This window comes from Paraconexibacter sp. (assembly GCF_059438195.1).
The window spans coordinates 1-50,867 of the sequence record NZ_JBLKKY010000029.1 but is presented as its reverse complement, the minus strand read 5'-3'; the positions used below and the strand labels follow the sequence as shown (position 1 = coordinate 50,867).

The following is a 50,867-nucleotide window of genomic DNA, read 5'->3' as shown; positions in this document are numbered from 1 at the left end:
GGCCCGCCGGCCACGATCCACGCGCGCTGCGAGCGCCGCGCCGCCCCCGTCGCGGGCTCCGGCGCCGCCGTCTCCGCCACGCGTGGCGGCTCCGGCGCCCGCGGCCCCTCCGCCCGTCCTCCCCGAGGAGGAGCTCTACCCGTGAGCGGACCCGCCGCCGGAGGAGGGGAGCGGAGGCGCCGATCCGTCACCCGCCTTCATGCGGATGTCCGCGAGCTGCTCGTCGATCCAGTCGCCCGGGTCGCGTGCGGTGACCGTGCGCTGCAGGCCCTCGAGCCTGCGCGCGCGCTCCTCCGCGGGCATCTTGAGCGCGGTGTAGATCGCGTCGGCGAGCTCCTGGATGTCGAACGGGTTGACGCTGAGCGCGTCCTCGCCGAGCTCCTCGTGGGCGCCGGTGTTCTCGGAGAGGATCGAGACGCCGTTGCGCTCGTTGACGAGCGGGCCCTCCTTCGCGACGAGGTTCATCCCGTCGAACATCGCGTTGACGAGGAGGACGTCGTAGTGCTTGTAGGAGGCGACGGCCTCCTCGAGGTCGTCGCGCAGCTTGAGCTGGATCGGCATCCAGTCGGGCGTGCCGTGCCGGTGGTTGACGACCGCGACGAGCGCCTCGATCCGCTCGAGGTACTCCGCGTACTCGGGCACGTCGGTCCGCGACGGCATGAGCTGCGCGACGAACGTCACCCGCTCGCGGAACTCGGGGTGCTGGTCGAGGAAGAGGTCGAAGGCGCTGAAGCCGCGCAGGACGTTCTTCGAGAGGTCCGCGCGGTCGACGCGGAGGATGAGATGGTCGCGACGACGGCGCAGGAGCTCGCCCTCGCACTCCGCGGTACGCGGCGAGGCCGCGACCGAGCGCGTCGCGCTCGCGTCGATCGGCAGCGGGTACGCGCGCACCCACACCTCGCGCCCGTCGACGTGGACGACGCCGCCCTCGTGGTCGACCTCGAGGTCGAAGAGGTCCTCGCAGCACTGGAGGAAGTTCCGGCGGTAGGAGCGGGTGTGGAAGCCGACGATGTCGTTCGCGAGGATCCCGCGGTAGACGTCCTCGCGGATGCGGTTCGGGAGGACCCGCCAGGCGTCGGACTGGGTCCACGGGATGTGGACGAAATGGTGGAGGAAGACGTCCGGCCGCGCCTCGCGGATGAGCGCCGGCAGGAGGTAGAAGTGGTAGTCGTGGATCATGACGACGGGCTCCTCGCGGCCGTCGATCTCCTCGATCACCGCCTGGGCGAGGTCCTCGTTGACGACGCGGTAGCCCTCGTCGAACGCCGTGATCTCATGCTGGCGGACGTCCGGTGCGTTGCTGAGGTCCCAGAGGTAGTGCTGGATGAACCACAGCATCGGGTTGGCGATGATGTTGTAGAAGCCCTCGTAGGCATCGGGGTCCGAGACGACGAGCCTCACGGCGTACTCGCCGCCGGCCGGTGACCGGACGGTGATCGCCCGCCCGCCCGCCTCCTCGGCGCGCGCGATGTCCCCCGGCCCCATCGCCGAGGCGATCCAGACCGCGTGGCGGTGCGACGCCAGCCCGGTGAGCGCGGTGACGAGCCCACCCGTGCCGCGCGAGACGCTCCCGTCCTCGGCGAAGGTCACCGGGCCGCGGTTGGACACGAGCACGAGCGGGTGGGCTTCCTCGGTCATGCCGACACGGTACCCCGGGCGGGACCGTCGGACTCGCCGTCCGCGTCGGCGTCAGGGAGTGCGGGGGGCGCTGAGCGGCCGCGCCCCGAGCGTGACGACCGCCTCGCGGCGCTCGCCGCCCCGGAAGAGCGTGAGCGTCACCTCGTCGCCCGGGAGCTTGTCGAGGAGGACGGTGCCGAGCTCGGCCTCCTCGTCGATCTCGACGCCGTCGACGGCCGTGATGAGGTCGCCGCCGGGGATGTACGGCCGTGCCTGGAACGTCTGCTCGTCGTCGCCGGCCTTCAGCCCGGCCCGCTCGGCCGGCCCGTCGTCGGTCACCTCCTGCACCCACGCGCCGCGGGCGACGGGCAGGTCGAAGCGCTCGGCGAGCTGCGGGTAGACGGCGGTCGTCGAGACGCCGAGGAACGCGTAGCGCACGCGCCCGCTCGCCCGGAGCTGGCGCACCGACCGCTCGACGGTGTCGACCGGGACGGCGAATCCCACCCCGGAGCTCTCGCCGCTGCGCGTCCGGATCTGCGAGTTGATCCCGAGCACCTCGCCCTTCGCGTCGAGGAGCGGGCCGCCCGAGTTGCCGCTGTTGATCGCGGCGTCCGTCTGGATCGCGCCGGCGGTCTGGAAGCCGGTGAGCGACGCGATCGAGCGGTTCAGCGCGCTGACGACGCCGATGCTCAGCGACTGCTCCTCGCCGAACGGCGACCCGATCGCCGCGACGGGCTCGCCGACGGCGACGTCCTCGGCCGATCCGAGCGGGAGCGGGCGCAGGGTGAGTCCCGCGGGGTCGACGCGGAGGAGCGCGACGTCGCTGAACGGGTCGAAGCCGACGATCTCGGCGGGCACCTGGTTGTCGTCCTGGAAGCGGACGTAGACCTCCTTCGCCTCGCGGATGTCCTCGCCCTCGCCGCTCGTCACGACGTGGGCGTTCGTGACGATCTCGCCGCTGTCGCCGAGCACGAACCCTGATCCGAGGCCGCTCCGCCCGCCGCCGTCCTCGCGGTCCGACGTCCGCAGGCCGGTCGAGATGACCGTGACGACGCCGGGGGCCTCGCGCTCGTAGATCCGCGCGGGGTCGAAGCGGACGACGCCGTCGCTCGTGGCGCTCGTCGCCGATTCGAGCAGCTCGACGCGCGTCGTCGTCCGCTCGACGGTCGCGGTGTCGGGGCCGTCGTCCTTGCCGCAGCCGACGAGGAGCGCGACCGCGACGAGCGCGAACGGGACGACGCCGCGCCTCACGCGGGCAGCTCCAGGGTGAACGTCGTGCGGCCGGGCCGCGACTCGACCGTGAGCTCTCCGGCCATGCGCTCCGCGAGCTCGTGGGCGATCGCGAGTCCGAGGCCGGACCCCCGGGCGTCGTCGGAGGTGACGAACGGCTCGAAGACGTGGGGAAGCATGGTGCGGTGGATTCCCGGCCCGTGGTCGACGACGCCGACGCGCACGCTGTCGTCGTGCCGGGAGGCGCTCACGGTGACGTCCGTTCCCTTCGGCGTGTGCGTGAGCGCGTTGTCGATGAGGATACGGAGGACCTGCCCGACGCGTTCAGGGTCGCACGTCGCCTCCACGGGCGTGCGCGGCCTGCGCAGCTCGAGCGTCGCGTCCCGGGCGCGCAGCGCCGGGGTGAACTCGTTCGCGATGACCTCCGCTAGGACGCCGAGGTCGGTGCGCTCCTCCCGCAGCTCGAGGGACCCGGCCTCGAGGCGCGAGAGGTCGAGCAGGTCGGTCGCGAGCTTCCCGAGCCGGTCGACCTGCTGCGCGATCTCGCCGAGGAAGGCATCGCGGGTCTCGGGGTCGAGGTCCTCGTCGCGCAGCAGCTCGACGAAGCCGCCGAGCGAGAAGAGCGGCGTGCGGAGCTCGTGCGACGCCGTCGCGATGAAGCGCTTGCGGGCGGTGTCGAGCTCGGCGAGCTGATGGCGCATCGCCTCGAGCGTCTCGCCGAGCCGGCCGAGCTCGTCGGACTGGTCGACGGGGAAGCGCGCGTCGAGCTCGCCGCCCGCGACCCGCTCGGCGACCGCCTCGAGGCGCCGGACGCGTCGCGACAGGCGCTCGGCGGTGACGGCGCCGGCGAGGACCGCGAGCAGGAACGCGACGAGCCCGGCGGCCAGGACGCGGTTGCGCACGACGTCGACCTGTCCCTCGACGTCGGAGAGCGGCGTCGTGAGGACGACGACGGACCCGACCGCGCGCCGTCCCTCCCCGTCGATGAAGAAGAGCGGCACGGCGGCCTGCCCGACCCGGCCGTCCGCGCCGGTCGCCGTGTCGGTCACCGTCGCGCCCGACTCCGCGGCGGCATCGGCGATCGCGAACGGGACGTCGTCGATCTCCGTCCTCTCCGTCGAGTCCGAGCGCGGGAACGTCTGGATCCCGAACGTCCCCCGGCTCACGCCGAGCAGCGTGATGCGGACGCCGGCCGCGTCGGCCGCCGAGCGGACCGTGCGGTCGAGCGCGTCGACGTCCTCGTTCGTCGTGATCGCGCGCTCGATCGGCGTCGCGTAGCGCTCCGCCGTCCGGGCGAGCGCGTCGAGGCGCTCGTCGGTGAGGCTCGCCTCGAGCCCCGGGATCACGGCGAGGGCGACGACGGCGACCGCGCCGAGGACGATCGCGCCGAAGACCGCGGCGAGGCGCGTCCGGATCGATCTCACGACATGGGACCGCCGCCGGGCGCCTCGTCGACCTCCCGGAAGCGATAGCCGACCCCGCGCACGGTGAAGATGTACTCGGGCTCGCGCGGATCGCGCTCGAGCTTCTCGCGGAGATGGCGGATGTGGACGTCGATCGACCGCGGGTCGCGGTAGGCGCTGTCGCCCCAGACGCGCGTGAGGAGCATGTCGCGCGTGAACACGCGGCCGCGGCTCGAGGCGAGCGCCGCGAGGATCTCGAACTCCACGTACGTCGTCCGGACCTCGTCGCCCCGCAGCGTCACGCGCCGGCGCGCGGGATCGATGACGAGCTCGTGGACGGAGATCGGCGCGTCCGCGTCGCGCTCCTCCTCGGCGTGCGCCTGGCTCATGCCGGCGCGCCGCAGCGCGGCCCGCACCCGTGAGCGGAACTCGCGCAGCGAGAAGGGCTTGGTGATGTAGTCGTCGGCCCCGAGCTCGAGCCCGAGGACCTTGTCGAACTCCTCCGACTTCGCGGTGAGCATGATGATCGGGACCGCGCTGCGGGCACGGAGGCGCCGGCACACCTCGAGGCCGTCGAGGCGGGGCATCATCACGTCGAGGACGACGAGGTCGAAGTCCTGCTCGCCGAAGCGGTCGAGCGCCTCGCGCCCGTCGGTCGCCGAGACGACCTCGTAGCCGTCCTTCCGCAGCGGATAGGCGAGGAGCGTCTGGATCGACGCCTCGTCGTCGGCGAGCAGGATGCGCGGCGCGCGTTCGGCCATCGACGTCCATCGTAGGACCCCGCGATCGCCGGCCGCCGGGGCCGGCGGCCCGCGGCTCCGCCGGATCGAGGATAGTGGGGCTCCGTGCTCGACCTCCGCATCGCACGACTCGCGGTCGTCCCGTTCCTGCTCGCCGTCCTCGTGGTCGCGTTCTCGCTCGAGGACCGCCCGCGCCCGATCGGCACGACGATCGCCGCGGACGCCTTCGACGGCGACCGCGCCGAGCTCCTCCTCGAGCAGCTCGCGGTCGCCCATCCCCGCCGCATCCCCGGCGGGGAGGACGACGAGGCGCTCGCCGAGCGGGTCGCGAGCGAGCTGACCGACATCGGGTCCGCCGACCCGCGCGTCGAGACCGACCGGGTGCGGACGATCGAGGGGACCGTCGACGTGACGACCGTCACGGCGAAGCGCGTCGGCTCGCCCGACCCGGGGATCGTCGTCCTCGCGCACCGCGACGCCGCCGAGCCGGGCTCCAAGGCCGAGCTGTCCGGCACCGCGGTCCTGCTCGAGCTCGCGCGGATCGCGATCGACGGGCGCTTCCGACGCACCGTCACGTTCGTCTCGACGAGCGGCGGGAGCGGAGGGTCCGCGGGCGCCCGCATCGCCGCCGAGCTCGTCGACCGTCCGGTGCAGGGCGTGATCGTCCTCGGCGACGTCGCCGGGACGGAGGCCGAGCGGCCGTTCGTCGTCCCGTTCTCGAACGACGCCAGGCAGGCGCCGGTGCAGCTGCGGCGGACCGTCGAGGAGGCGGTCCGCGAGGAGCTCGGCACGAACCCGGGCGGGACGCGCGCCCCGGCCCAGTGGGCGCGGCTCGCGATCCCCTTCACCACGGGTGAGCAGGGCGTCCTCCTCGACGAGGGGGTCCCGGCCGTCCTGCTCTCGGTGAGCGGGGAGAAGCGCCCCGAGCCGGACACGCCGGTCGACGCCGAGCGGCTCGAGGGCTTCGGTCGCGCGGCCCTGCGCGCGATCACCGCGCTCGACAACGGGCCCACGATCGACGAGGAGCCCCGGGCCGTCGTCGTGACGAACCGCAAGCTCCTCCCGGCATGGGCGGTCCGGCTGCTCGGCGCCGCGCTCCTGCTCCCGGTCCTCCTCCTCGTCGTCGACGGCCTCGCGCGCGCGGGCCGCCATCGCGAGCCCGTCGCGCGGTGGCTCACGTGGGTCCTCGCGACCGCGGCGCCCTTCGCCCTCGTCGCCGCCGTCGCGGTCCTCGTGCGCCTCACGGGCCTGCTGCCCGCCGCGCCGGAGGCGCCGAGCCCGCCGGGGGCGATCGGAGTCGACGAGTCGGCCCCCATCGCGCTCGGGGTCCTCGGCCTCGCCTTCGTCCTCGGCTGGGTGGGCCTGCGGCGGGCGCTCCTCCACCTCGGGCGCGTGCGCGTCCGCCCCGCGGCCGAGGGCGCGGGGGTCGCCCTGCTGCTCGTGTCGGTGACCGCGGTCGGGGCCGTGTGGCTCCTCAACCCGCACGCGGCGATGCTCCTCATGCCGGGACTCCTCCTCGCGGTCGGCGTCGTCGCCGGGGCGGAGATCCTCCCCCGGTGGAGCGGTCTCGTCGCCGTCCTCATCGGGCTCGTCCTCCCGCTCCTCGCGGCATCGGTCGTCGCCTCGGCGGTCGGCTACGGGCTCGGCGACGCCGCGTGGGCGGCGGTCCTCGCCGTCGCCGGCGGGCACGTCGGGCCGCTGTGGTGGCTCCTCCTCTCGGTCCTCGCGGGGTGCGCGGTCGCGACGGTCCTCCTCGCCTTCGCGCGCCGGAAGGACGCGAAGGACCGCGAGCCGGACGTCACCGTGCGGGGCCCGGTGACCTACGCGGGACCGGGAGCACTCGGCGGCGTCGACTCGGCCCTGCGACAGCGATGAGGCGCCCGGAGGGCGACACGCCGCTGCGGCGGCGTCTCCGCGCGCTCGGCACGGTCCTCGTCGTCGCGGGGGCGCTCGTCCTCCTCGACGCGATCCTCACGCTCACCTGGCAGGAGCCCATCACCGCCTTCCTCCAGGGCCGTGCGCAGGCCGGGCTCAGCGACGACCTCGGCGAGCTGCGACGCGCGGGCCCGACGACCGTCGAGGAGCGCGACCTCGCCCGTCTGCGCGAGCCCGAGTCCCGCGTCGCCTACCTCGCGCGTTCGCTCCGCCAGCGCACCGATGCCGGCGACGCGGTCGGGCGCATCCGCGCGGACGACATCGACCTCGACGAGGTGGTCGTGGCCGGGACGGAGGGCGGCGACCTGCGCAAGGGGCCCGGCGTGTACGACTCGACGGCGTTCCCGGGGGCGTCGGGAACGACGGGGATCGCGGGGCACCGCACGACGTTCGGGGCGCCGTTCCGGCGGATCGACGAGCTCGAGGAGGGCGACGAGATCGAGGTGGAGATGCCGTACGCGACGCTCGTGTACCGCGTGGCGAGGACGCGGATCGTCGAGCCGGGCGACGTCTCCGTGCTCGAGGACACCGGACGCGACCAGCTCGTCCTCACCGCGTGCCATCCGCTCTTCAGCGCCGAGCAGCGGATCATCGTCTTCGCCCCTCTTGTCGACGCCCGCGCGCGCGGTCCTGCCGCCTGACCACTTCTGGGTGTGGCCGTCGGGCATCTGTCTAGCCCCCTCAAGCGCGATGCGCGTCGCGGCCGATGCTCCTCCCGGATGGCGCCGCATCGCCACCGGGACGCGACGGCGCCGCCGTCGGCCTGGGCGATGACATCCGGCGCTGCCGATGAGACCGTGAGCCGACCGAAGGACCGACACGTGCACATCGCGGAGCTGCAGCAGCGGATCGCCCGCCGCGACTACATCGTCGACCCCAAGGCGGTCGCGGAGGCCCTGCTCCGGCGCGCCGACCCGTGCTGCGACCTCCTCGTCGCCGAGTCGGTCAGCCGATCCGATGGCGGAAGCCCTCGAGCGCCCGGGGCCGGCCGTCGGCCCCGAGGAGCCTGAGAGCCGGGCCGTCCGCGCCCGCCTCGACGACCCGCCCGATCCAGGTCACCCCCTCGATGCCGCCGACGAGCTCGGGCGGGCACGAGACGAGCAGCTCGTAGTCCTCGCCGGCGGCCGCCGCGAGCTCCTCGGGCGCTCGGCCGAGCGCCCGCGCGACATCCGCGACGCCCGGCGCGAGTGGAAGCGCGGTGAGGTCGACCTCGACGGTGACGCCGCTCGCGCGGGCGAGGTGCCCGGCGTCGCTCGCCACTCCGTCGGACAGATCGACGAGCGCGGTCGCCCCGGCGGCGCGCAGCGTGCGCCCCGCGAGGAGGCGCGGCTCGGGACGCACGTGCGCGCGGAGGAGGTCGCGCGCCGTGCCCTCGGCGATCCCGGCGTCCGCCGCCGTCACGTCACCGAGGAGGAGAGCGAGCCCGGCGCCGGCGCCGCCGAGGGGGCCGGTGACCCCGACGAGGTCTCCCGGCCGCGCCCCGTCGCGCCCGAGGACATCGGCCTCGTCGTCCGCCCAGCCGACGACGGTCACGCCGATCATGAGCGCCGGCGAGCGGCTGAGGTCGCCGCCGGCGATCGTCGTCCCGGTCCGGGCGGCGAGCTCCTCCATCCCCGTCATGAGCGCGACGACGTCGTCGGCGCCGACGTGCGGCGGGATCGCGAGGGCGACGTACGCCTCCCCCGCGTCGGCGGCCATCGCGGCGATGTCGGAGAGGGCGCGCGCGAGGGCGCGGTGGCCGACGTCCGCGGGGGAGACCCCGGGGTGGTCGAGGCGGAAGTGGACGTCCTCGACCATCTGGTCGACGCTCACGACCTGGACGGGCCGTGCGCGGACGACGGCGGCGTCGTCGCCGATCCAGCGGGCGGTCCGGTCGCCACGGGGGGCGAGGACCCGGGTGATCGCGGCGAGGAGCTCGAGCTCGCCCACGCCGCGGTCAGCGGTGGCGGTAGACGATCCGCGCGCGGGTGAGGTCGTACGGGCTGAGCTCCACCCGGACGCGGTCGCCCGGGAGGATGCGGATGCGGAACCGGCGCATCTTGCCGGCGACGTGCCCGAGCACCTCGTGACCGTTGTCGAGCTTCACGCGGAACATCGCGTTGGGGAGCGCCTCGACGACCTCGCCCTCGAACTCGACCTTCTCTTCCTTTGCCATCGCCGGGGACGGTAGCACCGCGGGGCCGTCGGGCCCTCTGCGACCGCTCAGCCGGTCGCCGCGGGACCGCCTGCCGGCGGCGCCGGACCGCCGGCAGGCGGCGCGGGCGCGGCGGCGGGCGGGGGCTCCGGGGCCGGCGCGGGCTCGGGAGCGGGTGCGGGCGCGGCCTGACCGCCGTCACCGGTGCCCTCGCCGGCGGCTTCGTCCGGGCCGGCCGTCGCGGGGGGCGGGGGCTGCTCGTAGGTGTAGAAGTCGGTCGACTTGTCGGCGGGAGCGCCCGGCGCGCCGTTCTTCGCGTACTTGCCGAAGAAGGGCTGCGGCTCGAAGGGCTCCTTCGGCTTCGGCCAGTCGCCGCACTCGTCGCGGTCGACGGCCTTCTCCATGAAGTCCTTCCAGATGAGCGCCGGGGCCTTGCCGCCGTACATGACGCCGTAGCCCGGCACGCTCTCCATCGGGATGCCCTTCTTCGGGTAGCCGACCCAGACCATCGTCGTGAGGTCCTTCGTCATGCCGCCGAACCAGGCGTCCTTGAACGCCGTGGTCGTGCCGGTCTTGCCGGCCGCCGGGCAGAAGCCGAGTTGGGCGGAGGTGCCCGTGCCCCCCTGGACGTTCGCCTTCATCGCCCGGATCGCCTCGAGCGTCTCGCCGTCCGTGAAGACCTTCTCGCTCTTCGTCTTCGACAGCGCGGTGTCCTCCCGGCCGTCGGGGAAGACGACCTTGCGGATCGCGATCGGCTTCTTCCGGGTGCCGCCGTTGTTGACGGTGTTGTAGGCGCGCGCCATCTCGAGCGGGCTCACGCCGCGGGTGAGACCGCCGAGCGCCTCGGCCGGGTAGGCGTCGAGCTTGCTCGAGATGCCCATGTCGTAGGCGGTCTCGCGGACCGCCTCCGGGCTCACGTCGAGGGCGAGCTGCTGGAAGACCGTGTTGTCCGACGCGACGGTCGCCTGGAAGAGCGTCCGCCGGCCGCCGTAGGCGCCGCCGTCGGAGTTCGAGACCTCGATCTTCGCCCCGGTCTCGGCGTCGGTGAAGTTGAGCTTCTTCGAGTCGTAGGTGACCTTGTTGATGTCGACGCCGCGGCGGATCGCGGCCATGAGCACCATGATCTTGAAGGTCGACCCTGGCTGGCGCTTGCCCTGCGACGCGACGTCGAACTTCGAGTCGCCGTAGCTCAGCGAGGAGGCCATCGCGCGGATGTACCCGGAGTCTGGCTCGATCGAGACGAGCGCGGAGGACGGCGAGCCCGGAGCGCTGAGGCGGTTGCGGATCGCGGCGCGCGCCTGCTGCTGGGCCTTGAGGTCGATCGTCGTGTAGACCTTGAGCCCGCCGCGGCGCACGGTCTCGCGCCCGTACTGGCGGGTGAGCTCACGTCGCACGTAGTCGAAGAAGTAGCTCTCGCGACGCTTGCTGAAGAAGTCCGACCGCTCGACCCCGAGGTCCTTCGCCTTCGCCTCGGCGGCCCGTTCGGCCGAGATCGCCCCGGTCTCGACCATGGAGTTGAGGACGTCGTCGCGGCGGCGCTTCGCGCCCTCGGGGTTGAGGAAGGGGCTGTACTGCGACGGCGCCTGCGGAAGGCCGGCGAGGAGCGCGGCCTCGTGCAGCGCGAGGTCCTTCGCGCGCTTCCCGAAGTAGAGGCGCGACGCGGCCTGGACGCCGTAGGCGCTCTGGCCGCCGACGGTGCCGTACGGGACCGTGTTGATGTACTTCACGAGGATCCACTTCTTGCCCTTCGGGCCGTTGTGGACGTTCTCGAGCTCCTCGGCGAGCTTGGCCTCGCGGATCTTCCGCTTGAAGTCCTGGCTGCGGTCCTCGGTGTAGAGGTTGCGGATGAGCTGCATCGTGAGCGTGGAGCCGCCCTCGACGGTGTCGCCGCTCTGCAGGTTCTTGACGCCCGCGCGGATGACGCCCTCGAAGTCGACGCCCTCGTGCTCGTAGAACCGGCGGTCCTCGATCGCGACGGTCGCGTCCATCATCGTCTGCGGGATCTCCGACGAGTGGATCGGGAGCCGCAGCACCTCGGACTGGATGAAGCCGAGACGGGTGCCGTCCTTCGCGTAGACGACGGAGCTCTGGCCCACGTCGACGGGCTTGAGCTCGCTGAGGTTCGGCCCCGACTTCGCGACCCCGATGACGTATCCGACCGCGGAGATCGCGGCGATCGCGAGGACCGCCGACGAGATGCCGACCGTCAGGAAGATGATGCGCCCTGGCCCACCACTGTTGCGGCGGCGGCGCCTCTGTCGCTCACGGCGGGACATGGCGAACTGACCATGGTAGCGACCGCGCCCCCTCGGCCCGCCGCCTGCACCGACGCTGGCGCGGACGGCCTCGCGCCGCCTGCGGGAGGATGGAGGGGATGACGTCCCGCGGAGCCCCGGTGCGCGGCGGTCTCGCGCCACGCCTCGAGGCGCGGCTCCGGATCTCCGCGCCCGCTTGGGAGCGCAGCCTGCGCGAGGCCGCCTTCGCCTTCCTCCTCTCGCGGCTGCTCGTCGTCGTCCCCGGGGCGCTCGCGGCCGGCTTCCTCGGCCTCTCGGGCAGGGCGCCGGAGTTCGACCCCGCAGGCGTGACGTCGGCCGACGGGGCCTTCGGCGACGCGCTCCTCGCCCCCTTCGCCCGGTGGGACAGCGTGTGGTTCCTCGCGATCGCCGACGGCGGGTACGGCGAGGACCCGGCGCGTCCGGCGTTCTTCCCGCTCTACCCGCTCCTCGCCCGCGTCGTCGGGGCGCCCGCCGGGTCGTCGCTCGCCGGCGGGATCGTCGTCTCCGCCCTCGCGTTCTGGGTCGCGCTCGTCGTGCTCCACCGTCTCGCCGAGCGGGAGCTCGGATCGGCGAGCGCGGCGCGCTGGACGGTCCTCGCCTGCGCCCTCTTCCCGGCGGCGCTCTTCCACGGCGCCGTCTACAGCGAGGGCCTCTTCCTCGCGCTCTCGGTCGGGGCGGTCTACGCCGCGCGGACCAGCTCCTGGGCGTGGGCCGGCGTCCTCGGGGCGCTGGCGGCCACGACGCGGAGCGCGGGGATCGTGCTCGTCGTGCCGCTCCTGCTCCTCCACCTCGAGGAGCGGCGCGCCGCGACCGGCTCGCGACGGCCGAGCGCCGAGGCGGCGTGGATCGGGCTCGTCCCCGCCGGCCTCCTCGCCGTCGTCGCCTTCTTCGGGCTCTCCCGCGGCGACCCACGGGCACCGTTCGACGCCCAGGAGGTGTGGATGCGCGAGCTCACGGTGCCCTTCTCGGGGGTGTGGGACGGGGCCGTCGCCGCCGTCGAGGGGGCGCGGCAGCTCCTCTCCGGGGCGCGCGAGCCGGTGTTCTTCACCGCGGCGGGCGGCGATCCTTTCGTCGTCGCGCAGGACAACCTCATCCTGTTCGCGTTCCTCGCGCTCGCGCTCGTCGCCGTCGCCGGGACCCTGCGCCGGCTGCCGCTGCCGTACGGTGCCTACCTCGTCGCGGCCCTCGCGCTCCCGCTCTCGGCGCCCGTCGCCGCACAGCCCCTCATGTCCCTCCCGCGCTTCCTCGCCGTCCTCTTCCCGGCCTTCCTGTGGGCCGGGCTCGCGCTCGACCGGGTCGCGCCGCGCCGCGCCGCGGTCGTCATCGGGGTCAGCGCCGTCCTCCTCGCGGTCCTCGCCGCGCGCTTCGCGACCTGGCACTGGGTGGCGTGACCGCGCGCCGCTACGACTGCGTGCTCCTCGATGCGCTCGGCACGCTGCTCGACCTGGAGCCGCCGTGGCCCCACCTCGTCGAGGCGCTCTCGCGGCGCGGCGCCGACGTGGGGATCGACGACGCCCGCCGGGCGATGGTCGCGGAGATGACCTACTACAAGGCGAACTGCGACACGGCGGGCGACCGGCCGTCGCTCGACGCCCTGCGGGAGCGCTGCGCGGCGATCGTCGCCGACGAGCTGGGCGAGGCGGTCGCCGGCGTCGCGCGCGCCGACGTGCTCGACGCGATGCTCGAGTCGCTGCGCTTCCCGCCCTTCCCCGAGGTGCGCGAGGTCCTCGCCACGCTCCGAGACGGCGGGGCGCGACTCGTCATCGTGAGCAACTGGGACGTCTCGCTCCACGACGTCCTCGCCGAGACCGGTCTCGCCGACCTCGTCGACGGCGCCCTCACGAGCGCGGAGACGGGACTCGCGAAGCCCGCTCCGGGCCTCCTCGAGCGCGGCCTGGCGCTCGCGGGCGGGGTGGAGCCCTCGCGGGCGCTCATGGTCGGCGACACCGAGCCCGACGCGGAGGCGGCGCGCGCCGCCGGGGTCGACGCGGTCCTCGTCGCGCGGCACGGGCCCGTGCCCGTCGGGGCGCGGCGCACGGAGGCTCTGAGGCGCGCGAGATACGTCGACGACCTCCGGGCGGTTCCTGCGCTCGTCTACCCTTCCTCGGACGCATGACGGACGGCGGCGATTCCACCCACGTCTCGGTGCCGCCGCCGTCCTGGGGCGGGTCGGCGCCGCCGCCCGAGAACCCGGAGCTGCCGCTCGGCGTGCGCCCCGGCGAGCAGCGGCCGCGCTGGAAGCCGTGGACGGCGTGGGTCGCGTTCATCGCCGGCTTCGTCCTCGCGACGGTGGGCTTCCTCGTCCTCAGCGTCGTCGGCGCGGCCTTCGGGGCCGACGTCGACGATCCGCCGCCGTCGGTGACGATCCTCGCGACGATGTTCCAGAACCTCGCGCTCATCGGTGCGGCGCTCTTCTTCGCCCGCATGGTCGCGCGTCCGCGCCCGTGGCAGTTCGGCCTCCGCGCGGTGCGGTGGAAGCCGGCGATCGGCTGGACGCTCGTCGCCTGGCTCGGCTTCATCGTCTTCAGCGCGATCTGGGCAGCCGCGATCGGACTCGAGGACGAGGAGGACACGCTCCCCGACGATCTCGGCATCGACGAGTCCACCGTCGCCCTCATCGCGGTCGCGTTCCTCGTCACCGTCGTCGCGCCCGTCGGCGAGGAGCTCTTCTTCCGCGGCTTCTTCTTCCGCGCGCTCGCCAACTGGCGCGGCATCTGGCCGGCGGCGATCATCAACGGGATCGTCTTCGGCGCGATCCACGCCGGCGGCTCCCCGGCGGCCTTCCTCGTGCCGCTCGGCATCCTCGGCGTCGTCCTCTGCCTCCTCTACTGGAAGACGCAGTCGCTCTACCCGCCGATCGTGCTCCACTGCCTCAACAACTGCCTCGCCCTCGGCGTCACCCAGGACTGGACGTGGCAGATCCCGCTCCTCATGGCCGGCGCCCTCTCCGTCGTCGCGCTCTTCGCCCTGGGAACGCGGCGGGTCTTCGGTCCCGCTCCGGCGCGACCGCTCCCGGTGTAGGACCGCCGCTGCGCCCCCGGCGAGGCGCCGTCGCCCGCTCCCCTGCGCCGACCTCGGGCTCCACGTGACCCGCGAGCGTTGCCGCCGTTAGCATCGCGTCCATGAACCGCCGTCTCGTCGCCGCAGCAGCCGCCTCCGTCACGGGGGTGCTCGCGCTCCCGGCCGCCGCCGTGGGACAAGGGCCCGCGCCCGCGCCCGCTCCCGCGCCCACCGGGCCCGTGAAGGCCGAGCTCACGATCACCCCTGAGAAGGTCAACGGCGACGAGCGCGCCGTCCTCGCCGGGGAGCAGTGGCGGGTGCGCGGCGAGATGGACCGCTTCGTGAGCGGGCAGGAGGTCGTCGTGCGCTTCTACCGCGACGGGAAGAAGATCCTCGCCAAGGGCGTCACCGTCCAGCCGGGGAAGGACGGGACCGGCCAGTTCAAGGTCTCGTTCAAGACGGGGAAGGACGGGCGCATCACGATCGGCGCGAGCCACCGGGCGACGCCGCAGCTCGACACCGCGGTGGCCGAGGAGCGCACCGTCGACGTCCTGCCGCGCCAGGTGAAGCGCGGGTCGAAGGGCGACTCGGTGCGGATGCTCCAGAGCAGACTCGACCGCCTCGGCTTCGTCGTCGGCAAGCGCGGCGTCTTCGACGCGCGCACGGCGCGCGCCGTCCTCGCCTACCGCAAGAGCACCGGCCTGAGGCGCACGAGCGAGGCGAGCTCGGCGGTCATGCGTCGTCTCGCCCGCGGCTCCGGGCGCTTCAAGGTGCGCCACAAGTCGCACGGCCGTCACATCGAGGCGGACCTCTCGAAGCAGATCATCGCCCTCATCGGCGAGGACGGCGATGTCGAGCGCATCTACCCGACGAGCTCGGGCGCGCCCGCCACGCCGACGATCCGCGGCTCCTTCCGCGTCTACCGCCGCGACATCGGCAGGCTGGCGAGCGGCATGGTCCACAGCGCCTTCTTCAAGGGCGGCTACGCGATCCACGGCTACAAGAGCGTCCCCACGTACCCGGCGAGCCACGGGTGCCTGCGGGTGCCGATCCCCGATGCCCTCTCGATCCGCAACTGGACGCGGATGGGGACGATCGTCGACGTCTACGCCTGATCCGGGCGCGGCCGCAGCGGCGCGCCGCGGCCGCGGCCGAAGCGCGCGAGGGACCCGAGCCCGAATCCGTAGACGAGGATGGCGAGCAGCGCCGGCACGGCGCGGCGGACCCAGCTGGAGCCGCTCGAATCGACGATCGCCGCGAACGGGGCGAGCGCGACGTCGTTGACGTCGTCGACGAGCTCGCGCAGCGTGCTGTTCGACTTCTCGCGGGCGCGCTCGTCGCCGCTCGACGGGGCGACCTCCTGGCCGGCCTCACGGCCGCGGATCTCGGCTGTCGTCGCGTCCCTCGCCGCGCGGGTCTCGTCGATGGCGAACATCGCGAAGCCCACGAGGGCGCAGGTCGTGAGGAGCACGGACAGCAGACGAAGGGGAGTCTCGATCACCGGTCGGGATAGCGTAGGCGCCATGACGAGGTCAGACGCACGCACTCGACTGATGTCCGAGCTCCGCGCGCACGCGCTCGTCCTCGGCGAGGTCGTCCTCTCGAGTGGCGCGACGGCGCAGTACTACGTCGACGCGAAGCGCGCGACGCTCCGCCCCGCGGGCTTCAAGGCGATGGGGGAGCTCGTCGCGTCGTACGCGGAGGAGTGGGGCGCGACGGCCGTCGGCGGGCTCACGATGGGTGCCGACCCCGTCGCGTGCTCGGCCCTCGCGGCCGGGGCCGACGTGAAGGCGTTCTTCGTCCGCAAGGAGTCGAAGGCCTACGGCCTCCAGCGTCGCGTCGAGGGCCCGATGCTCGACGACGCCGATCGCTGCCTCGTCGTCGAGGACGTGGTGACGAGCGGAGGCTCGACCGTCCAGGCGATCGAGGCCCTCCGTGACGACGGACGCTCGATCGTCGGCGTCGTGAGCGTCCTCGACCGCCTCGCGGGCGGGTCCGAGGCGATCCAGGCGGCGATCGGCGAGGCGCCGTACGTGCCGCTCACGACGATCGACGACATCTACCCCGAGCGCCCGGACCGCGGGTAGCTGCGACGGCGCTCGCCCCGCGCGCTACCGTCGGCCGCATGCGCAGGCTCCTCCCGACGCTCGTCCTCGGAGGGATCCTCTCGTCGGGGGTCGCGACCGCGGAGGCCGCGAACCCTCCCGCGACGCTCGCGGCGCGCGAGACGCGCACCCTGGTGCGCGACGCCGTCGAGGAGGTGTTCGGCGAGCGGCCACGGGGCGTCGACTGCGCGAGGAGGTCGAGGCTGCGCCTCGCGTGCCGGACCGCCACGCGCATCGGCCGGTTCGAGCGCGTCCGGGCGAGCGTGACCGTGAGGAGGACGGGCACCCGGCTCAGCCCGATCGACCGCTACGAGCTGCGGGCGACGCGGATCCGCGAGCTCACGGGCGCGCGGCGCACGCAGCGCGCCGACGGGCGCTTCGTCGTCGCGTCGCGGCGGGCGCCGGCGGGGAAGACGCTGCGGCTCCTCGGCGATCGCGGCGTCGACATCGAGGTGACCGCCGGGCCTCCCGTCGATCCCTACGTCTCGCCCGACCCTCTCGAGCTCCCGCAGGCCGGCACGCGCTTCGTCGCGATCCCGCTCAACGTCCGCAACGTCGGCCGCGACGCGTACCGCGCGCCGTTCGGGCCCGACGTCGGCCTCCTGCTCTCGGACGGGTCGCGCGGCGACTCGCGGCACCTCGGCGAGGGCTGCCCCTCCGCGGTCGACCTCGCGCCCGGCGACCTGCGCCGCGGCGTCTGCCGCACCTTCCAGATCCCGTTCGGCCTCTCCGTCGAGCGCATCGACCTGGACGCGGGACGCGAGACGGGGCGCTGGACGGTCGACGGCGACTGAGCCGAGCGCGTCGGTCGCCGCGCGCCGGGATGGACTCGGGAGTGGCCTCCGGGCGCCGCATCTGGCAGGCTCGCCCGTCGAGATGGCCGACCGCGCGCTCTCCCTGCTCACCGGCGTCCGCTCGTCGCTCGCGTGCGTGAGGGTCATGAGCGACCCGGAGCAGGTCCTCGCCGAGGCGGGGCGGCTCACCGTCGAGCGCTGCGGCCTCGACCGCTGCATCGCGTTCGCGGTGCGCGAGGACGAGCTCGTCGCCCACAGCGTCTGCTTCGGGACGGAGGAGGCCTGGGCCGCCCGCACGCTGCGCATCGGCCAGGGGCCGGAGGGGCGGCAGCGGCTGCGCCGCGACCTCGTCGAGACCGAGTCGGTGCGCCGGCGGATGGCCGCGCTCGTCGCCGACGCGCAGAACGACCCCCACACCCCGCGGGCGCTCGTCGAGGAGACGATGACCCGCAGCTACGTCGCCGCCCCGATCGTCTGCGAGGACAGGGTCGTCGGCTTCCTCCACGCGGACCGCTTCTTCACCGGGCGCGACGTCGACGAGGTCGATCGCGAGGCGCTCGCGTCGTTCGCCGCGGGGGTCGGCGTCGTCCTCGAGCGGCTCCTCCTCCACCGGCACCTCGAGAGGCAGCGGCGACGGCTGCACGAGCTCGGCGCGACCGTCACCCGGCTCGCCGACGACGTCACCCTCGTCGACGTGAGCCTCGCGGAGGCGCCCGAGCCGGAGGCCTCCCCGGTGTCGGACCTGCGCGCCGACCGCGCGGTGCGGGCGCGCCTCAGCGCCCGCGAGCGGGAGGTCCTCGATCTCCTCGTCGCCGGCGCGACGAACGCCGAGATCTCCCGGCGCCTCTACATCAGCGAGGGGACGACGAAGGCGCACGTCCGGCACATCCTCCGCAAGCTCGGGGCCGCGAACCGCGTCGAGGCGGTCGCGAAGTTCCTGCGCGGCGGTTGACACCCTGACAATCGACCGGTCGGCCGACGGCAACGGACCGACCGGACGATGGCGGCCGCGCGCGGCGCGGCGTACGGTCGATGGCGTCCGGAGCGTTCGCCGGACGGCAGGACGACTCGTCGCCGAGGGGAAGCACGGCCCCGCCGGGCCCCCGCCCGGGGCGACGAGCGCCTGCCCCATGTCCGAGGGAGAGAGATGAACGAGCACCACGAATGCGCTCGGCGGCTCGCCGAGTGGATCTCGAGCGCGTCCGAGGACGCCTCGCTGTCGTCGCGGCTGGCCCGTGCCGGGGTCGTCGTCCACGTCCACTTCGCGGAGGGCGTGGGCGCGACGCTCGCGCTGCACCGCGACCCGGTCCGCGCAGAGCCGACGCTCGAGGGGACGCCCGACGTCGAGCTCTGGGTGACGCCCGAGCTGATGATGCGGATGGTCCGGCGGGAGAAGCACCTGGCGATGCTCATCACGGCCGGCGAGATTCCCTACCGTGGACCCGTCCGGCAGTTCCTGCGGGTCGTCCCGCTCCTGCGCTCGCTCGACCACTCGGTGTGGCGCGGGGCGCCGGAGGCGGCCGGAGTCGCCGTCGGCGTCGGTGGGTGAGGAGGCGCGTCCGGGCGGCGTGACGTCGCCCGGAACGCCCCGAGCAGGATTCGAACCTGCGGCCTACCGCTTAGGAGGCGGTCGCTCTATCCACCTGAGCTATCGGGGCCCACGGGGAGCGTACGCGGTCCGCGGGGGGAAGCGGCACGCCCCGGCGGCGCAGCGCGCACAATGAGCCGCCGATGCATCGCCACCCGCTCGTCTCGGTCGCCGTCCTCTGCGCGCTCCTCGTCCTCGCGGGCCTCGTCGCCGGCGACGAGAGCGTCGAGCGCGGCGCCGGCGTGAGCGCGCCGTCCCGCGGAGAGGTGCTCGACGGCAGCCGCGGGGGCGGCCTCGTCGTGCTCGCCCCAGACACGCTCGACTCCGTCGACCCCGGGCGGACCTACTCGCAGGTCGGCCTCCAGATCGCCTACGCGACGCACCGGCCGCTCTACTCCTTCGCGCCCGACGACCCCGAGCGACCGCATCCCGACCTCGCCGAGGGACCGCCGGAGATCTCGGCCGACCGGCGGACCGTCACGGTGCGCCTGCGGCGCGGCGTCCGCTTCGCGCCCCCGGTCTCCCGCGAGGTCGTCGCCGGCGACGTGAAGTACGCGATCGAGCGCTTCCTCGCGGCGGGCGGCGCGCGGCTGTACCCGTACTTCTCGGTCATCGAGGGCGCCCCGCGGCGGGCGGACGCCTCCGGGCCGGTCCGTCCCGTCGACGGCATCCGCGTGCCGGACGACCGCACGATCGTCTTCGAGCTCGCCGAGCCGGAGGGCGTCATGCTCGCGGCCGCGCTCGTCATGCCGGCGACCGCGCCCGTGCCGCCGGAGGTCGCGCGGCCGCTCGACCGCCGGGACCCCGGCGCGTACGCGCGGCGGGTCGTCGCGACCGGCCCCTACATGGTCCGCCGTGAGGGGCGCGGCGCCGCCGTCACGCTCGTTCGCAACCCCGCGTGGGACGCGGAGACCGACGTGCGGCCGGCGTTCCTCGACCGGATCGAGATCCGGCCCGGGGACCGCGACCCGGCGGGCGCGGCGCGGAAGGTCCTCGAGGGCCGTCGCCGCGCGCTCGACGTCGCGCCGCCGCTCGAGGTCGTCGAGCGGCTCGCGGAGGACCACCCCGAGCAGTCGACCGAGGTCGCCTCCGGCGGCGCGCGCTTCCTCACGCTGACGACGACGTCCGCGCCGTTCGACGACGTCGGCGTCCGGCGCGCCGTCGTCGCCGCGTTCGACCGCGCGGCCGCGCTCGACGCGGTCGGCGGCGCGCACGTCGGCGAGGTCGCCTCGCACTTCCTCCCGCCGGGCGTCCCCGGCCACGTCGCCGCGGGGCGGGAGGCGGCCTCGCTGCGGATCGTGGGTGAGCCGGCGGGCGACCGCGCGCTCGCGCGCCGGCTCCTGCGCGCGGCGGGCCACGCCTCGGGGCGCTACGAGGGCGACGAGCGGGTCGTCATGGTCGGCCCGAACGTCGCGCCCGGGCGCATCGACGCCGAGCAGGCGAAGGAGGCGCTCGAGGGCCTCGGCTTCGAGGTGCGGCTGCGGCTCGTCCCCGCCGACGCGGTCGCCGCGGTCTGCCAGGAGCCGGCGAGCCGCGTCGACGCATGCGCGGGCGTCGGGTGGTTCCGCGACGTCGCCGATCCCCAGGCCGTGCTGGAGCCGCTCTTCCGCTCGCCCCCGCGCGGCGAGGAGAGGAGCCCGACGACGAACCTCTCGCGCCTCTCCGCGCCCGCGATCGACGCGGCGATGGACGAGGCCGCGCGGCTCACGGGCGATGCGAGGCTCGAGGCCTGGGCGCGGATCGACCGGGCGGTCGTCGCGCAGGCCGCCGCGGTGCCGCTGCGGTGGGAGCGGACCGCGCTCGTCTGGTCGCCGGACGTGCGCGGCGTCGCGAACCCCTACTTCGGGCTCCTCGACCTCGCGTACACCTCGCGGCGACGCTGACGCGGCGGCCCGGCTAGTCCTCGTCGTCCTCCTCGTAGAGCGACTCGGCCGCGACCTGCGTGCCGCGCGCGTCGAACACCTTGATCGTGAGCTCGTCCCCGCGGTAGGCGTCCGGGGCGATGAGCGTGAAGCGCCCCTCCGCGAGCACGCACTGGTCGACCGCGAGGTCGGCGAGCTCGGCGGTGACGACCGCTCCCCGGTCGATCATCGGCCGGCCCCAGACGAGCGTCATCGCGGCGACGTTGCCCTCCTCGCCGCGCCAGCCGCCGATGACCTCGTCGCAGAGGTCGACCTGCCACTCGGGGTTCGCCTCGGCGGTCTCGGCCGTGTAGTCGGCGGTCGAGAAGAACGCGGAGGGCTCGTCGCCCTGCTCGGCCGGCGGGAGGTAGCTCACGTAGCCGAAGAGCTCGTAGCCCCCCGTCGTGCGCACCGTCGCGGGCACGTAGGTGCGGCCGTTCCAGGTGCGGTCGGGGTACCACTCGATCTCGGGCGCGGGCTCGCCGAGGTCCTCGCCCTCGCCGTCGTCGATGCGGGTGCACGCGCCGAGGAACTCCGCGCGCAGCCGGTCGGCCCAGCGGCCGTAGGGCAGGCCCTCCTGGGGCGGCTCGGCGCTGAAGCGGGGGACGAATCGGTCGGCGGGCGGCATGGCGCGGAGTCTATGAGTCAGTCGGCCCGATCCGTCACGCGCTCGGGGCGACCTCGATCATGAGCGTCACCGGGCCGTCGTTGACCGACTCGACCTCCATGTGCGCGCCGAAGACGCCGCGGGGCGCGTCGAGGGCGTCGGCGACGCGCTCGTAGAGCGGCTCGGCGAGCTCGGGCGGCGCTGCGCCGACGTACGACGGGCGCGTCCCCTTCCGCGTGTCCCCGTAGAGCGTGAACTGGCTGATGACGAGGACCTCGCGGTCCCCGAGCGGCTCGTTCATCCGGCCGTCGGCGTCGGGGAACACGCGAAGGGCGCGGACCTTCTCGGCGACGCGGTCCGCGATCCGGTCGTCGTCGCCGTGCGTCACGCCGAGCAGGACGAGGAGACCCGGCCCGATCTCGCCGATGGTCTCGCCGTCGACCCGCACCGAGGCGCGGGAGACCCGCTGGACGAGGGCGCGCATGGGCGCGGATCCTCGCAGAGCCCCGCGCGCCTACGTCACGCCCGCGACGACGAGCGCCGCCGCGACGACGACGGCCGTCGTCCAGGCGACGGCGCCGGCGGCGATCCGCAGGTCGAGCCCGTACACGTGGGCGACGACGAGGCCGTTGATGCCGGAGGCCATCCCGGCTTGCGTGTAGTAGGCGTCGGGGACGTCGACGTCGGCGAGGCCGCGGACGGCGAGCGCGCCCGCGGCGAAGAGCGCCGGTGCGGCGACGACGCGAAGGCCCAGGACGACGGCGACCGGCGCGGTGAGCGGCGGCGGGAACCGGATCGTCCCGTCGTCGGCCTCCTGCCGCAGGTGGACGCCGAGGATGAAGAACCCGACCGGGAGGAGCGCGACGACCGCGTACTGGGCGATGTCCGCGAGCACCTGCGGCGCGAGGGCGTCCGGCGCGGCGAGCGCGGCGGCGAGCGCGAGGAGCGGCGGGTTGCGCATGACGAACGCGCGGGCCCGCTCGCGCGGCGTCTCGCCGGCCTTCGTCCCGAGGGCCGCGCCGATGCCGAACCCGACGACGAGGAGCATCGGCGCGCTGATCGAGAGGTCCCAGGTGACGGCGGTCGCGATCGCGTCGCGCCCGAAGATCGCCGCCGCGAGCGGGATGCCGAGGAAGCCGGTGTTCGTCACGACGGTCGCGATCACGACGGCGCCGGTGCCCGCGTCCCCGAGGTGGAGGACGCGGCGCGCGATGAGCCAGGCCGCGGTACCGACCGCGGCGAGCTCGAGGTAGCCGAGGAGGAGCCCGACCCCGATCCCGGCGGTCAGCTCGAGTCGGGCGACCGCGAAGAACGTGACGAAGGGGAGCAGCGCGTAGAGGATGAAGCGGATCGCGCGGTCGGCGGCCGCGATCGCGGCGTCGTGCCATCGCTGCTCGGCGGCGACGCCGACCCCGGTGGAGACGACGATGCCGAGGACGACGAGCAGCACCGCGCCGGGTCAGGGGCGCGACGCGTCGCGCAGTTCGGCCGCCGCCGTCTCGGGCGCGACGACGTTGAGATGGACGCCCGTGCCGAGCTCGAGACCCGCGAGCGGCGTGAGTCGCGGGAGGACGTCGATGTGCCAGCAGAAGCGCTCGGCGCCCTGCGGCGCCGTGCGCACCCAGATCGTCGCCGGCGGCGGCGCCCCGAACCGCGTCGCGAGTCGACGCAGCCCCTCGTGGAGCATCGCCGCCCCCGACGGGCCGTCGGCCTCGAACGCCTTCCGGGACGTGCGCGGGACGACCATGAGCTGGTACGGCGCCCGGGAGGCGTAGGGGGCGAGGAGGACCGCCTCGTCGTCGTAGGCGACGACGCGCTCGCGCATCCGCACCTCCTCCTGGAGGAGGTCGGCGAGGAGGTCGCCGCCCATCGTCTGCGTCGCGTAGGCGCCGAAGCGCTCGCGCTCCCGAGCGACGAGCGCCGGCACGAAGTCGAGCGCCATGAGCTGGGCGTGGCTGTGCGCGCGCGATGCGCCGCCCTCCGGGCGCTCGTTGACGTGGACGTGGACGTACGCGGCGTCCGCGTGCGCCCGCATCCGCTCCCGCCACGCCTCGACGGCGGCGTCGACCTCGCCGGCCTCCAGCTCGGCGAGGCACGTCACCGGGCGCGGGGAGTGGATGACGACCTCGTGGCTGCCGCCCGCGGGGAGGGCCGTGAAGAGCTGCGGCTTCGCGCTCGGCGGCGGCTCCGGCGGCTCCGGCACGATCGCGGGGTAGGCGTTGGGGACGACCCGCACCGCCCATCCCGGCCCGTCCGCCGGCGCGCCCTCGGGCCGGCCGGTCGCGAGGATCTCGGCCGGGGTGCGGTCCTCGTGACCCTCGGCGAACGGGTCGTCGGCGGGGTCGATCGGCGGGACCGGCGCGACGCGGCCGTCCGTCCCGGCTCCGCCGCGCTCGGCGCGCTCCGGGGCGATGATCGTGCGCAGGCCGGTGAGGGGGTCGACGCGGATCTCGGGCACACCGGCACCCTACGCGTCGCCGTCAGCGTTCTGCGCGCCGCGCCGCCAGGGCGAGCGGCTCTGCGCCGATGAGCCGCTCGAACGGGCCGATCGCGACCCACAGCGACCGCAGAGCCCAACGCGCCCCGCGGTCGACCGGTTCGACCCGGGCCTCGCTGTGGAGGACGCAGCGGCCGTCGTCCGCGGGCGCGACCCAATGCGCGAACGCGACGCGCACCGTCCCCGGCTCGTCCCACTCGCGGAACCCCGCCGCGTCGACCTCGGGGTAGTCGACGGCGGTCGTCCAGATCCGGCCGCACAGCCCCGAGACCGACCACCGCTCGCCCTCGTCCAGCACCGCGAACGGCGCCGAGGAGAGCAGGTCCCTGAATCGCAGGTCGGAAGGGGTGCCGGGGATCCGCCACTGGACGAGGCGGCGGAGCGTGCGCGTCTCGTCGAGCCGGATCCCCGTCGCCGCGTCCCACAGCGCGTCGGCGTCGGCCCGCGCGCTGCGGGAGTGGCGCGTGCGGATGACCGGGTCGCCGACCCACGCGTCGAGGTCCGGCGCGCTCATCGCGCCGCCGGGCCGACGGGGTCCGTGGCGGCCTCGGCGCGGCGGGCGAGCTCGCGAGCGGCGTTCTCGCGTCCGCCGCGCTCGAGCCCGGCGAGTGGCGACCGCGCGTCGAGGACGACCTGGCCGCGGCGGCGCAGGACGACGTGGAGGTCCCCGGCGAAGTGCTGGACGGCCGCGGGCTCGCAGCGCTCGGCCGCCGGCACGGGCACGGGGAGGACGTGCGCGTCGGCGGTGTCGGCGTGCGCCTCGACGAGCGCCTCCCACAGCGGTCCGCGGGCGTGCAGGCGCCAGCGGCCGTCCGCGAGGTCGACGCGGGCGGGCGACAGGAGAGGGTCGCCGAGGCGGACGAGCGTGCCTCCGTGTCGCACGACGATCGCGCTCGCCGTCGTGCGGACGGGACCGAGCCGCACCTCGCCGCCGGCGAAGGCGACGCACGCGTCCTCGTCGCCGAAGGCGCTCGCCTGCCCCCACCACCAGTCGGAGGGGAACCCGTCACGGCCCCAGTTCTTCTCGGCGTAGACGTCGAAGCCGTCGAGGTCGATCGTCTCGCCGCCGAGCCGGGCCGTCCCCGTCGCCCGCGCGCCGAGGACGTGCGGGTGCCAGTACTGGCTGAGGCCGGGCACGGCGTGCCCGAGCCCGAGGCCGCCGTAGGGCCGCCGCGTCCACGGGCGCGCGTCGTGGAGCCGCAGGTCGAGCGCGGCGTCGCCGAGCGCGGCGCGGACGTGCCGCGGCCCGGCCTCGAAGGCCCCGTCGCCGGCGGTGACGCCGAGCGCGCGGGGGTCGGCGCGGCCGCCGGGGAGGTCGGCCGACTCGCACACGTCCCCGGGATGCGCGGCGAGGGCGACGTTCGCCCACGTCCGGCCGTCGGCGGTGCGGTGGATGCCGCAGAGCGCGACGAGGACCCGCGCGCTGCGCGGGTCGCTCAGCCGCCAGAAGTAGCCCTCCATGGCGACGCCGTGCGCGCGGGCCGGGTCGCCGAGCGGGAGGTCCGCGCCGAGCGCGCGGTAGAGGCGGAGAGCCACGGATCGGATATTGCCGCGTGGGTCGGCCTCGACACCCGGCCGGGCGCCTACGGCCTCTCGGCGAGGACGCGCTTGAGGACCTTGCCCGTCGGGTTGCGCGGGAGCGTGTCGAGGAACACGACGTCGCGCGGCACCTTGTAGCGCGCGAGGTTCTCCTTCACGTGGGCCTTGACCGCGTCCTCGTCGAGGGTCTCGCCGGGCATGAGGGCGACGAAGGCGCGCAGGCGCTTGCCGAACGTCTCGTCGTCGACCCCGACGACCGAGGCCTCGGCGATCGCCGGGTGGTCGAGGAGGAGCTCCTCGATCTCGCCGGGGAAGACGTTCTCGCCGCCGGAGACGATCATGTCGTCGTCGCGGCCGTCGATGAAGAGACGTCCGCCCTCGTCGAAGTGCCCGACGTCGCCCGTCGACATGAGGCCGTCGATGACCTCCTTCGACCCGCCTCCCGTGTAGCCCTCGAAGGCGAAGCCGTTGTTGACGAAGATCCGCCCCGTGACGCCCGGTCCGTCGATCCGCGCGCCGTCGGCGTCGTAGAGGCGGAGGGTCGTGCCCCGGGGCGGCCGGCCGACGCAGTCCGGCGCGGCGCGGAGGTCCTCCGGGGTCGCGATCGTCGCGTAGGCGACCTCGGTCGAGCCGTAGAGGTTGTAGACGACCGGGCCGAAGGCGTCCATCGTCCGGCGGCAGAGATCGCCGCCGAGCTGCGACCCCCCGACGAAGATGATCCTCAGCGCGGAGAGGTCGTGGCGCGCGCGCTCCTGCGGCGCCAGCTCGAGGAGCCGCGTGAGCATGATCGGCACGACGATCGCGGCGGTCGCGCGGTGACGCGCGACGTCGTCGAGGAACGTCCGCGCGTCGAAGCGCCGGCGCAGGACGAGCGTCGACTCGAAGCCGAGCGCGGCGACGGCGTGCGCGAGGCCGAGGGCGTGGAAGAGCGGCGGCCCCATGACCGTCGTCTCACGGGCGCGGAACGGCACCTTGCTGAAGAGCGAGCCCGGGGCCATGAGCGAGCGCGGCGTCGCCCGCGGGGCGCCCTTCGGCGTCCCGGTCGTCCCGCTCGTGAGGACGATGATCTTGGCCGCGCCGCCGGCCTTCGGCGGAGGCGCAGGCGAGCCCCCGGCGGCGAGCGCCTCGAGGGTGTCCTCGGCCGGCTCGTCGGTCCACGCGCGCACCCGTCCGAGCCGGGGCTCGAGACCCTCGAGGAACGCGCTGTACTCGTCGTCGTGGACGAGGAGGTCCGTGCCCTCGCGTCCCGCGACCTCGCGGATCTGCGGACCGGCGAAGTCGGTGTTGAGGAGGATGATGCGGGCGCCGACCTTCGCTGCGGCGCAGAGCGCGATCATGAACCCGCGGTGGTTGCGGGCGAGGATCGCGACGCCGTCCCCGGCGCGCAGCCCGCGGTCGAGCCAGTCGTTCGCGACCGCGTTGACGGCGGCGTCGAGCTCGCCGTAGGTCATCTCGCCGCGCTCGTCGGCGATCCCGACGCGGTCGGGGCTCCGGCGGGCCGCCGCGGCCAGCGCTCCTCCGACCGGCCCGTAGCGCGCGAGCTCGGAGAGGAGCCGCGCGGTCTTGTGCGGGGGCTCGAGGTGGATGAGCCCGGCCCGCGCGCAGACGCCGGCGTAGTAGGCCTCGTGACCGAGCCGGGTCGCGACGCGTCCTGCGCGGGCGCCGAGGGTGGACACGGCCGAGGGGAGCGCGGTCATGACCGCGCGAATCTAGCGCCGGGAGCGTGGCTCAGGGGGAGTCCCCGCCGAGCGCGTAGCGCTCGATGTCCTCGCGCAGCGCCGCCTCGGTGGGATATCCGCCCTGGTGCACGAAGGTCTGCTCGCCGGAGGCGTCGTAGAAGACGGTCACCGGGTAGGCCGAGCTCGCGCCGATGTCGACGGCGATCTTCTCGTTGGGGTCGACGTAGTGCGGGAAGCTCACCGGGAGCTCGTCGAGGAACGCGCGCGCGTCGTCGTCGCTGTCGCCGGAGTTGAGGCCGAGGAACGCGACGTCCTTCCCGAGCTCGACGGAGAGGCGCTGGAAGAAGGGGAACTCCGCGCGACACGGGCCGCACCACGAGGCCCACTTGTTGACGACGACCGGGTGGCCGCGGAGATCGTCGAGGCGGTCGCGGAACGCGTCGGGTCCGCCGTCGAGCCGCTCGCCCGACTGCGCGTGGAGCGCGGCGAGCGGCGCAGGCGCCCCCCGGAGTGCGTCGGCCGTCTCGGCCGCCGTCGGCGCCGCGGAGACGGGAGGCTCGTTCGTCGTCCCCGCCTGGGAGAGGCCGACGACGATCGCGGCGACGACGCCGATCGTCGCGACCGCGGTGACGATCCCCTTCCGCATGGGCGCATCGTCGCAGAACGGGCTGCATCCGGACGCTGGTGCGCTATGGTCCGTCGTAGCACGAGGCGAGGAGCACGGTCCTGCATGCTTCCGCCTCTCGTCCCCGGGGTGGTTCCCGGACCCTTTCGGTCGCGCGACGTTCGTCCTCCGCGACCGCGTTCGACACTCGAGCCGCATGGCTGATTCCACGACCGTGGCCGTCGAGGCCGCTGCACTTCCGGATCCCGCGCGCATGGAGCAAGCGGAGGCGTTCACCCGTGAGCGCTTCCTCTACGACGGCGAGGACCCGGCCGTCGCGCTCGCGGCCGGCACCGCGCGCCGGCGCGCCCTCGACCGCGCGCTCACGGAGCTCGACGCCGGCCTCGCGGTGCCCTCGACGAAGTGGCGGCGCCGCTACTCGCTGCTGCTCGGCCTCGAGCGCGTCCTCTCCGACGACGAGCCGAAGCTCGCCGACGGGACGCTCCTCAACCCCCACCAGGTCGACGCCCTCGCCGGCACGCTCACCGGGCTGCTCGCGCAGGCGCAGCGCTCCGACCGCGAGGAGGCCGAGGACGACCACCTCACGCCGGCCGCCGCGCCGGTGTTCGCGGTCGACGAGGAGGAGGACCCCGAGGCGGCCGCCGAGGCCAAGGCCCTCGAGGAGGAGCTCGCCTCGTACGAGATCGACGAGGAGTACGCGTTCGACGAGGAGGAGAACGGCGAGGACGAGGACGAGGACGACGACTCCGACACGACGACGGCCGACATCGACGAGGACGTCGCGGAGGGCATCGAGGACGACCCGAACGCCCACAAGCGCTTCTGGTTCGAGCACGCGACCGGAGCGGGCAAGACGGTCGCGGCGATGGGCTTCGTCGCCGCGTCGAGGACGGGCGGCGTCCTCATCCTCACCCACCGCCGCAACCTCGTCGACCAGTTCCTCGGCGAGCTCCGCACCCGCGGGTACGGCGACCGCGAGTCCGAGCCGCTCCTCGACGGCGAGGGCATCGACCGCGCCGACGGGCCGGTCACCGTCGAGACCTACCAGTGGTTCGTCCGCAACGCCGGTCGCATCTCACCCGCCTACACGATCGTCATCTGCGACGAGGCGCACACCGCGCTGGGCGAGAAGACCTCGGCGGCGATCCGCGAGTGGACCGGCCCCGTCTTCATCGGCATGACCGCGACGGGCGCGCTCATCGCGCGCCACGTCACCGACCTCTTCCCGACGCAGACCTCGCGCTTCGACCTCGCCCAGGCGGCGCGGCGCGGCGTCATCGCCCCGCTGCGTTGCCTGCGCATCCCGCCCGGCACCGGCGTCCGCAACATCGCGAAGGTGCCGCTCCGCAAGGGCGACGTCGACATGGAGTTCGATCAGGAGATGCTGGCCGAGCTCCTCGATCAGCACCCGTTCAACATCGCGATCGCCGACCTCTACAAGACCCGATTCAACGGCGTCCCGGGCGTCGTCTACGCCGCCGGCGTGAAGCACGCCTACAACGTGGCGGAGGCGTTCCGGGAGGAGGGGATCAAGGCGGAGGCGGTGTCGGGCGAGACGCCGAAGCGCGAGCTCGCCGAGATCCTCGCCCGCTACGAGCAGGGCGACATCGACGTCCTCGTCAACGCGCAGCTCCTCGCCGAGGGCTGGAACTCCCCGCGCGCGACGGTCTGCATGCACCTCGCGCCGACCGCGTCGAAGCGCATCTACCAGCAGCGGGTCGGCCGCGTCACGCGCCGCCACCCCGGCAAGGAGGCGGGCGTCGTCGTCGACTTCGTCCACCCGGCGACGCGCCACGACGACCCGGTCGTCACGCTCCACTCGCTCCTCGACCGCGACGTCTACCGCGGCGGCGCGATCGTCGTCGGCCCGGTCCGCCGCGGCCGCGGCCGCCGGGTGCGGGTCGAGCGGCGCGTCATCCCGGTCTGCGCCGAGGAGGAGCGCCGGCACGAGGTCTTCGAGCGGGAGCTCTGGCGGATCGCTGTCGAGTACCTCGACTGGGGCGAGCAGCACATGTGGGCCGCCCTCGCCGGGGCCCGCGTCGCGCCGAGCGGCTGGCGCCGCGCGCGGGCGATGCTCCACTTCGACAAGAGCGGCGAGCTGAAGCGCCGCTTCCTCATCACCGCGGTGGAGCGCAACCGCAACTCGCAGCTCCGCATCCGCGCCCTCCAGGAGATCGCCGCTGCGCGGGACCCCGAGGCGTTCGACCGCGCCCACGAGGTCATCGGGACCTGGCCGCGCGACGAGCGCCGCGAGGGGTCGAAGGTCCTCCTCCAGGCGCTCGCGGAGAAGCGCATCGGCCGTCGCGACCAGGCGAACGCGTGGATCTGGCGGATCGCCGAGTACACGCGGGAGCTGCACGAGGAGTACGCCGTCCAGCGCTGGCCGGAGACGAAGCGCCTCCTCGGGCTCCTCGTCAACTCCTCCGGCGGCGCGCACGCCCGCAACGCCCGGCGGCTCGTCCACGCCGCGCGCAACAAGGACCGGCGGCTGAGCGCGGCGATCCTCGCTGCCGCCGTCGCCCACACCCCCGAGGCGGAGTCCGTCCTCCGCGACGCCCGCACGCGGATGTCGCGCAAGCCGAGCGCCCTCTCGCGCGAGCTCCTGCGCAACTTCCCGAAGGCGAAGCGCGGGCGCCGGCGTCGCAAGAAGAGCAAGGCGGCCCGCGAGGCGGAGAAGGCGAAGCAGCAGCAGGTGGTCGAGACCCAGGAGTCCGGCGGGCCGACGGGCGACGAGCAGGCGCAGGCGCCCGAGTCGCGCGCGCCCGAGTCGCCGCCGGTCGACGCCGCGGCGGAGATCGCGGACGCCGCGGCGCTCCTGCCCGGGCGGACCGACGCGGGCGAGTCCGCCGGCGCGCCGGACGCGGTCGCGGAGGCTGCGGGCTCCGACAACGGCGGCGACCCCGCGACGTCGCGGTCGCGGTCGCGCCGGAGGCGGCGCGCGAAGCGCGCGGCAGCGCCCGACGCTCCCACCCCCGCCGATCCGACGCCCGACGGCGGCGAGGCGGCCCCCGTCGACGAGACGGCCGCGGCCGGCGCGGAGACGGCGCCGACGGCGAAGAAGGCCCCCGCCAGGAGGGCGTCGGCGAAGAAGGCCGCCGGCGAGGACGCGCCGGCGAAGAAGCGCAGCGTGGAGAAGGCTCCGGCGACGGACGCGCCGGCCGACGATCCCGAGGCTCAGGCCGCCGCGGAGGCGCTCCGCGCGAAGCGCTCGGCCGCCGCGAAGAAGGCGGCGGCGACGCGGAAGGCCAACGCCGAGCGCCGCAAGGCGGAGGCCGCCGCCGAGGCCGCCGCCACCCGCGACGACGAGTGACCGGCGCGCGTCCCCGGGGACCGGGGAGCGCCGAGCCGTCCCGGCGCGCGCTCTAGGCGCCGGGAGCGCGAGGCGGGGGAGTCTTCCCCGTGCTCGCCGGGGCCGTGTGGGAGTGGTCGTCCTCGTGCGGCCCGCTCGAGCGGGTCTCGCTCTCGTCGAGCGGCGGCGTGCCGGCCGGGCGTGCGCCGGGCTCCTTGAGGGCGTCCTTGGCCCGCTTGGCCTTCTCCTGCATCGAGCCGGGCCCCTTCGCGATGTCCTGAAGCTCGCGCGCGTCCTCCTTGAGCGCGTCGGTGCCGCCGCGCTTGTCGATCATCCTCTTCGCCTGCCGTGCGATGCGGCTGAATCTCATGCGGAACTCCTTTCGGGAGCGGTCGGGACCCCCGGCATACCCGGGAGCCCGGGGTCGTCACGCCTCCGAGGATCCGAGGTGGACCTCCCCCGCGTCAAGCGCCGTGCGCCCGCCGCGGTCGAGGGCGACGACGAGTCGCCCCTCCCCGTCGATGCCGTCCGCGGTGCCCTCGCCCCCGGCCCAGCGGATCCGACGGCCCCGCAGCCCGTCCCGGGCGCGCCAGGCGTCGAGGAGCTCCTCCGGCTCCATCCGCAGGATCCTCTCGAGGGCGTCGAGCAGCTCGCGGAGGGTCTGCTCGACCTCGGTCGGGGGGCGCCCGAGCGTCGCGGCGGTCCCGGCGAGCTCGGCAGGGAGGTCCGCGAGGTCGACGGCGACGTTGAGGCCGATGCCGACGATGGCCCAGCCCTCCTGGGGGCGCCCCTCGCAGAGGATCCCCGCGAGCTTGCGGCCGGGCCCCGCGGCGGTGTCCGTCCCCTCCTCCCCGGGGTGCGCGCCCGGGAGGAGCACGTCGTTGGGCCACTTGACGCGCGCGTCCGGGCCCGCGACGTCGGCGACGGCGACGGCCGCGGCGAGGGGGAGCGTCGTCAGGGGGGCGTCGCGGAGGACGACGCTCATGAGCACCGAGCGCCCCGGCGGGGCCGCCCAGGCGCGGCCCTGGCGGCCGCGCCCGGCGGTCTGCGCACCGGCGGTGACGAGCGTGCCGTGAGGGGCGCCCGCGGCGGCGAGCTCGCGCGCGCGATCGTTCGTCGACGTCGTCTCGGCGAGATGCAGTCGCGGTGCCCCGAGCCTCGTGCTCACGAGGCGGTGATCCGCACTTCGTCGTCGTGGGCGAGGCCGAGCGCATCCCGCGCCGAGCCGCGGTTGACCGCGAGCGCGAGGGTGCGGTACGCGTCCTGGTAGACGATGAGCTCTCCCGGCTCGACGTCGGCGAAGGTGACGGCGTAGCGCGCGTCGATGCCGTTGACCGTCACGGGCGTCCCGAGCCGCAGGCCCGACCAGGTGAGCTCCTCGTGCTCGACGTCGAGCATGACGTTGCCGAACCCGTCGAAGGCGATCGCGTGCGCGATGAGCGTGTCCTCCTCGACGGTCGCGAGCGGCATGTCGAGACGGAGGATCTCGTCGGGCTCGAGCGGCTCGCCGATCTCGGCGAGGTCGTGGCCCGCGGCGACGGCCGCGGCGACGGGTGCGAAGACGTCGCGACCGTGGAAGGTCGCGGCCGCGGTCTCGAGCCGGAACGGCGAGCGGGTGATGTCGACGGCCTCGACGACGCCGCCGAAGCGCTGCCCGGCGAGCGAGAGGAGCCCGTTGTCCGGGCCGACGAGGACGCGGTCGTCGTCGGCGCAGCGCAGGGCGATCGCTCGCCGCTGCGTGCCGACCTCGGGATCGACGACCGCGAGATGCACGCCGGGCGGGAAGTAGGGGAGCGCGCGGCGCAGGACGATCGCGCCGGTCCGCACGTCGTGGCGCGGGATGCCGTGCGTGACGTCGATGACCCTGGCCTCGGGCGCGTGGGTCGCGAGGACGCCGTGGCAGACGCCGACGAAGTCGTCCTCGAGGCCGTAGTCGGAGAGGAACGTGAGGACGGGGGTGGTCACGCCGCGATCCTAGACGGCCGCCGCGGACGCCCGGAGGAGCGGGAGCGACCGCGCTCCGAGGGTCCAGTCCCGGAGCGCGGCCGCTTTGGTCCCGCAAGACACGCCCGCGCGGAGGTTCCAAGGCCGCGGGACGTGGGGGGGAAAGACCGGGATAGGTCAGCGGGGTCCCGGTCCGTGGGTGGGAACGCGGCGGCCCGGCGCGGGTTGGACGGTCGCCCGGAAACGTTCTCGCTTGGCGCGTCGGCGCTCAGACGGAACGTGTGGCGACGTCCCGCAGGAGGGCGTCGACCAGCCCGTCCGGCGTGTGGGGGTCGGCCTCGACCGCGACCTCTGCGCCCAGCTCGCCGAGGACCGCGCTCGTGGCGGGACCGATCGAGATGATCCTCGGGCCCGCGAGCGAGCCGGCCGACGCGTGGAGCGATCGCGCCGACGAGCCCGACGCGAAGAGCGCGTAGTCGCAGCCCAGCGCCGCCTCGCGGACGTCGTCGCTCAGCGGCAGCGCCTCGGTGCGATACGGGGCGACGAGCGTCGTGTCGACCGCGCGCTCCCGGAGGTGGTCGAGGAGGACCTCGCGCCCGGCCTCGGCCCGGACGACGACCGCCCGGGCGATGGCGCGTCCCTCGATGGCCTCGATGACGCCCTCCGAGGCCGAGCGCGCCGGGACGACGTCGGGCTCGATCCCGCCGGCCCGCAGCGCGGCGGCGGTGCCGGGACCGATCGCGACGATCTCCGGCCCGGCGAGGTCCCGGGCGTCGCGGACGAGGTCGAGCGTGCGCTCGACGCCGGTGGGCGAGGTGAAGACGAGGAGGTCGACGTCGGCGAGCGGCGGCAGCGAGGCGTCGAGCGGGACCGTGCGGATCGTCGGAGCCTCGACGACCCGTGCGCCGAGGGCGCGGAGCCGGGCGGCGAGAGCGCTCGCCTGCGCGCGCGCCCGGGTGACCGCGACCGACACGCCGCCGAGCGGCCGCGCGGCGTCGAGCCAGCCGAGCTCGTCGCCGAGGGCGGCGACGTCGCCGACGAGCGTGATGGCCGGCGCGCGGATCCCGGCGTCGGCGGCCGCCTGCGGGAGCGACGCGAGCGTCGCGACGAGCGACCGCTGGCCGGGCAGCGTGCCCCGCTCGACGATCGCCGCCGGCTCCTCGGCGCGACGGCCGCCGGCGATGAGCTGCTCGCTGATGCGGGGGAGCTGGCGCACGCCCATGTAGAAGACGAGGGTGCCCGGGAACGCGGCGAGCGCCGGCCAGTCGACCTGCGTCTCGGGCTTCGCCGGGTCCTCGTGGCCGGTGACGAACGCGACGGCGGGCGACAGGCCCCGCTGCGTCACGGGGATCCCCGCGTAGGCGGGCGCCGCGACGCCCGCCGTGACGCCCGGGACGACCTCGAAGGGCACCCCGGCGGCGCGGCATGCCTGGGCCTCCTCGCCGCCGCGACCGAAGACGAGCGGATCGCCGCCCTTGAGGCGGACGACGCTCCGGCCGGCCTGCGCGTGCTCGACGACGAGACCGGTCGTCACCTCCTGCGGGACCTGCTTGCCGCCGCCGATCTTCCCGACGTCGACGATCTCGGCGTCCGCCCGCACGCCGTCGAGCGCGTTCTCCGGCACGAGCTTGTCGCTGAGCACGACGTCGGCGGTCGCCAGCAGCTCGACCGCCCGCAGGGTCATGAGCCCCATGTCGCCGGGGCCGGCCCCGACGAGGTAGACGGTCCCCGGGGTGGCTCCGCTCACGTCGGCCGTCCGCCCGCGGTCGCGCCCTCGGCCGTCGCGGCGGCGAGCAGCGTCGCCGCCCCCGCGGTGATGAGGCGCCCGGCGGTCCGCCGCCCGAGCGTCTCGGGGTCCTCGTCCGCCGCCGCCGTCACCTCGTCGCGGACCCACGCGCTGCCGTCGGGCGCGCCGACCCAGGCGACGAGCCGCAGGAGCCCGGAGTCGTCGGCCGAGGCCCAGGCGCCGACCGCGCTGTGGCAGTCCGCCCCGAGCGCCGCGACGACCGCCCGCTCGGCGCGCAGTGCCCGCTCGGCGGCCGGGTCCGTGAGCGCCGAGAGCGCGTCGCAGGTCGTCTCGTCGGCGCTGCGGCACTCGAGCGCGAGGCAGCCCTGCCCCGCGGCGGGCACGAACGCCTCGGGGTCGAGGAGGGCGTCGGCGGCCTCGGCCCGCCCGAGTCGCCGCAGGCCCGCGGAGGCGAGGACGAGGGCCTCGACGGCGCCCTCCTCGAGCCGGCGCAGGCGCGTGTCGACGTTGCCTCGCACCGCGACGATCTCGAGGTCCGGCCGCTGCGCGCGCAGGAGCGCGGCGCGGCGCAGGCTGCTCGTCCCGACCCGCGCACCCTCCGGAAGGTCGTCGAGCGACGCGGCGCCGCAGAGGGCGTCGCGCGGGTCCTCGCGGGCGGGGACGCCGCCGATGACGACATCCGGTCCGAGCGCGGTCGGCACGTCCTTCGCCGAGTGGACCGCCGCGTCGATCCGGCCCTCGCGGAGGGCGAGCTCGAGCTCGCGCACCCACTTGTCCTTGTCCGGCGCGGCGCGGTCCCGGTCGCCGCTCGTCGTCACCTCGACGATCTCGGCGTCGGCGAGCTGCGCCGCGACGCCGCGGGTCTGCGCCAGCGCGAGCGCGCTCGCGCGGGTGCCGATCCTCACGGTCGCGCGCCGCCGCGGCGGCGGTCCTCGAGCGGCCGCACGTCCGCGACCGCGGCGCCGGGCGCCTCCGGCGCGTCGGTGCCGCCATGGGCACCGGACTCGAGGCCGAAGAGCTCGCGGACGATCTCGAGCCGCCCGTGGCCCGGATGGTCCTCGTCGGCGTCGGCGAGCGCCTTCAGCCGCAGCGTCGGCTCGTGGAGGAGTCGCTGCATGACCGCGCGCGCGATCGCGTCGACGCGGGCGAGGTCGCGCGGCGACGCGCTCTCCCACCGGGCGGCGTTCTCGGCGAGCACGGTCTCGACGACGTCGCGGCCCTGCTCACGGAGCGCGGCGATCGTCGGGAGGACGTCGAGCTGCCCGAGCCAGGAGGCGAACCGCCGGATCTCCTCCTCGACGATCTCGTTCGCGGACTCGCGCTCGCCCTCGCGGATCGAGAGGTTGCCGGCCACGATGCGCTGGAGGTCGTCGATGTCGAAGAGGGTGACCCCGCGGAGGTCGCCGCACGCCGGCTCCACGTCGCGCGGGACGGCGAGGTCGATGAGGACGAGCGGGCGGCCGGTCCGCTGGCCGAGGACGAGCTCGAGCTCGTCGACGCCGATGAGCGGGTGCGGCGAGGACGTCGCGGCGAGGACGACGTCGGCGAGCACGAGGTGCTCGGGGAGGTCGTCGAGCGGGACGACGCTCCCGCCGACGGTGTCGGCGAGCGCGCGGGCGCGGCTCGCGCGGCGGTTCGCGACGAAGATCGTGCTCACGCCGTGGCTCTTCAGCGCCTGCGCGGTGAGCTCGGCGGTCTCGCCGGCGCCGACGATGACGACGTTCTTGCCCTCGAGCCCGCCGACCGCGTCGCGGGCGAGGTCGACGGCGACCGAGGACACGCTCGTCCGCGACTCGCCGATCGCGGTCTCGCTGCGGACGCGCTTGCCGGTCTGCAGCGCGGCGGTGAAGACGCGATTGGTGAGCGGGCCGGTCGTGCCCGAGGCGAGCGCGCCCTCGTAGGCCTGCTTCACCTGGCCCTGGATCTCCGCCTCGCCGACGATCATCGACTCCAGCCCGCTCGTGACGCGGAAGAGGTGGCGGGCCGCGTCGCAGTTGCGCGGGGCGTAGACGACGCTCGAGAGCTCCGTCGGGCGGATCCCCGTCTTGCGGGCGAGCTTCGTGAGGAGCGCGGACTCCGCGGCGACCGAGTCGCCGACGACGAGGTAGAACTCGGTCCGGTTGCAGGTGCTGATCGCGACGGCCTCGCGGACGTCGGCGTCCGCGACGAGCTCCTGCGCGAAGCGGTCGCCCTGGCCGGTCGTGAGCGCGAGGCGCTCCCGGACCGCGACCGGCGCGGTCTTGTACGACGTCCCGAGGGCGAGCAGCTCGCTCATGCGCGCGGCTCCGCGGTGACGTCGCGGTCGGCGGTCGCGGCCGCGGCGGGCGCCGAGGCGGCGGGCTCCTCGTCACGCTGCTCGGCCTGCCGGTCGGCGAGCTCGTTGAGCTCGGCGAGCTCGCGCTCGAGACGCTGGAGCTTGAGGGCCGTGATCCCCAGGTAGATGAGGAGGAGCGCGAGGAAGACGAGGTAGGCGGCGGCGACGTAGCCGCCGTTGTCGGGAAGGACGTCGTTCACGCGGAACCCTCCGGGGCGTCGAGGTAGCGGGGAGCGGCGGAGCGGCCGCCGCCGACGGAGACGTCGTCGCCGCCGAGCTTGCGCCGGAGGGCGCGGACCTGGAAGCGCGTGTGCTTGTTCGTCATCTCGACCATCCAGATCGTCGTGAAGAGGAGGCCCATGGCGACGATCGCAGAGAAGAACGCGACGTTCATCTCCGGCGTGAGGCCGCTGCCCGAGGTCGTGAGGACGCGCGGGTGGATGTAGGCGTCGGCGAGCCGGACGGCGATGAAGTTGACGGGGACGAACGCACCGGCCGTGATCGCGAAGACCGACGCGTAGCGGGCTTGGCGCTCCGGGTCCTCGATCGAGAACCGCAGTGGCTGGTAGGTGCAGTAGAGGAGGAACACGATGAGGAAGCTCACGAGCGTCGCCTCGCGCCACTCCCACCACACGCCCCACGACGCCTTCGCCCAGATCATGCCGGTGATGAGGGCGCCCGTGCCGAACACGAGCGCGAGGTGGATCGCCGTGTAGCTCTTGAGGTCGTACCGCGGATCGCGGGTCCGGAGGTGCTTGATCGCCATGATCCCGCCGAACACGAAGCCGCAGAGCGTGATGATCGCGAGCGGCACGTGGACGTAGATGATCTTCTGCGAGAAGCCCTGGTCGGAGTCCATCGGCGCGTACCAGGCCGCGAGAGCGAACGCTCCGAGGAGCGCGACGACGGTGAGGGCGGAGAGGGGGCGCAGCCGTGAGCCGTACATGGTGGTCGAACCTCGCACTGTGGTCGGCCGCTCGGCTCAGTCCTCGAGCAGGAAGTCGAAGACGGCGTAGGCGAGCAGTCCGAACACGACATCATAAAGCGCGAGGATCGCGAGCCACCGCCCCTCGATCCCGCCGGCGCCAGCCTCGGCGAGGATGGGCGCGAGGCCGCGCGAGAGCCCGATGATGACCGGGACGAGGAGGGGCAGCGCGATGAGCGGCAGGAGGAGGTCCCGTGCGCGCGTCTGGATCGAGAGCGCGCCGACGAGCGTCGCGATGACCGCGATGCCGATGTCGGCGAGCGCGAGGAGGAGCGCGATCTCGCCGATCTCGCCGATCGAGAGCCCCGGGCCGAGCAGGAGGATCGCGAAGGCCGGGACCATGACGATCTCGAGGACCGCGAGGAACGCCAGGAACGCGAGGACCTTCGCGATGAAGAGCGCGGTCCGGTCGACCGGCGCGAGGAGGAGCGCGTCGAACCCGCCCTCCTCCTTGTCGGCGACGAAGAGGCGGTTCGCGCCGAGCATGCCCGCGAAGAGGAGCGTGACGCCGAGGACGCCGGCGGCGAGCTCGCCGTCGAGCGACCGGCGCTGCAGGCCGAAGTGGAAGACGACGAAGGTGACGACGCTGAAGAGCGCCATCGCGGGGACGAGCTGCGGGACGCGGCGCTCGAGGAGCAGCTCCTTGCGCAGGAGCGCCCCGACGGCGGCGCGCGTCGAGGTGAGCCGCGGCTCGGGGCGGTCGCCGGACTGCGCGCTCATGCGGCGTAGAGCTCCCCGATGTCCTCGATCGAGACCTCGGCCGAGGGCCGCAGGATCGCCGCCTTCCCGTCGCGGAGGCCGAGGGCGACGTCGCCCTCCTGCAGCCCGCCGGCCGGGTCGTGGCTCGTGACGATGCGCGTGCGGCCGCTCGTGCGGCCGACGAGCGGCTCGACCTGGGCGATCGCCGCCGGGTCGAGGTTCGCCCACGGCTCGTCGAGGAGCAGGACCTCCGGGTCGTGGAGGACGGCGCGGCACACGGCGACGCGCTGCACCATGCCGCGGCTGAAGGTGTGGACGGGGTCGTCGCCGCGGCGCAGGAGGCCGACGGCGTCGAGGAGGGCGTCGATGCGTCCCTCGTCGACGGAGTGCAGGCGGGCGTGGATGCGGAGGTTCTCGCGCGCGCTGAGATCGCCGTAGAGGAGCGGGTCGTGGGTGAGGAGCCCGATGCGGCCGCGGACGGCCCAGCCGCGGTCGGGAAGGTCCTCGCCGAGCACGCGGACCTTTCCGCGATGCGGCCGCAGCAGCGTGGCGAGGACGCGCAGCAGCGTCGACTTCCCGGCGCCGTTGGGACCGAAGACGACGAGCGTCGTCCCGGGCTCGACGGTGAGCGACAGGCGGTCGAGGACGACCCGCTCGCCGAAGCGCCGCACGAGGCCGTCGACCTCGACGGCCGGTGAGGATGCGGGCGCGCTCACGACGCGCCACGGTACCGTGCGGCGATCCGGCGACGCATGCCGTCGCCGCGACGTCGCACGCCGCCCCGGCGCACGATGCCCGCGCCCGCGCGGCGCGCACGCGCGGCTCGGCGCGGTCAGTGCCCGCCGCGGTCGGTCTCCCGGCCGCCCTCGCGCCGCGCCGTGTCGGTCGCGTGGCGCAGCACCTTCGACAGCACCGGCATGAGCTCGGTGATCGCCTTCGGGCTGCCGGGGAGGTTGACGACGAGCGTCTGGCCGACGAGGCCGGCGGCCCCGCGGGAGAGCATCGCCATCGGCGTGTGGCGCAGCGACTCGGCGCGGAGCGCCTCGGCGATGCCGGGCACCTCGCGGTCCATCGCGGCGCGCGTCGCCTCCGGGGTGACGTCGTCGGGGGTGAGACCTGTCCCGCCGGTCGTGAGGACGAGCGCGAAGTCCTCGTCGGCGTAGTGGTGGAGGCGGTCCTCGATGAGCGCCTCGTCGTCGGGGAGGACCTCCATCGCCGCGACGTCGGCACCCGCCTCCTCGGCGAGCTTCGCGAGGAGCGGTCCGCCCTCGTCCTCGCTCTCGCGCCGCGAGACCGACGTCGAGATCGTGATGACCGCCGTCCGCATCGCCCGGACGATAACCGCGTGGCGGCTCTTTGCATCTGGACAGCCAGATCTGGCTGTCCAGATGCAAAGAGGGGCTGGCCGGCGCGGTCAGGAGCCGCGGCGCCAGCTGCCGCTCTTGCCGCCGTCCTTCTCGAGGAGGACGATCTCGGCGATCTCGACGCCCTTGTCGAGGCCCTTCACCATGTCGTAGACGGTGAGCGCGGCGACCGACGCGGCGGTCATCGCCTCCATCTCGACGCCGGTGCGCGCCTCGACGCGCGCCTCCGCGGTGAGGGTGACGGTGCCGGCCTCGGCGTCGATCGTCCCCTCGACGTCGACGTGGTCGAGCCCGATCGGGTGGCAGAGCGGGACGAGCTCGCCGGTGCGCTTCGCCGCCTGGATCCCGGCGATCCGCGCGACGCCGAGGACGTCGCCCTTCGGCGCGTCGCCGGCCGCGACGCGCGCCGCGGTCTCCGGCGTCATGCGCACGGTCGCGCGGGCGAGCGCGCGCCGCGCGGTCACCGCCTTGCCGCCGACGTCGACCATGCGCGCGGCGCCGTCGGCGTCGAGGTGCGTGAGCTCGTTCATGGGGAACCCGCCCGCCCTGACGGCCTCAGGCCGCGGCGGGCGCGTGCTCGCGCTGGGCGGCGGCGATGATCTCCTGCAGCTCGCCCTCGCGGCCCTCGCGGATGAGCGCGATCGGGTCCGGGTCGCCGTTGACGATCGACTCGAAGAACGCCTTGCGGTCCTGGTAGGTCGGCAGCGTGCCCTTCGCCCAGCCGCGGACCTCGTTGAGGATGACGGCGAGCCGCGCGTACTCCTCGCCGAACAGCTCGGAGATCTCGCGCTTCATGCGCTTCGCGAGCGCGGGCGAGGCGCCGGCGGTCGAGATCGCGATCGCGAGCGGCCCGGTCCGGACGATCGCGGGGAGGATGAAGTTGCACAGCGGCGGGACGTCGACGATGTTGACGAGCATCGCGCGGCGCTCCGCGTCCTCGTAGATGCGGATGTTCGTCTCCGTCGAGTCCGTGCAGGCGATGACGATGAAGACGCCCTCGAGATCCTCGGGGCCCGCGTACTCGCGCTTCTCCCACGAGATCGAGCCCTCGGCGGCGAGCTTCTCGAGCTCGGGACCGACGTCGGGCGAGACGACGGTGACGTCCCCGTCGCAGGCGAGGAGGCCCTCGGCCTTCTCGAGCCCCATCTCACCTCCGCCGATGACGACGCACCGGCGGCCCTTGAGCTTGAGGCAGGCGATGTAGAACGGCGTCTCCAGCATGTCCTTCACGCAGGTCTGGTCGCAGATCCCGCGCTTGAACTGGCAGACGCATTCCTTTCCGGCGTAGGCGGCGGCAGGCATGGTCATCCCAGGGTACTCACACGTACTGTCTCGGGATGACCCCTCAGGACGCCTACTTCGCCGACGACGCCCTCGTCCGCCGGGTCCACGGCGAGCAGGCCCTCGCGTTCTGCGGCGGCCGCGCGCTCCTCCTCATGGCCGCGCACCCCGTCGCCTTCGAGGGGTTCTTCATGTCGACGGGCTCGCTCGACGAGCCCTACGAGCGCCTGCGGCGCACCGGCGTCGTCATGGACACGATCGTCTTCGGCCGCCGCAGCGACGCCGACCGCATGGCCGCGCGCGTGCGCGCCGCGCACCGGCGCGTCCGCGGCGTCCTGCCCGCCGACGCCGGCCGCTTCCCCGCCGGGACGCCGTACCGCGCCGACGACCCGCAGCTCCTCCTCTGGATCCTCGCCTGCCTCGTCGACTCCGCGCTCCTCACCTACGAGCGGCTCGTGGAGCCGCTCACCCCCGCCGAGCGCGAGCGCTACTGGCAGGAGTACAAGGTGATCGGCAAGCGGTTCGGCCTCGCGAAGAAGGACGTCCCCCGCACGATCGACGACTTCGACGCCTACATGGCGTCGATGGTCGCCTCCGACGACCTCCACGTCACCGACACGGCGCGCGATCTCGGCCGCGAGATCGTCCTGCGTCCACCCGTGCCGGTGCACATGCGCCCACTCGTCGAGCTCGCCAACCAGGTGACGGTCGGCTGGCTCCCGCCCCGCGTGCGGCGCATGTACGGGCTGCGCTGGGACCCCGCGCGCGCCATCGCGCTGCGCGGGGGCGCCGAGTACGCGCGTCGCGTCGTCGTCCCGCTCCTCCCCGAGCGCTGGCGGCTCGTGCCGAGCGCTCGCGCGGCGGCGTAGGCGCCTCAGCGACGGCGTAGCGAGCGGGCGACGCGCCCCGCGACGCGCGCGACGGGGAGCGCGCCGTGCCGCAGCGCCCGCTCGCGGTCCTGGTCGCGCTGCGACCGCGACTCCGTGATCGCGCGGGCCGCACGGGTGACGTCGGCGTCGTAGGGGAACCACCAGAACGGCCGGCCGCGCGGCGGGTCCCACATGACGACCTTCGGCTCCGCGCACGTGCGCAGCGCGACCGCGCCGCGCGCGCGGCCGAGGCCGCTGCCGGCGACGCCGCCCCACGGGAGCTGCGGCGCGCTGCGGGCGACGAGGTGGTCGTTCATCCACACCATCCCGACGCGCAGCTCGCGGGCGATCCGCGCGCCCTTGTAGCGGTCGGCCGTCCACACCGAGGCGCCGAGCCCGAGCTCGCCCTCGTTCGCGCCGGCGATCGCCTCCTCCTCGGAGTCGACGACGGTGACCGCGAGGACGGGCCCCGGGGCCTCCTCGCGCCAGATGCGCATCTCCGGGGTGGTGCCCGTGAGGATCGTCGGGGCGACGAACGCGCCGCTGAGGCCGTCGACCGCGATCGGTCCTCCGGTGTGCCGCTGGGCGCCGGCGGCGACCGCCTCCTCGACGAGGTCGGTGACGCGGGCGGCCCTCTCACGGCCGACGAGCGGGCCGACGTGCGTCGCCGGGTCGTCGGGATCGCCGACGCGCAGGGCGCCGGTCGCCGCGATCGCCGTGCGCAGGAAGCGGTCGGCGACCTCGCGCAGGACGAAGACCCGCTCGATGCTCCCGCCGCACTGGCCCGCGTTCGCGAACGCGCCCCACACGGCTCCGTGGGCGGCGCGGTCGACGTTCGCGTCGGCGCAGACGATCGCGGCGTCCTTGCCGCCGAGCTCGAGGACGCTGCGCTTGAGGCCGCGGGCGCACGCCTCGAGGACGTCCCGGCCCGCCTCGAGGGAGCCGGTGAAGCGGATCTGCGCGACCGGCGCCTCGACGAGCGCCCCGCCGACGTCGGCGTGGCCGTGTGCGACCTGGAGGAGGCCCTCCGGCAGGCCGGCGCGGGCGAAGATGCGCGCGATGCGGTCGCCCGCGAGGCAGGCGTGCGGCGAGGGCTTGAGGACGACGCCGTTGCCGGCGAGGAGCGCGACGGCGACGTCGCCGAGCGGCGTCGCGAAGGGCTCGGTCGCCGGGCCGATGACGCCGACGACCCCGAGCGGCTCGTAGGACCAGCGCGCGCGGGCGAACGGGCGCAGCACCCGGCTGAGGGGCGCGCGCTCGCCGGCGAGGATGTCCGGCCCCGCCTCGGCGAGCCACTGGAGGGTCTCGACGGCGGGGAGGATCTCCATCACCTCCACCTCCGCCCGGGGCCTTCCTTGCTCGCGGCGCAGGAGGTCCGCGATCTCGGGCGCCTCGTCGATGACCGCCTGGGCCGCCCGCCGCATGTAGCGGGCCCTGTCGCGCAGTCGCAGCTGGGCCCAGAGGGGCTGGACCGCCGCCGCCCCCTGGACGGCAGCGTCCACCTCCCCGGCGGGCGTCGCGGGGACGGTGCCGAGGGAGGCGCCGTCGACCGGGCTGAGAGCCTCGAGCCGGGGCGCGTCGCGCGTCGGGGACAGTGACCGGTCCGCCATGGGCCGCGATTCTCGCACCCCGGCGGGCGGCGGCCGGTTCGCCCCGCTCAGGCGGCGCGGGTGAGCGAGGCGAGGCCGGCCGTGAGTGCGGCCGCCGAGCCCGGGGCGAGGGACTCGTCGGCGAGGAGCGTGACGGTGTCGGGGCGGTCGCGCGCGCACGTCGCGTAGCCGACGAGCGTCTCGCGGCCGTCGATCCAGGCGCTCGCGCACAGGACGCTCTCGCGGACCGGGTCGAAGCGCAGGACGCGGGCGACGTCGAGATCCGAGAGCTCGAGGCCGAGGCGCTCGTGCAGCTCGCGGAGCCGCAGGCGGTCGCGGGCCTGGGGCAGGCGGATCCTCAATCGCGATCCGTCGCCGTGGTGGGGGTGGGAGTAGAGAGTCATGTGTGCGCTGACCGGTCGAGGTCGCCGCTCCTCAGTACCCCGCTCCCGGCATCCGAACCGGGGAGGGGGCCCGTGTGACGAGATGCACACGGCGAACGGCTGTTCGAGTCTACGCATCGAACGTACGTGCGGATGACAAGTTGCGCGCTGGGCGCGTTCTTTCACGGGTCCTTCACGTCTCGAGGCCGCGTGCGCGGCGCACGGCGGCGAGCCTCTCGCGCTGCGAGGACTCGTCCTCGTCGGGCAGGTAGAAGCGCGCCCCGGAGACCTCGGGCGGCATGACGTCCTGCGGCGTGACGTGCGCCGGGCGGTCGTGGGGGTAGTCGTACCCGGGCTCCTTGCGGTTCGCCGACCGCACGTACGCGGGCGGCGGAGCGGCGCCGTGCTCACGGACGTGCGCCCGGGCCGCCGCGATCGCGCGGTAGGCGGCGTTCGACTTCGGGGCGAGCGAGAGGTGGACGGCGCACTGCGCGAGCGCGTGCTGGGCCTCGGGCATCCCGACCTGGTGGACCGCCTGCATCGTCGCGACCGCGAGCGGGAGCGCCGTCGGGTCGGCGAGGCCGACGTCCTCGCTCGCGAGGATGACCATGCGCCGCGCGATGAACCGCGGCTCCTCGCCCGCCTCGAGCATGACCGCGAGGTAGTAGAGCGACGCGTCGGGGTCCGAGGCCCGCGTCGCCTTGATCCACGCGCTCATCGTGTCGTAGTGCTGGTCGCCCTTCTTGTCGAAGCGGATCGCGCGCCGCTGCAGCGCGTCCTCGGCCGTGTCGAGGGTGACGCGGTCGCCGGCCGTCGCGGCGAGCTCGAGCGCGCCGAGGGCCGTCCGCGCGTCCCCGCCGGCGCGGTCGGCGAGGAACGCGAGCGCCTCGTCGTCGACCGCGACCTCGCCGAGCTCGCCGCGGTCCAGCGCGCGGTCGAGCACCGCGCGGACGTCCTGCGCGGTGAGCGCCCGCAGCTCGTAGAGCCGGACGCGCGAGAGCAGCGCCGCGTTGACCTCGAAGCTCGGGTTCTCCGTCGTCGCGCCGATGAGCGTGACGAGCCCCTCCTCGACCGCGGGGAGGAGGGCGTCCTGCTGGGCCTTGTTGAAGCGGTGGATCTCGTCGAGGAAGAAGACGGTCGGCCGCCCGCCGCGGCGCCGCTCCCGCGCCCGCTCGATGAGCGCGCGCACCTCGGCGCGCCCGGCCTCGACGGCGCTCAGCTCCTCGAAGGCGGCGTTCGCCGCCCCGGCGACGATGCGCGCGAGCGTCGTCTTCCCCGTCCCGGGCGGCCCGTGGAGGAGCATCGAGTGCGGGTGGCCGGTCTCGATCGCCCGCCGCAGCGCCGACCCGGGTGCGAGGACGTGGTCCTGCCCGACGACCTCGTCGAGCGAGCGGGGACGCATCCGCGCGGCGAGCGGCGCGTCCGCGGCCGGCTCGGCGGCGGGCGGCGGCCGGTCGCCCGCCGGCTCGCGACCGGGCTCGGGGTCGAAGAGCGAGTCCACCCGACGAGGATCCCGCGCGCAGCGGACGGGGCGGGCGTGGGGTGGTGGTGGCGCGGGGTGTGACGGAGGCGCCGGGGGGCACCGTCGCGCCGTTCTGCGACGTCCGTTCAAGTTCATCGGTGGCGGTCCGATCAACGGCAGAGCGCCAGGTGCAACATCGGTTGCGTCGTGCCTGGCTCCTATCGATCCATCGGAAGGTGTGGGAATGTCGAGGCGCCTCGCGTGGTCGTTCGTGGCGACGGTCATCGTCATGGCCGGTTGGCTCGCCGCAGTCGTGCCCGCGCGGGCGCAGTCGTCGTGTTCGGCGACGTGGACGGGGGCGGTGAGCTACTGGTATCACGACGCGGGGAACTGGTCGTCGGGGTCGGTGCCGTCGTCGAGCGATGTGGCGTGTCTGCCGGCGGGCGCGGGCGTGTGGATCGGGTCCTCGGTGTCGGTGGGCGCGCTGGTCGGCGCGCAGGCCGGGGTGTGGGTGACTCCAAGCGGTTCGCTGACGCTCACCGACGCGGCGACGTTGTCCGAGTTGGAGAGCTATCATTAGACCGGCGGGGTACTGACGGGCGCCGGCGATGTGCTCGTGACCGATTCGTTCATCTGGTCCAACGGGACGATGAGCGGGTCGGGGACCCTGGGTGTCGGGTCCGGGGTGACGGCGTCGTTCGGGCACTCCTCGGCCTATGGGCGGGTGATCCTCGGGCGCACGCTGCGCAACTACGGTGACCTGACGTGGGCGACGGGCCAGCTGCAGGGGCTCTCGGGCGCGGTGATCGACAACCGCGGCACGCTGCGTCTGGATTCGGAGGCCGGCTCCGGTGTGTACGGGTCCGGGACGCTGTTGAACGAGGGGTCGTTGGAGAAGTCGTCGGGGACGGGCCTGTCGCAGGCCTCGTGGCCGGTGGTGAACACGGGGTCGGTGCGCGCCCAGAGCGGGCAGCTGCGGTTCACCGGCGGCAGCCCGGCGGGCGCACCGTCGACGGGCAGCTGGCATGCCTCCAGTGGCGCGCAGCTGCAGTTCGTGGGCGGCGCCTACGACCTGGGGTCGCAGGCGCAGATGACGGGCCTGGTGGTGTTGTCCGCCGCGACGGTCGTGGCGGGCAGCGTGCAGGGCCCGTCGGCGTCGCTGGTCGTGGCGGCCAACGCGGTCCTCGACCTCGAGGATGCGGCGACGGCGTCGGTGCTGGCCAGCTACGGGCAGACGGGGACGCTCACCGGCCCCGGCGATCTGCTGGCGACCGACTCGTTCACCTGGTCGGGCGGCACGATGTCGGGCACAGGCACCACCGTCGTCGGGTCTGGGGTCTCAGGCACCTTCGCGCACCCGTCGGCGACGGGGAAGCTGCTTCTGCGGCGCACGCTGCGCAACTACGGGACGCTGGAGTGGGCGACCGGCCTGATCGACGCGGCCGGCGGGGTGCTCGACAACCGCGGCACTCTGCGCATGAACTCCGAGGCCGCGCAGGGCGCCTACGGCGCCGGGCAGCTGCTCAACGCCGGCACGCTGACGAAGTCGGCCGGGACCGGCACCACCCAGCTCGCCCTCGCGGTGGAGAACACCGGGACGGTCGACGTGCAGAGCGGCGGCCTCAAGCTCGCCGCCGGCAGTACCGGTGCGGCCTCGACGGGCACGTGGAGCGCGCAGAGCGCCGCGCAGCTCATGTTCTCCGGCGGCGTCTTCCACCTCGCCGGCGATGCCGAGATGCGTGGGCCGGTCACGATCTCCGGTGCCACCGTGCATGCGGCGAGCATCGACGGCGCCGATGCCTCACTGGTCGTCGGCGGCAGCGGCACGCTCAACCTCACCGACCCGGCGACCACGTCGGTGGTCGCCGACTACGGGCAGACCGGGACCCTCACCGGCCCGGGCGATCTGCGCATCACGACGTCGCTGAACTGGACCCAGGGAACGATGTCGGGGGCCGGTGCCACCATCCTCGATCCCCAGGGCACGGGGACGATCGCGCCGCCCGGCAACTTCGGCCAGGTCCAGCTGGCGCAGCGCGTGCTCGCCAACCGCGGAACGCTCACCTGGTCGATCGGCGAGTTCCTCGGCCGTGACGGCGGTGTGCTGCACAACGAGGGCGAGTACCGCGCCAACTCCGAAGACCCCGACGGCATGAGCGCCGGCACCCCCGGCCCCGTCCTCATCAACGACGGCCAGATCCGCAAGACCGACGGCACCGGCACCACCACCATCGACTGGCCGATCCTCACGCGCGGCACCAGCACCGAGGACACCGGCACCCTCTCCCTCACCGGCGGCCAGCTCGCCGACCTCCCCGCGAACTCCGAGCTCGCCGGCCCCGGCAACCCGGCGATCCCGAATCAGCAGAAGGTGTGCGCGGGCAAGCCGGTGGATTGCGCGACGGGCAACCAGTTCGAGGTGCATACCGATCTGCAGGTCGGTGGCCGCGGCGGCCTCGGTGTGGTGCGCACCTACAACTCGCAGAACGCCGCCGCCAGCACCGCGCCGGGCGCGCACGGCCACGGCTGGTCGGGCTCCTACCGGGAGCGGCTCCAGGTGGATGCGGCGAGCCTGACGGCGACGGTGTGGCATGCGGATGGCAGCACGGTGACGTTCGTGGACTACGGGCAGGGCCGCTACCGCGCCCCCGCCCGGGTGCAGTCGACGTTGGTCGAGCAGCAGGACGGCTCGTTCCTCTACACCCTCCCCACGCAGGTCTCGCTCACGTTCGATTCCGGCGGCCGGCTGCTGAAGCAGGCCGATCGCGACGGCAACGAGGTCACGCTCGCCTACGACAGCAACGACCGCCTCGAGACGGTCACGGACCCGGCGGGCCGTACGCTGGACTACACCTACAACGGTGACGGGACGGTCGCCTCGGTCACCGACCCCGAAGGCCTCACGGTCGAGTACACCTACTCCTCCGGCGAGCTCGTCGGGGTGCAGTACCAGGGGGTCGCGCAGGCGCAGTGGGCGTTCGGCTACGACGCCGAGCATCAGCTGACGTCGATGACCGACGCGCGCGGCCACACCACGACGACCGCCTACGACAGCTCGAACCGGGTGACGTCGCAGACCGATGCGCTGAACCGCACCCGGACCTGGGCCTACGGCACCGACCACACCACGATCACCCACCCGGGCGGCGAGGTGACCCGCCTGGTCCGCGCGGGCGAGCAGCCCGTCTCCGTGACGCGCGGGTATGGGACGGCGAAGGCGGCGACGACCTCGTTCGAGTACGACGCGGTGTTGCGGGCGCCGGTGAAGGTCACCGACCCCGAGGGCCGCGAGACGACCTTCAGCTACGACACCGCAGGGAACCGCACGGCGGTCACGGTCCCCGGCGGCCGACGGACCGAGTGGACCTACAACAGCACCCGCGACGTCACGTCGATGACGACCCCCTCGGGCAGAGCGACGACGTTCGTGCGCGACACCGCCGGCCGCGTGACCGAGGTGCGCCGCACGCTCGTGCGCGCCGGGCAGCCCGATGTCACGCAGGTTCACGCCTTCGCCTACGACACGCACGGCAACCTCCTCACGGAGACCGATCCGCGCGGCAAGACCACGACGCACACCTACAACAGCCGTGGGGATCGGCTGACCACGACCGATCCGCTCGGGCACACCACGAGCCGCACCTACGACGACAACTCCCGCGTCGCAAGCGTGACCAGCGCGCGCGGGCATGAGCAGGGCGCCGATCCGGCGGACTTCACCACGACGATCACCCGCGACCTCCTCGGCCGCCCCACCGGCGCCAGCGGCCCGGAGGGCCGGCAGACCTCGACCAGCTACGACCTGCTCGGGAACGTCACCTCGCGCACCGACGGCGCCAACCGGACCACCACCTACGCCTACGACGCCGAGAACCAGCTCACCCAGGTCACGCGGCCCGGCAACGCGACCGTCCAGACCACCTACGACCCGACCGGGCAGGTCGCGTCGGTCACCGATCCCAACGGCAAGACCACGACCTACACCCGCGACGTCCTCGGCCGCCTCACCGGTGTCGAGGACCCGCTGGGCCGGGACACGACGTTCGCCCGCGACCTGTCGGGCCGGATGAGCTCGCAGACCGACGCCGCCCAGCGCACCCAGACCTACACCTACACCGCCGCCGGGGAGCTCACCGCAGTCGACTACTCCGACGCCGCGATGACCGACCTGTCGTTCACCTATGACGACGACGGGCGGCGGACCGCGATGAGCGACGAGACCGGCCAGACCACGTACGCCTACGACACCCTCGACCGGCTCGTCTCCGTGACCGACGGGGCCGGGAAGACCGTCGCCTACGGCTATGACCTCGCCGACCGGCAGACCTCGATCACCTACCCCGGCGGCCAGGACACCGTCACCCGCACCTTCGACGACGCCGGCCGCATCACCCAGATCACCGACTGGCTCGGGCACACCGTCACCTACGCCTACAACGCCGAAGACCAGCCCACGCAGATCACGTTCCCGACGGGGACCGGGGACACGACCGAGATCGCCTACGACCAGGCCGGCCGCCCGACCACGCAGACGCTCGAGCATCAGGGCACCCCCAGGCAGACCTCCACCGCCACCTACAGCCCGGCCGACCAGATCACCGGGCTCACCGAGACCGGGCAGCTCGCCGCCACGCACGCCTACGGCTACGACACCCAGGGCCGCCTCGCCTCCGACAACAGCGACGCCTACACCGTCGACCCCGCCGGCAACCTCACCGGCCTCCCCGGCGGCGCCACCCTGAGCTACGACGACGCCGGGCAGCTGCAGACCCTCACCCAGGGGCAGGACCAGACCGCCTACACCCACGATCCGCTCGGCAACCGCATCCAGGCCGACCCGACCACCGGCAGCACCGTGGACTACGCCTACGACCAGGCCAACCGGCTCACCGAGGTCGACGACACCACCACCCCCATCGGCTACACCCACGACGCCGACGGGCTACGCGCCACCCGCATCGAGGGCACGCAGACCGACACGCTCACCTGGGACCGCACCGCCGGCGTGCCGCTGCTCATCTCAGACGGCACCCGCCGCTACGTCCACGACCCCGACGGCAAACCGCTCCTCGCGATCACCAACGGCGGGACGCTCAGCGTCCTGCACACCGACCGCCAGGGCAGCGTGCGGCTCATCACCGATGCGACCGGCACCGTGGAGGCGACCCGCAGCTACGACGCCTACGGCAACCCCACAGCGAGCACCGGCACCACCTCGATGAGCAATTGTCAAATGTTGTGGATAGGGCGATGAAGGGTGATCAGGCGGCG

The 50,867-nt window shown here is 74.4% G+C and carries 47 protein-coding genes and 1 tRNA gene; 15 read left to right on the top strand and 33 right to left on the bottom strand.

Annotated elements, in window-relative coordinates; all coding sequences use genetic code 11:
• Positions 1–135 precede the first annotated feature (135 nt).
• From ACME2J_RS11645 to ACME2J_RS11630, 4 genes are read right to left on the bottom strand one after another with little or no spacing between them, the layout of a single operon-like run.
• Positions 136–1,638 carry an alpha,alpha-trehalose-phosphate synthase (UDP-forming) gene (locus ACME2J_RS11645; RefSeq protein ID WP_495545083.1) on the bottom strand — a complete coding sequence of 501 codons (1,503 nt, stop codon included), beginning with the start codon at positions 1,636–1,638 and terminating at the stop codon, positions 136–138.
• A 51-nt stretch (positions 1,639–1,689) separates the two neighbouring features.
• Positions 1,690–2,868 (bottom strand): S1C family serine protease, encoded by a 1,179-nt coding sequence (locus ACME2J_RS11640; protein WP_495545082.1) that lies wholly within the window; start codon positions 2,866–2,868, stop codon positions 1,690–1,692.
• Positions 2,865–4,271, bottom strand: coding sequence for a sensor histidine kinase (locus tag ACME2J_RS11635; protein ID WP_495545081.1), 1,407 nt, complete (start codon positions 4,269–4,271; stop codon positions 2,865–2,867). Before ACME2J_RS11635 ends, ACME2J_RS11640 begins: the two co-directional genes overlap by 4 nt.
• Positions 4,268–5,011, bottom strand: a complete 744-nt coding sequence (locus tag ACME2J_RS11630; RefSeq protein WP_495545080.1) for a response regulator transcription factor — start codon at positions 5,009–5,011, stop codon at positions 4,268–4,270. The genes ACME2J_RS11635 and ACME2J_RS11630 overlap by 4 nt, the downstream gene beginning before the upstream one ends.
• An 84-nt stretch (positions 5,012–5,095) precedes the next feature.
• Here ACME2J_RS11630 and ACME2J_RS11625 point away from each other — a divergent pair, with 84 nt between their 5' ends.
• Together ACME2J_RS11625 and ACME2J_RS11620 are read left to right on the top strand one after the other, a co-directional pair.
• Positions 5,096–6,865: a hypothetical protein gene (locus ACME2J_RS11625; RefSeq protein WP_495545079.1), complete on the top strand. Its 1,770-nt coding sequence runs from the start codon at positions 5,096–5,098 to the stop codon at positions 6,863–6,865.
• Positions 6,862–7,566, top strand: coding sequence for a sortase (locus tag ACME2J_RS11620; protein ID WP_495545078.1), 705 nt, complete (start codon positions 6,862–6,864; stop codon positions 7,564–7,566). Before ACME2J_RS11625 ends, ACME2J_RS11620 begins: the two co-directional genes overlap by 4 nt.
• 304 nt (positions 7,567–7,870) lie before the next feature.
• Here ACME2J_RS11620 and thiL read toward each other — a convergent pair whose 3' ends face one another.
• Genes thiL through ACME2J_RS11605 form a run of 3 tightly spaced genes read right to left on the bottom strand, consistent with a single transcriptional unit; the run spans position 7,871 to position 11,335 of the window.
• Positions 7,871–8,854 carry a thiamine-phosphate kinase gene (thiL, locus tag ACME2J_RS11615; RefSeq protein ID WP_495545077.1) on the bottom strand — a complete coding sequence of 328 codons (984 nt, stop codon included), beginning with the start codon at positions 8,852–8,854 and terminating at the stop codon, positions 7,871–7,873.
• Between the two features lie 7 nt (positions 8,855–8,861).
• Positions 8,862–9,080, bottom strand: coding sequence for a translation initiation factor IF-1 (gene infA, locus ACME2J_RS11610; protein WP_495545076.1), 219 nt, complete (start codon positions 9,078–9,080; stop codon positions 8,862–8,864).
• 47 nt (positions 9,081–9,127) lie between these two features.
• Positions 9,128–11,335 carry a transglycosylase domain-containing protein gene (locus ACME2J_RS11605; RefSeq protein WP_495545075.1) on the bottom strand — a complete coding sequence of 736 codons (2,208 nt, stop codon included), beginning with the start codon at positions 11,333–11,335 and terminating at the stop codon, positions 9,128–9,130.
• Positions 11,336–11,433: 98 nt separating this feature from the next.
• Here ACME2J_RS11605 and ACME2J_RS11600 point away from each other — a divergent pair, with 98 nt between their 5' ends.
• From ACME2J_RS11600 to ACME2J_RS11585, 4 genes are all read left to right on the top strand, one after another.
• Complete coding sequence (locus ACME2J_RS11600) at positions 11,434–12,726, top strand: mannosyltransferase family protein (protein WP_495545074.1); 1,293 nt, start codon at positions 11,434–11,436, stop codon at positions 12,724–12,726.
• A complete protein-coding gene (locus tag ACME2J_RS11595) occupies positions 12,723–13,451 on the top strand; it encodes an HAD family hydrolase (RefSeq protein ID WP_495545073.1) in 729 nt (242 codons plus the stop codon). Before ACME2J_RS11600 ends, ACME2J_RS11595 begins: the two co-directional genes overlap by 4 nt.
• Positions 13,448–14,356 (top strand): CPBP family intramembrane glutamic endopeptidase, encoded by a 909-nt coding sequence (locus ACME2J_RS11590; protein WP_495545072.1) that lies wholly within the window; start codon positions 13,448–13,450, stop codon positions 14,354–14,356. The genes ACME2J_RS11595 and ACME2J_RS11590 overlap by 4 nt, the downstream gene beginning before the upstream one ends.
• A gap of 101 nt (positions 14,357–14,457) precedes the next feature.
• Positions 14,458–15,450: a L,D-transpeptidase family protein gene (locus ACME2J_RS11585; RefSeq protein WP_495545071.1), complete on the top strand. Its 993-nt coding sequence runs from the start codon at positions 14,458–14,460 to the stop codon at positions 15,448–15,450.
• Here the strand turns inward: ACME2J_RS11585 and ACME2J_RS11580 are convergent.
• On the bottom strand, positions 15,441–15,836 hold the full coding sequence (locus tag ACME2J_RS11580) for a hypothetical protein (protein WP_495545070.1): 396 nt from the start codon (positions 15,834–15,836) through the stop codon (positions 15,441–15,443). The genes ACME2J_RS11585 and ACME2J_RS11580 overlap by 10 nt on opposite strands.
• Before the next feature lie 52 nt (positions 15,837–15,888).
• On the opposite strand from ACME2J_RS11580, the gene pyrE reads away from it, so the two are divergent.
• The 4 genes from pyrE (at position 15,889) to ACME2J_RS11560 (ending at position 18,783) form a co-directional block, all read left to right on the top strand.
• On the top strand, positions 15,889–16,422 hold the full coding sequence (gene pyrE, locus ACME2J_RS11575; RefSeq protein ID WP_495545069.1) for an orotate phosphoribosyltransferase: 534 nt from the start codon (positions 15,889–15,891) through the stop codon (positions 16,420–16,422).
• A gap of 38 nt (positions 16,423–16,460) precedes the next feature.
• A complete protein-coding gene (locus tag ACME2J_RS11570) occupies positions 16,461–17,234 on the top strand; it encodes a hypothetical protein (RefSeq protein WP_495545068.1) in 774 nt (257 codons plus the stop codon).
• An 82-nt stretch (positions 17,235–17,316) separates the two neighbouring features.
• Complete coding sequence (locus ACME2J_RS11565; RefSeq protein ID WP_495545067.1) at positions 17,317–18,186, top strand: LuxR C-terminal-related transcriptional regulator; 870 nt, start codon at positions 17,317–17,319, stop codon at positions 18,184–18,186.
• Between the two features lie 195 nt (positions 18,187–18,381).
• Entirely contained in the window at positions 18,382–18,783 is a 402-nt protein-coding gene (locus ACME2J_RS11560) for a hypothetical protein (protein ID WP_495545066.1), read from the top strand.
• A gap of 35 nt (positions 18,784–18,818) precedes the next feature.
• On the opposite strand, the gene ACME2J_RS11555 is transcribed toward ACME2J_RS11560, so the two are convergent.
• A tRNA-Arg gene (locus ACME2J_RS11555) sits at positions 18,819–18,892 on the bottom strand.
• A gap of 73 nt (positions 18,893–18,965) precedes the next feature.
• Here ACME2J_RS11555 and ACME2J_RS11550 point away from each other — a divergent pair.
• Positions 18,966–20,705 carry an ABC transporter substrate-binding protein gene (locus ACME2J_RS11550; protein WP_495545065.1) on the top strand — a complete coding sequence of 580 codons (1,740 nt, stop codon included), beginning with the start codon at positions 18,966–18,968 and terminating at the stop codon, positions 20,703–20,705.
• A 13-nt stretch (positions 20,706–20,718) separates the two neighbouring features.
• Here the strand turns inward: ACME2J_RS11550 and ACME2J_RS11545 are convergent, their stop codons facing one another.
• The 8 genes from ACME2J_RS11545 to ACME2J_RS11510 are packed head-to-tail and all read right to left on the bottom strand — an operon-like array spanning position 20,719 to position 27,691.
• The gene (locus tag ACME2J_RS11545) at positions 20,719–21,351 is read right to left on the bottom strand and encodes a hypothetical protein (RefSeq protein ID WP_495545064.1); all 633 of its coding nucleotides are present in this window, start codon (positions 21,349–21,351) and stop codon (positions 20,719–20,721) included.
• 34 nt (positions 21,352–21,385) lie between these two features.
• Positions 21,386–21,814 (bottom strand): D-aminoacyl-tRNA deacylase, encoded by a 429-nt coding sequence (gene dtd, locus ACME2J_RS11540; RefSeq protein WP_495545063.1) that lies wholly within the window; start codon positions 21,812–21,814, stop codon positions 21,386–21,388.
• Positions 21,815–21,844: 30 nt separating this feature from the next.
• Entirely contained in the window at positions 21,845–22,780 is a 936-nt protein-coding gene (locus tag ACME2J_RS11535) for an AEC family transporter (RefSeq protein ID WP_495545062.1), read from the bottom strand.
• A gap of 9 nt (positions 22,781–22,789) precedes the next feature.
• Positions 22,790–23,788, bottom strand: coding sequence for a galactose-1-phosphate uridylyltransferase (locus ACME2J_RS11530; RefSeq protein WP_495545061.1), 999 nt, complete (start codon positions 23,786–23,788; stop codon positions 22,790–22,792).
• A 22-nt stretch (positions 23,789–23,810) separates the two neighbouring features.
• Positions 23,811–24,341: a hypothetical protein gene (locus ACME2J_RS11525; RefSeq protein ID WP_495545060.1), complete on the bottom strand. Its 531-nt coding sequence runs from the start codon at positions 24,339–24,341 to the stop codon at positions 23,811–23,813.
• The gene (locus ACME2J_RS11520) at positions 24,338–25,363 is read right to left on the bottom strand and encodes a tocopherol cyclase family protein (RefSeq protein WP_495545059.1); all 1,026 of its coding nucleotides are present in this window, start codon (positions 25,361–25,363) and stop codon (positions 24,338–24,340) included. Before ACME2J_RS11520 ends, ACME2J_RS11525 begins: the two co-directional genes overlap by 4 nt.
• Positions 25,364–25,410: 47 nt before the next feature.
• A complete protein-coding gene (locus ACME2J_RS11515; protein ID WP_495545058.1) occupies positions 25,411–27,063 on the bottom strand; it encodes an acyl-CoA synthetase in 1,653 nt (550 codons plus the stop codon).
• Between the two features lie 31 nt (positions 27,064–27,094).
• A complete protein-coding gene (locus ACME2J_RS11510; protein WP_495545057.1) occupies positions 27,095–27,691 on the bottom strand; it encodes a TlpA family protein disulfide reductase in 597 nt (198 codons plus the stop codon).
• A 175-nt stretch (positions 27,692–27,866) separates the two neighbouring features.
• On the opposite strand from ACME2J_RS11510, the gene ACME2J_RS11505 reads away from it, so the two are divergent.
• On the top strand, positions 27,867–30,980 hold the full coding sequence (locus ACME2J_RS11505; RefSeq protein WP_495545056.1) for a DEAD/DEAH box helicase: 3,114 nt from the start codon (positions 27,867–27,869) through the stop codon (positions 30,978–30,980).
• A gap of 52 nt (positions 30,981–31,032) precedes the next feature.
• On the opposite strand, the gene ACME2J_RS11500 is transcribed toward ACME2J_RS11505, so the two are convergent.
• The 13 genes from ACME2J_RS11500 to ACME2J_RS11440 all read right to left on the bottom strand — a co-directional run bounded on the left by ACME2J_RS11500 (position 31,033) and on the right by ACME2J_RS11440 (position 41,314).
• Complete coding sequence (locus ACME2J_RS11500) at positions 31,033–31,329, bottom strand: hypothetical protein (protein ID WP_495545055.1); 297 nt, start codon at positions 31,327–31,329, stop codon at positions 31,033–31,035.
• Positions 31,330–31,386: 57 nt separating this feature from the next.
• A complete protein-coding gene (locus tag ACME2J_RS11495; protein WP_495545054.1) occupies positions 31,387–32,127 on the bottom strand; it encodes a biotin--[acetyl-CoA-carboxylase] ligase in 741 nt (246 codons plus the stop codon).
• Positions 32,124–32,924 (bottom strand): SAM hydrolase/SAM-dependent halogenase family protein, encoded by an 801-nt coding sequence (locus ACME2J_RS11490; RefSeq protein WP_495545053.1) that lies wholly within the window; start codon positions 32,922–32,924, stop codon positions 32,124–32,126. The genes ACME2J_RS11495 and ACME2J_RS11490 overlap by 4 nt, the downstream gene beginning before the upstream one ends.
• Positions 32,925–33,171: 247 nt before the next feature.
• Positions 33,172–34,650 (bottom strand): uroporphyrinogen-III C-methyltransferase, encoded by a 1,479-nt coding sequence (gene cobA / locus ACME2J_RS11485; protein ID WP_495545052.1) that lies wholly within the window; start codon positions 34,648–34,650, stop codon positions 33,172–33,174.
• Positions 34,647–35,555 (bottom strand): hydroxymethylbilane synthase, encoded by a 909-nt coding sequence (gene hemC, locus ACME2J_RS11480; RefSeq protein ID WP_495545051.1) that lies wholly within the window; start codon positions 35,553–35,555, stop codon positions 34,647–34,649. Before hemC ends, cobA begins: the two co-directional genes overlap by 4 nt.
• On the bottom strand, positions 35,552–36,925 hold the full coding sequence (gene hemA, locus ACME2J_RS11475) for a glutamyl-tRNA reductase (RefSeq protein ID WP_495545050.1): 1,374 nt from the start codon (positions 36,923–36,925) through the stop codon (positions 35,552–35,554). Before hemA ends, hemC begins: the two co-directional genes overlap by 4 nt.
• Positions 36,922–37,164: a hypothetical protein gene (locus ACME2J_RS11470; RefSeq protein WP_495545049.1), complete on the bottom strand. Its 243-nt coding sequence runs from the start codon at positions 37,162–37,164 to the stop codon at positions 36,922–36,924. Before ACME2J_RS11470 ends, hemA begins: the two co-directional genes overlap by 4 nt.
• The gene (locus ACME2J_RS11465; RefSeq protein WP_495545048.1) at positions 37,161–37,910 is read right to left on the bottom strand and encodes a cytochrome c biogenesis protein; all 750 of its coding nucleotides are present in this window, start codon (positions 37,908–37,910) and stop codon (positions 37,161–37,163) included. The genes ACME2J_RS11470 and ACME2J_RS11465 overlap by 4 nt, the downstream gene beginning before the upstream one ends.
• A 36-nt stretch (positions 37,911–37,946) precedes the next feature.
• Entirely contained in the window at positions 37,947–38,669 is a 723-nt protein-coding gene (locus ACME2J_RS11460; RefSeq protein WP_495545047.1) for a heme exporter protein CcmB, read from the bottom strand.
• On the bottom strand, positions 38,666–39,364 hold the full coding sequence (locus ACME2J_RS11455; RefSeq protein WP_495545046.1) for an ABC transporter ATP-binding protein: 699 nt from the start codon (positions 39,362–39,364) through the stop codon (positions 38,666–38,668). Before ACME2J_RS11455 ends, ACME2J_RS11460 begins: the two co-directional genes overlap by 4 nt.
• 116 nt (positions 39,365–39,480) lie before the next feature.
• Positions 39,481–39,975, bottom strand: a complete 495-nt coding sequence (locus tag ACME2J_RS11450) for a MogA/MoaB family molybdenum cofactor biosynthesis protein (protein ID WP_495545045.1) — start codon at positions 39,973–39,975, stop codon at positions 39,481–39,483.
• Positions 39,976–40,062: 87 nt separating this feature from the next.
• Positions 40,063–40,542 carry a cyclic pyranopterin monophosphate synthase MoaC gene (gene moaC / locus ACME2J_RS11445; protein ID WP_495545044.1) on the bottom strand — a complete coding sequence of 160 codons (480 nt, stop codon included), beginning with the start codon at positions 40,540–40,542 and terminating at the stop codon, positions 40,063–40,065.
• A gap of 25 nt (positions 40,543–40,567) precedes the next feature.
• On the bottom strand, positions 40,568–41,314 hold the full coding sequence (locus ACME2J_RS11440) for a precorrin-2 dehydrogenase/sirohydrochlorin ferrochelatase family protein (RefSeq protein ID WP_495545043.1): 747 nt from the start codon (positions 41,312–41,314) through the stop codon (positions 40,568–40,570).
• A 35-nt stretch (positions 41,315–41,349) separates the two neighbouring features.
• Here ACME2J_RS11440 and ACME2J_RS11435 point away from each other — a divergent pair, with 35 nt between their 5' ends.
• Positions 41,350–42,162, top strand: coding sequence for an oxygenase MpaB family protein (locus ACME2J_RS11435; protein WP_495545042.1), 813 nt, complete (start codon positions 41,350–41,352; stop codon positions 42,160–42,162).
• A 5-nt stretch (positions 42,163–42,167) separates the two neighbouring features.
• Here the strand turns inward: ACME2J_RS11435 and ACME2J_RS11430 are convergent, their stop codons facing one another.
• From ACME2J_RS11430 to ACME2J_RS11420, 3 genes are all read right to left on the bottom strand, one after another.
• Entirely contained in the window at positions 42,168–43,772 is a 1,605-nt protein-coding gene (locus ACME2J_RS11430; RefSeq protein WP_495545041.1) for an aldehyde dehydrogenase family protein, read from the bottom strand.
• 47 nt (positions 43,773–43,819) lie between these two features.
• Positions 43,820–44,155, bottom strand: a complete 336-nt coding sequence (locus tag ACME2J_RS11425) for a hypothetical protein (RefSeq protein WP_495545040.1) — start codon at positions 44,153–44,155, stop codon at positions 43,820–43,822.
• Between the two features lie 172 nt (positions 44,156–44,327).
• On the bottom strand, positions 44,328–45,635 hold the full coding sequence (locus tag ACME2J_RS11420; RefSeq protein WP_495545039.1) for a replication-associated recombination protein A: 1,308 nt from the start codon (positions 45,633–45,635) through the stop codon (positions 44,328–44,330).
• Positions 45,636–45,867: 232 nt separating this feature from the next.
• Here ACME2J_RS11420 and ACME2J_RS11415 point away from each other — a divergent pair, with 232 nt between their 5' ends.
• Positions 45,868–46,176 carry a hypothetical protein gene (locus ACME2J_RS11415; RefSeq protein WP_495545038.1) on the top strand — a complete coding sequence of 103 codons (309 nt, stop codon included), beginning with the start codon at positions 45,868–45,870 and terminating at the stop codon, positions 46,174–46,176.
• Between the two features lie 36 nt (positions 46,177–46,212).
• Positions 46,213–50,850, top strand: coding sequence for a DUF6531 domain-containing protein (locus ACME2J_RS11410; RefSeq protein ID WP_495545037.1), 4,638 nt, complete (start codon positions 46,213–46,215; stop codon positions 50,848–50,850).
• Positions 50,851–50,867 lie beyond the last annotated feature (17 nt).

Bases quoted from the DNA above. Each gene is read 5' to 3' on its own strand.
- ACME2J_RS11645 (WP_495545083.1), bottom strand. From the start codon at position 1,638: ATGACCGAGGAAGCCCACCCGCTCGTGCTCGTGTCCAACCGCGGCCCG.
- ACME2J_RS11630 (WP_495545080.1), bottom strand. From the start codon at position 5,011: ATGGCCGAACGCGCGCCGCGCATCCTGCTCGCCGACGACGAGGCGTCG.
- ACME2J_RS11620 (WP_495545078.1), top strand. From the start codon at position 6,862: ATGAGGCGCCCGGAGGGCGACACGCCGCTGCGGCGGCGTCTCCGCGCG.
- infA (WP_495545076.1), bottom strand. From the start codon at position 9,080: ATGGCAAAGGAAGAGAAGGTCGAGTTCGAGGGCGAGGTCGTCGAGGCG.
- ACME2J_RS11605 (WP_495545075.1), bottom strand. From the start codon at position 11,335: ATGTCCCGCCGTGAGCGACAGAGGCGCCGCCGCCGCAACAGTGGTGGG.
- ACME2J_RS11600 (WP_495545074.1), top strand. From the start codon at position 11,434: ATGACGTCCCGCGGAGCCCCGGTGCGCGGCGGTCTCGCGCCACGCCTC.
- ACME2J_RS11590 (WP_495545072.1), top strand. From the start codon at position 13,448: ATGACGGACGGCGGCGATTCCACCCACGTCTCGGTGCCGCCGCCGTCC.
- ACME2J_RS11585 (WP_495545071.1), top strand. From the start codon at position 14,458: ATGAACCGCCGTCTCGTCGCCGCAGCAGCCGCCTCCGTCACGGGGGTG.
- pyrE (WP_495545069.1), top strand. From the start codon at position 15,889: ATGTCCGAGCTCCGCGCGCACGCGCTCGTCCTCGGCGAGGTCGTCCTC.
- ACME2J_RS11570 (WP_495545068.1), top strand. From the start codon at position 16,461: ATGCGCAGGCTCCTCCCGACGCTCGTCCTCGGAGGGATCCTCTCGTCG.
- ACME2J_RS11565 (WP_495545067.1), top strand. From the start codon at position 17,317: ATGGCCGACCGCGCGCTCTCCCTGCTCACCGGCGTCCGCTCGTCGCTC.
- ACME2J_RS11560 (WP_495545066.1), top strand. From the start codon at position 18,382: ATGAACGAGCACCACGAATGCGCTCGGCGGCTCGCCGAGTGGATCTCG.
- ACME2J_RS11550 (WP_495545065.1), top strand. From the start codon at position 18,966: ATGCATCGCCACCCGCTCGTCTCGGTCGCCGTCCTCTGCGCGCTCCTC.
- ACME2J_RS11545 (WP_495545064.1), bottom strand. From the start codon at position 21,351: ATGCCGCCCGCCGACCGATTCGTCCCCCGCTTCAGCGCCGAGCCGCCC.
- dtd (WP_495545063.1), bottom strand. From the start codon at position 21,814: ATGCGCGCCCTCGTCCAGCGGGTCTCCCGCGCCTCGGTGCGGGTCGAC.
- ACME2J_RS11525 (WP_495545060.1), bottom strand. From the start codon at position 24,341: ATGAGCGCGCCGGACCTCGACGCGTGGGTCGGCGACCCGGTCATCCGC.
- ACME2J_RS11515 (WP_495545058.1), bottom strand. From the start codon at position 27,063: ATGACCGCGCTCCCCTCGGCCGTGTCCACCCTCGGCGCCCGCGCAGGA.
- ACME2J_RS11510 (WP_495545057.1), bottom strand. From the start codon at position 27,691: ATGCGGAAGGGGATCGTCACCGCGGTCGCGACGATCGGCGTCGTCGCC.
- ACME2J_RS11505 (WP_495545056.1), top strand. From the start codon at position 27,867: ATGGCTGATTCCACGACCGTGGCCGTCGAGGCCGCTGCACTTCCGGAT.
- ACME2J_RS11500 (WP_495545055.1), bottom strand. From the start codon at position 31,329: ATGAGATTCAGCCGCATCGCACGGCAGGCGAAGAGGATGATCGACAAG.
- hemA (WP_495545050.1), bottom strand. From the start codon at position 36,925: ATGAGCGAGCTGCTCGCCCTCGGGACGTCGTACAAGACCGCGCCGGTC.
- ACME2J_RS11465 (WP_495545048.1), bottom strand. From the start codon at position 37,910: ATGTACGGCTCACGGCTGCGCCCCCTCTCCGCCCTCACCGTCGTCGCG.
- ACME2J_RS11460 (WP_495545047.1), bottom strand. From the start codon at position 38,669: ATGAGCGCGCAGTCCGGCGACCGCCCCGAGCCGCGGCTCACCTCGACG.
- ACME2J_RS11450 (WP_495545045.1), bottom strand. From the start codon at position 39,975: ATGCGGACGGCGGTCATCACGATCTCGACGTCGGTCTCGCGGCGCGAG.
- moaC (WP_495545044.1), bottom strand. From the start codon at position 40,542: ATGAACGAGCTCACGCACCTCGACGCCGACGGCGCCGCGCGCATGGTC.
- ACME2J_RS11440 (WP_495545043.1), bottom strand. From the start codon at position 41,314: ATGCCTGCCGCCGCCTACGCCGGAAAGGAATGCGTCTGCCAGTTCAAG.
- ACME2J_RS11435 (WP_495545042.1), top strand. From the start codon at position 41,350: ATGACCCCTCAGGACGCCTACTTCGCCGACGACGCCCTCGTCCGCCGG.
- ACME2J_RS11430 (WP_495545041.1), bottom strand. From the start codon at position 43,772: ATGGCGGACCGGTCACTGTCCCCGACGCGCGACGCGCCCCGGCTCGAG.
- ACME2J_RS11425 (WP_495545040.1), bottom strand. From the start codon at position 44,155: ATGACTCTCTACTCCCACCCCCACCACGGCGACGGATCGCGATTGAGG.